Here is a 57,671-nt window from a genome sequence, read left to right on the forward strand (position 1 = left end):
TGAGCGTGATGACCCCACCCTCTTTGACAGTCGAGTAGACGGTGTCTACGCCGCTCTCGAATGCTGAAGACCCACGCAGTGTCTTGCCGTCCTTGCCGGTGTGGTGGACGCCGAGAATGACTCCTCGGCCGCCCGGCGTGCGGCCAAGGAGCCGCGTCAGGACGTCGATAACGATCCCGCAGTCCTTGGCTGAGTTCTCGTCCGCCCCGACCATGCAGCGAGCCAGTGTGTCGAGAATGACGAAGTCGAAGCCACCCCAATCGATGAGGGCCGAGAGGTTGACGACGTCGACGGTCCTGGTGAGGTTGACGGGCACTTTGAGTATCTGGAGGTTGGTGTCATCGATTGCGCACTGCCATGCGATTTCCCACGCATCGGTACGCCCTTTGAATCCGAAGGCTCCCTCTGCCGCGACGTACAGGACGCGGCGCTGTGCGACGCGGCGGCCTTGCCACTTGCGGCCCATCGCGACGCTGGCCGCCCAGTCGAGCGCGATGAGCGTCTTTGCGGTGCCCCACTTCCCGTACAGCAATGCTGTGGTGCCTTGGTCCAGCACATTGGCGATGAGCGGCTCGGGATCTGGAAGTGCTCGCAGTGCGGATCGATTGAGCAGCATCTCTGCGAGCACCGGCGGACCGAGGTGGTTGCCGTTGTGTGGTGTTGGTTCTTCGGCCGGTTCTGGTGGGCCGGGGTCACCTGTGAACGCGCTGGAGTAGGCGGCGAGGATGTCGGCGGCGTCTGGCATCATGCGACCTCGCCGTCGCATGCGGCGTGGAGCTGCTCGGCGAGTACGCGGTCGGGCCCGCCGCGTTGCCACAGCGCGCGTAGTACTTCGATTGGCAGCAGCGGAAGTTCGCCGCAGAACAGCAGTCTGAGCGCGGCGTCGCGCCATCCGTCGAGCGCGTGATCGCTCAGCGGCGGCTCGGTGCACCTACACGTCCAGCTGTCTTTGCAGCCGCAGTCGAGCGGTTCGACACGGCGAGCGGCTTCGTGGCGGCGTTTCCAGGCCGCGACGCCGCTATGCTGACTGATACCCCTTTCGGAGGTGGCCGCCGAGTCCTGCCCTGGCCGGCGGCTTCTTCGTTCGTAGACCCTCATGCCGCACCGCCCGCCCGAAGTAGCGAAGCGATGCGATCCCGCTGCGCTTCGGTGAGGGGCGGCGCTTCAGCCACCACGCGTCGCACGTGCTGTTCGAGCGTTGCGGCCGCGAGGTCGCGGCGCGCTTCAGTGTGATCTTTGTCTGGATGGTGCCGCACTGCGGCGGCGAGTCGCGCACGTTGAGCGAGTAAGGGATTCGACATGGGGAAGCTCCATCAGCGCAGGAGTTGCGCCACCCCGACAAGGTGCGGCAGGACTCCTGGCTGGTAATCGGCTTCCCAGGCTCACCGGCGTAGATGGAGATGCGCTATTGCTTCCAAGCTAGCATTGCTAGCCGCCAAGTACGTGGACGTGCACCTCGCGAGTTCGGTCGCGTCGCGCAGCCTCAGCTTCCTCGTAGGCACGCTCGACGCTCAACAGCAGATTGAGCCGCTTGCCATCGTGGAGGCAACGGTCGCAGGTGAATCGAAGCGGCTCCCGACCAGTGATCTCGCAGCCCTTCCGATGCTTATCAAGTACCAATGTCGTTCGCACCGGGTTGTCGAACTGCATGAGGTACCCGACTACATGGCGGGCTGGACACTCCAGCCGCACCTGGCCGTCTACGTAGTCGAAGACGTAACCGTGCTCAGCACGGAACCTCTGCGATCGGCGGCTCATGCCTTCCTCCACTTGATTTCGACGGTTTCGGGGCGGAAGGTGCGTGTGCCACGGCCGGGCAAGTGCAGCACCGGCGTCATCAGGGCGGAGATGATGCCGCGGCGTTGGGCAGTCGAAAGCCCGCCCCAAGTTTCACGGACGTCTTCCGCAGCGACGATCGCGAGCGGCGACGAGGATCCGGCAGCCGCGATCTGCGCCTCGATTTCGCCAAGCCGTTCCAGGACGCGAGTGTTGGCCGTTCGGAACTGCTCTCGTGTCATGGCACCGTCCGCGTAGTCGAGCGCGATGTCGTCGCGGCGCCGGCGCAGCGTGTCGGCCTCCGTCATCAACGCATCAGCATCGGGCAGATCGGCCGTCCACAATTCAGCCGCGTCGGGCTGAGTAAGCCGCGCCAGCACCAGCTCTGTCACGTACTCATCGACCGGATCGGACTTCCTCGCCACATGCGCGCCGCTCTTGCATCGATAGGTTCGGCCGCCTGGATTGGCGGCCGAACCTCGATGCACGGTCGCACCACAGACCCCACACACCGCGACGCCGGTCAGTAATCCCTTGCCGCCGATTGGTGCACGACGGCGCTCGGGGGCACACAAGATGCGCACTGCTGCCCGCCACGTCGCTTCATCAACGATGGCCGACCACTCCGCTGATCCGACAATGCCCAGTTCGGGGTTCTTGCGGATCGTCGCTCGATCCTCCTGCGCGCGATAGCGCCTCAGCCCGGCATGGCGCGGATTCGTCAGGACGTCCTTGACCGCGTGCCTGCTCCACCGCGAGGCGCCTTGCGTCGTAGCGATCCCCGACGCTTCCCACCGCCTCGCAATCTCAGCGAGCGACTCGCCGGCGAGCACATCCGCGAAGCCCTGTTTGATCAGCGCGGCCTCGTCCTCGCGCACAGTCACGCCGTCAGCCTCGAAACCGAACGCTCGGCGCCCACCTACCCACCGCCCCTGCTTCGCGGCCTGTATGGCCGCTGAGCGCTGCCGCGCGCTCTTGCGCTCCACCTCGCCCTGCGCCACCGACGACAGAATGCGAGCAACCAATCTGCCGCCGTCCGTTGACGTATCGACGCCATCGGCCGCAGTGACAATCGCTGTCTGCGTCTTCTGACACCGTTCGAGCACGCTCTCAAACTCGGCGAGCCGACGCAGTAGCCGGTCCATGTGGCGCGCCACGATCACGTCGAACTCGCCGCGATCGACTCCAGCCATCATCTCCTCGAACTGCGGTCGCGGCTTGCGGCTCAGCGCCGACACATCGTTGTCCACGAACTCCCGGGCGACCGTCCAACCGCGAGACTCGATCAAGCGCCGCACATCGTCGCGTTGGCGGTCGACGCCGAGTTGGTCTCCGCTTCTGTCCTGGCTCTGTCTGAGGTAGATCGCTGCGCGCACACTTGCATACTAGACGACCTCTGCTAGTTTGGTGGGCACGCGACGCGCAGCGTGCGGTCCATTCCGCGGACGCTGAGCGTGCCACGGTTGAGCGCCACCTCGAACGGTTTCATCACGGTCGGGGACAGCCGGAACTTGCGGCGCAGCAGGGAACCGCTGACTTCGACGTTGGTTCCGATGCCGTAGGGCCGCCACCGCTCGGCGGCGGCCGCTCGCGCTGTGGCCACCCGCTCGCGCACCACCTCGGTGGACTCGCCGTCCTTGGCCACGATCGCTCCCGCCCGCAATGAGTTCATGCGAACGTGCAGGTCCACGCGGTCGAGCAGCGGGCCGGAGAGCTTACCGAGGTAGCGGCGCTTCTCATGGCCGGTGCACACGCAGTCCCGAGGGTCGGGACGCGCGCATGGGCACGGGTTCGCGGCCAGCACCAGTTGAAACCGCGCCGGGTAGCGAGCGACACCGTCGCGGCGGGCGAGGCGAATCTCGCCGTCTTCCAACGGAGTCCGAAGCGCCTCGAGCACATTGCAGCCGATCTCGGCGCATTCATCGAGGAACAACACCCCGCGGTGCGCGCGGCTGACCGCGCCGGGCCGTGCCATCCCCGTACCGCCGCCGACCATCGCCGCCACGCTCGACGTGTGATGCGGCGCGACGAAGGGCGGCCGGGTGATCAACGGGGTCTTCTCCAACAGCATGCCGGCCACCGAGTGGATCGCCGTGACTTCCAGCGCCTCACTCTCCGCCAGCGCCGGCAGCAAACCCGGAAGACGTTGCGCCAGCATCGTTTTGCCCACCCCCGGCGGCCCGGTCAACATGAGGTGATGACCACCGGCTGCGGCGACCTCGACGGCGTATCGCGCCTGGGTCTGTCCGACCACATCGGCGAGATCGGATGTGCGTTCGGGTTGCGACGACGGCGATGCGATGCGGGATTCGAGTCGCCCTTTGCCTTTGATCCACGACTTCAGCTGACCGAGGGTGCGGACTCCCCATACTTCGATTTCGTCGACCAGGCTGGCTTCGGCGAGGTTCTCGGCGGGGACGACGGCCGCGGGCCAGCCCTCCCGCTTGGCGGCCAGCACCGCCGGCAGGATGCCCTTGACGGGCCGGACCCGTCCGTCGAGGGCCAACTCGCCGAGCAGTACGGTCTTCTCGAGCCGTGTCCACCGCTCCTTCACCTGCGCCGACAACACCGACAACGCCAGCGCCAGGTCGTAAACCGACCCGACTTTGGGCAGCGTCGCCGGCGAGAGCGCCAGCGTCAGCCGAGACTGCGGCCAGTCATCACTGCCGCAGTTGGTGATCGCGGCGCGGACCCGGTTGCGCGACTCCTGAAGGGCCGCGTCCGGCAGGCCAACCAGGTGCACACCCGGCAAACCGGACGCGATGTCGGCTTCGATCTCGACGATCTGACCGTCGAGCGCGGACACCGCGACCGAGTACGCGCGCCCCAACGCCATCTACCCCACCCCCTGGAGATGGGTGATCTCCGGTGTACGACGCCGGCCGATCCGCACCCCGACGACGTCGATGCGCACCTGCGACCAGCGGGTGTCCTGGGCCGCCAGCCACAACCCGGCGAGCCGGCGCAGCCGGCGCACTTTCTGCGGGGTGACGGCTTGTGCGATGCCGCCGAACTGATCGCTCGTGCGAGTCTTCACCTCGACGAACACCACGATGCGGGCCGTGTCGTCGACGGCGATGACATCCAGCTCGCCGTACCGGCACCGCCAGTTGCGGCCCAGCACCCGCAGCCCCAGCGAGCGCAGGTGATCGACCACGAGTTGCTCTCCGAGCGCGCCGATCTCGGCGCGGGTCAATGAAGTCATGCCGTCACCGTCGAGCAGGCGACCGACACCTCGACGGCGATCGGGCGGCGTTGCACCCAGTAATCCCCAACCAGCGATTCATCCACAGATCACGTCGGCGTTGTTTCGCCGGCGTCAAATCGGGGATACACGCCGGCATGACTGACAAGTCGTTACAAGGTGTTGCCGACCGGGCCACCGACAGTGATGCGTTCGAATACACCGCGCGGGCCGGTTTCGCGGTCAGCGGCGTGCTGCACCTGCTGGTCGGCTATCTGATCCTTCGTATCGCATTGGGCTCCGGCGGCAACGCCGATCAGTCCGGTGCCCTGGCGACGCTCGCCCAGCAGACCGGCGGCGTCGTGCTGTTGTGGGTCGTCGCCGTGGGGCTGTTTGCGCTCGGCCTGTGGCGGATCGCCGAAGCGATCGTGGGCGCCAGACCCGGAGAGGGGTCCGGGCCGCACAACGACGACACCCCGGCGTGGAAGCGAGCGAAATCGCTCGGCCTGGCGGCGGTCAACGTCGCCATCGCAGTCTCCGCCGCGCGCTTCGCCATCGGCAGTGGCCAGCAGAGCAGTCGGCAGAACGCCGGGCTCAGCGCGCAGATGATGCAGTCCGGGTGGGGCAAGGCTCTGCTGGTCGCGGTCGGGCTGGGGTTGATCGCCGTCGGGGGCTACCACGTCTACAAGGGCGTGACGAAGAAGTTCCGCAAAGACCTGCGCACCTCTGGCGGCACCGGCGTCACCGCCATCGGGGTGACGGGCTATATGGCCAAGGGTCTGGTCCTCGCGGGCGCGGGCGTGCTGGTGATCGTGGCGACGATGCACGCCGATCCCGCCAAGGCGAGCGGGCTCGACGCGGCGGTCAAGACGCTGGGGCAGGCCCCGTTCGGCAGGTTCCTTCTGGTGCTCGCCGCCGTCGGTATCGCCGCGTTCGGCGCCTACAACTTCGTGCGGGCCCGGCAGGGCAGGATGTAGCGCTCCACCCCAGTAGAGCGCCAGCCGAAAGCGACAGAGCAAGCAAGCCGAAGGGCAGAACCGGTATGTTCATTAGGTAACCCTCAAGTGCGGGCTGACCTGCGCGAACGGCGAAAGGATCCCCCGGATGCGACCACAGTGGAGGCGGATCGCCGCCGTCTTGTCGGCCCTCGCCGTGGCGGCCGCCGCCGGCTCGTGCTCGGATTCGGGTGACAGCGACGAACTGCTGGTCTACAACGCCCAGCACGAGTCGTTGACCAAGGAATGGATCGACGCGTTCACCGAGGAAACCGGAATCAAGGTCACCTACCGGCAGGGCGGTGACACCGAACTCGGCAATCAGCTTGTGGCCGAAGGGAAAGCATCGCCGGCCGACGTGTTCTTGACCGAGAACTCCCCGGCGATGGCGGCCGTCGAGCGTGCCGGGTTGTTCGCCGACCTCGAGCCCGAGGCCCTCAATCAGGTTCCGCCGCAGTACCGTCCGCCGACCGGCAAGTGGACCGGGGTGGCCGCGCGCAGCACTGTATTCGTCTACAACACGGACAGGTTGCAGCCCGATCAACTGGCGAAGTCGCTGCTGGACCTGCAGCGGCCCGAATGGAAGGACCGTTGGGGTGCACCGCCCACCAAGGCGGACTTCCAGGCGATCGTCTCGGCGCTGCTTCAGTTGCAGGGCGAGCCCGCGACGGCGCAGTGGCTGGCCGCGATGAAAGCCAACGCCAAGCTGTACAACGACAACATCGCCACTCTCAAGGCGGTCAACGCCGGCGAGGTCGACGGCGGTGTGATCTACCACTACTACTGGTTCCGCGATCAGGCCAAAACCAAAGAGATGAGCGGCAACACCGCGCTGCACTACTTCAAGAACGAAGATCCCGGCGCGTTCGTGAGCCTGTCCGGAGGCGGGGTGCTGGCCTCGAGCGACAAGATGGACCAGGCCCAGCAGTTCATCCGGTTCATCACCGGCAAAGCGGGCCAGGAGGTGCTCGAAAAAGGCACCTCGTTCGAATACCCCGTGGGCAGCGGTGTGCCGGCGAACCCCGCTCTGCCGCCGCTGAATACATTGCAGGCACCCGATGTCGATCCGTCGAAGCTGGATGCGCAGAAGGTGACCGACCTGATGACGAAGGCTGGCTTGCTGTAGGTGGTCGCCGCCGCCCCGCCCGTTCCACCTCCCGCGGCCCCGGTCACGCGGTCCGGTAAGGCGACCCGCCCCGGTCCCCTTGTGTCGGTCACCGTCGCCGTTCTGGTTGCGGCGACCTTCATTCCGCTGGGATACGTAGCGTCGGCGGCAGTTTCGGTCGGGTGGACACGAGCCTACGAGCTGATCGTGCGTCCGCACGTCGGCGAACTGCTCGTCAACACGATCGCCCTGGTTTGCATCACCGTTCCGCTGTGCGTGGTGATCGGCGTCGGGGTCGCCTGGCTGGTGGAGCGCACAGATGTGCCCGGCAGGGCGTTGTGGCGACCGTTGTTCGTTGCACCGCTTGCCATTCCGGCGTTCGTCAACAGCTACGCGTGGGTTTCGGTCATACCGTCGCTGCACGGATTGTGGGCCGGGGTGCTGGTCACCACGTTGTCCTACTTCCCGTTCATGTACCTGCCGGCCGCGGCGACATTGCGCAGGCTCGACCCGGCCCTCGAGGAATCGGCGCGGACATTGGGATCCGCCTCGATCGGGGTGTTCTTGCGAGTCGTGTTACCGCAGTTACGGTTGGCGATCCTGGGTGGTGCACTGCTGGTCGGTGTGCACCTGCTCGCGGAGTTCGGCGCATTCGCGATGGTGCGCTTCGACACGTTCACCGTCGCGATCTTCCAGCAGTTCCAGGCCACCTTCGACGGCGCGGCAGGCAGCATGCTCGCCGGCGTGCTCGTCCTGCTGTGTCTGGTGTTGCTCACCGCCGAGGCCGCGGCCCGAGGCGGCGCCCGTCTCGCCCGGATCGGGTCTGGCGCACCACGCGCAGCGATGCCGGTCCACCTGCGCCACAGCAGAATTCCAGCGCTCGCAGTGTTGCTGGCGGTGACTGTGCTCGCCATCGGCGTTCCGGTGTGGACCATCCTGCGCTGGTTGTGGCTCGGCGGTGCCGAGGTGTGGATCGTCGACGACATCGTGACCGCACTCGGACAGACCATCGGGTTGGCGACCGCTGCCGCGGTCCTGACGACCATCCTCGCGTTCCCGATCGCGTGGGTGGCGGTGCGCTCCAGCGGTTTCCTCGCGCGCGCCGTCGAGGGTGCCAACTACGTCACCAGTTCTCTGCCGGGCATCGTCACCGCGCTCGCGCTGGTGACCGTGACCATCCACTTCGCCCGTCCGCTCTATCAGAGCGTGGCGCTGATCGTGTTCGCCTATGTCCTGCTGTTCATGCCCCGCGCGCTGGTCAACGTCCGCGCCGGCCTCGCTCAGGTACCCACGAGCCTCGAGGAGGCGTCCCGGTCACTGGGTAGATCACCGACCGCGACGTTCTTCCGGGTGACGCTGCGCTTGACGGCGCCCGCGGCGGCGGCCGGCGCGTCGCTGGTATTCGTCGCCGTGGCAACGGAGTTGACCGCGACGCTGCTGCTCGCGCCGACCGGCACCCGCACGTTGTCGATGTTGTTCTGGTCGTTCTCCAGTGAACTCGACTACGCCGCGGCCGCGCCGTACGCGCTCGCGTTGGTGGTTCTCGCGATTCCGGTCACGCTGCTGCTGTACCGGCAGTCGACGAAGGCGGCGGCGCTGTGAGCATCCTTCAAACCCGGGGACTCGCCAAGTCGTTTCACGGCCACACCGTGCTGGACCACATCGACCTCGATCTGCACGAGGGCACCGTCACCGCAGTCGTCGGAGCATCCGGCTGCGGCAAGACCACGCTGCTGCGGTTGATCGCCGGCTTCGAGAATCCCGACGCAGGCACGGTCACCATCGCCGGGCGGCAGGTGGCCAGCCCCGCGGCCGCGGTGGCGCCGCACCGCCGTGCGGTCGGCTATGTCGCCCAGGACGGCGCACTGTTTCCCCACCTGACGGTCGGCCAGAACATCGCATACGGCCTGACCGGTTCGCTACGCCGCCCCGACGTTCGCAACCGGGTGGCCGAACTGCTCGAAACGGTTTCGCTCGACCCCTCCCACGCCGCGCGCCGACCCGATCAGCTGTCGGGAGGACAGCAGCAGCGCGTCGCCCTGGCCCGGGCGCTGGCCCGCAAACCGGTGGTGATGTTGCTCGACGAACCGTTCACCGCGCTCGACACCGGCTTACGCGCATCCACCCGAAAGGCCGTCGCGGGCCTGCTCACCGACGCCGGTGTCACCACGCTGCTGGTCACCCACGACCAGGAGGAGGCGCTGTCCATCGCCGACCAGGTCGCGGTGATGCGCGACGGGAGGTTCACCCAGGTCGGTCCGCCACAGCAGGTATACCGCGAGCCCAACGACCATTTCACCGCCGCCTTTCTCGGCGACTGCATCTCCCTGCCCTGCACCATCAGTGACGGCGTCGCCGATTGTGCGCTCGGGCGCATTCCCGTGCACGGCAGCGAGTCCCGTACGGCCGGCCCCGCAACCCTGCTGTTACGACCCGAACAACTTGTCGCAACGGTGGTTTCGGACACCGAACGGCTCCAAGGAGTCGGTACCGTCCTGGCCGTCGAGTTCCTCGGCCACGACGTGCTGCTGACCGTCGACCCCGCCGGGGACGCGGACCCGTTCATCGTGCGCCAGCACAGCCTCGATCCGCCCCCTGTCGACGCGAAGGTGCACATCGAGGTCATCGGCAGCGGAGTCGCGCTGTGACCGAACACCTCATCGACCACTTGCGAAGGTACGGCGAAACCGTCGCCGTCTACACCGATTCGCAGACGTTGTCCTATGCCGAACTGGCCGACCGGGTGCAGGCTGCTGCGGCGAATTTCGGCGACCGCCGTCGGCTGATTCTGCTCGAGGCCCGCAACGACGCTTTCACGCTCGTGCAGTATCTCGGCGCCCTGGCTCATCGCCATGTCGTGCTGCCTGTCCCCGCCGGCCGCGACCACGACACCGTACTGCAGACCTACGCCTTCGACTCGGTCGTCGCCAACGGTGTCGTCCACCACCGCCGCGCAGAGGGCACGCACCGATTGCACGACGACCTGGCCATGCTGATGTCGACGTCGGGCAGCACCGGCTCACCCAAGCTGGTGAGGCTTTCGCGCACCAACCTGATCTCCAATGCGCTCGCCATCTCCGGCTACCTCGGCATCGGCGAGTCTGACGTCGCCGCAACGACATTGCCGATGTCGTACTGCTACGGACTGTCGGTCATCAACAGCCATTTGATTTCTGGCGCCAGCCTCGTCCTCACCGACCACTCGGTCACCGACGAGCGGTTCTGGCAGTTGTTCCGCCGACACCGCGGAACCTCGTTCGCCGGCGTGCCCTACACATTCGAACTGCTCGAACGGATCTCGTTCGAGACAGTGGACCTGCCCGATCTGCGCTACGTCACGCAAGCCGGCGGGCGGATGCCGCCCGAGCGTATCCGTCGATTCGCCGAACGGGCCCGCGACGGCGGCTGGCAACTGTTCGTCATGTACGGGGCGACCGAAGCCACCGCGCGGATGGCCTACCTCCCACCGGAACTCGCGCTGTCACGCCCCGAGGCGATCGGTAACCCGATACCCGGCGGATCGTTCAGCATCGAACCCCTCGCGAATGGATCCGACGCAGCGGTCGGGGAACTGGTGTACCGCGGGCCCAACGTCATGATGGGCTACGCCCACGGACCGGCCGACCTCGCGCTCGGCAAGACCGTGGAGTCGCTGCGCACTGGCGACCTGGCCCGTCAGACCTCCGATGGGCTGTACGAGATCGTCGGGCGCACCAGCCGCTTCGTCAAGATGTACGGCCTACGCATCGATCTGCAGCGGGTCGAGTCCGCGCTGAGCGCCAAGGGAATCACCGCATTCTGCACCAACGACGACGACCGGCTGGTCGTCGCGGCGACGGGCGCGGTCGCCGGACACGACGCCCAGCACATCGCAGCCGAAGCCGCCGGTGTGCCGGCCTCGGCGGTGCGCGCCGTCACCGTCGACGAACTGCCGCTGCTGCCATCGGGCAAGCCGGACTATTCCGCGGTCCGCGACACCGCGCGCGAGCTTGACGAACGTGCCCCGGCGAACCTACGCGAACTGTTCGCCGACGTCCTGCAATTGGACCCGGCCGACATCGACCCGGGCGCGAGCTTTGTCGACCTGGGCGGCAACTCGTTGACCTACGTCGCGATGTCGGTGCGGTTGGAGCGCACGCTCGGTCAGCTGCCCGCCCAGTGGCAACAGCGGCCGATCCGGGAACTCGAGTCGGTCGCGAAGCCGGAAAGACGACGGCGGCGGTTGTGGACCGCGACGTTGGAAACCAGCGTCGCGTTGCGCGCCGCCGCGATCGTACTGATCGTCGGCTCGCACGCTGGATTGTTCGAGCTGTGGGGCGGCGCTCATCTGCTGCTCGGTATCGCGGGGTACAACTTCGGCCGATTCTGCCTGACGTCATTGCCGCGCACGGACCGGGTTCGCCATCTGCGCAACACCATCGGCTGGATCGCGGTGCCGTCGGCGCTGTGGGTCGTTCTCGCGCTGATGATGACCGACGACTACGCCTGGACCAACCTGCTGTTGGCCAACAAGATCCTGGGTCCGCACGACAGCATGACCGCGGGCCGGCTGTGGTTCGTCGAGGTGCTGGTGTGGACGCTGGTGGCGCTGGCGCTGCTGTTCTGGGTTCCAGCGATGGATCGCGTTGAGCGACAACGGCCGTTCGCCGTCGCGGTCGTGTTCCTGACGCTCGGCTTGGCGGTGCGCTACGACGTGCTCGGGCTCGACATGGGCCGCGAGGCATGGTTCACCATGCTCGCATTCTGGTTCTTCGCGATCGGGTGGGCGGCTTCGAAAGCCACCACGGCCGCTGCGCGTGCGCTGCTGACGGTGGTGCTGGCGGTCGCGCTGCAGGGCTATTTCGACAGCATGACGCGCGAGCTGCTGGTGTTCGGCGGTCTCGCGCTGATGATTTGGCTGCCGACGATCCGATGTCCAGCCGCGTTGACCGTCGTAGCCGGCGTCCTCGCCGAAGCGTCGCTCTACACCTACCTGGTGCACTATCAGGTGTACGCGCTGTTTGAGGGCTACCCCGCGATCGGGATGGCCGCATCACTCGCCGTCGGGATCCTGCTCACACACCTGTTGGCGATGCTGCGACGCCGCGTACGCAGCGGTTCGCCCGGCTCGATCAGGGTTGCCGTTCGGCGATAAGGCCTTCCTGCGCAAGGGTGGCGGCGACGACGCCGTCTGATCGAATCAGGCTGGCGGTCACCACGCCTCGTCCCCGCGCTGCGGCGGGCGAGGTCGATTCGAGCAGGTTCCACTGATCGGCGTACACCGGCCGGTGAAACCAGATCGATGAATCCGTTGTGCCGCTGCGGTGTGTCCGCGCCTGCATCGAGTGACCATGAACCTGCAGTGCGGGGTCGATCATGTAGACGTCGCAGACGTACACCGCGACCAGGGTGTGCATCAACGAGTCGTCGGGAAGCGGCACGGTCGCGCGCCACCACAGCCGGCGGACGAACTCGCCGGTCGACGTGTCGTCGGCGATTCTGATGTCGAGTTCCTCGAGCGGCATCGACGGCGCCGGACCGGCGGGGCCGGTCTTCGGCAGAGAATCAGGATCGTACGGCGCCGCGGGCCGCTGACCATGTTCCGGTCCGCGGGCAGGCAATGCGAACGACACGGTGGCCGTCGTCAACATCCTGCCCTGCTGATGGGATTCGATTCTGCGGGCCGACGACGTGCGGCCGTCGAAAACCCTTGTGACGCGGTACTCCACGGCCTCGCCGGCCTCACCCCCACGCAGGAACTGCAGGTGCATGTTGGTGGGCAACCGGCCGGTGTCGACGGTGCGGCATGCCGCAGCGAGGCTTTGCGCGACGAACTGCCCGCCGTAGGCCCGCTTTTCCGGCGGGCCGCTGGCCGGCCCGATCCAGGAATCGGTTTCGGAACCGGCCCGCAGGTTCAGCAGGGTGAGCAGGGCGCTCACTCGACACGTCCGGTCGCCACGGTGCCGGCCCGCACCAAGCGGTCGACCTCGTCGGCGGACATGCCCAGCCAGTCGTTGAGCACGCCGACGGTGTCGTCGCCCAGCGCGGGTGACGCGGTGGCGGGAGGGTAACGTCCGCCGATCGACATCGGCAGGCCCGGCGCAAGATAAGTGCCGATCCGCGGTTGATCCAGCGAGGTGAACAACGGGTTGGCAGTGACCTTGTCCTCGGTGGCCGCCTCGGCGAAGGTGCGGTACCGCTCCCACAACACCGACGTGGCCGACAGCGCCGCGGTGACCTCCTCGGCGGTGTGCATGCCGAACCACTCGCCGAACAACCCCGTCAACGCCTCCCGGTGCTCGAATCGCTGTCCTTCGTCGGTGAAGTCGGCGCCGAGCGTCTCAGCCAGCGCGGCAACGGCTTTCGATGTCCCGGTGAGCTCGGCGAGGTCGCGGAAGTGCCTGCCGGTGAGCGCGACGATCATGAACGAGACGCCGTCGCTGCTGAGGAAGTCCTGACCGTACTGGCCGTACACCGAGTTGCCGATGCGCTCACGCGCGGTGCCGTTGATCATCACCTCGGTGAGGAAGCCGAGGTTGCCCGCCGTGGCCAGAGCCACGTTCTCGAGCGGAATACTGATTCGCTGGCCTTGACCCGTCGCATCGCGTTGCCGCAGGGCGGTTACGACGGCCAGCGCCGTGTAGATTCCGCATGCGACATCCCAGGCGGGCAGCACGTGGTTGACGGGTGCGCCGAGTTCGGACGGACCGGTCACCATCGGAAAACCGATGCCCGCGTTGACCGTATAGTCGACCCCGGTGCCACCGTCAGCGCGCCCGGAAACCTCCACGTGTATCAGATCGGCCCGCAGCCTGCTCAGGGTGTCATACGAATGCCACTGGCGCCCAGCTACATTGGTGATCAGCACACCACTGCCCGCGATCAACCGTTGGACCAGGGCCTGGCCCTCTTCGGAGCGTACGTCGGCGGCCACCGATCGCTTGCCCTTGTTCAAGCCTGCCCAGTAGATGCTCTCGCCGCCGTCGGTGACCGGCCAGCGGCGGTAGTCGGCGGCCCCGCCGATCGGGTCGACGCGCGTCACCTCCGCCCCGAGTTGGGCCAATGTCATCCCGGCGAGCGGAACCGCGACGAAGCTGGAGATCTCGACGATGCGCACGCCGTCCAGTGGCCGCGTCGCCTCGGGTGTGTCGGTCATCGGGCACAGTGTAAGCAAGGGCTCGACCGGCGGCGATCACACCAGTTCGATGGCGTCGGCGATGGACGGCAGGACCCGGCTGGGCCGGAACGGATACCGCTCCACCTCCTCGACGGTCGTCGACCCGGTCAGCACCAGGATGGTCTCCAGGCCGGCCTCGATACCCGCAACCACGTCGGTGTCCATCCGGTCGCCCACCATCACCGTGCTTTCCGAATGTGCCTCGATGCGGTTGAGCGCGCTGCGGAACATCATCGGGTTCGGCTTGCCGACGAAATAGGGCTCGCGCCCCGTCGCCCTGGTGATCATCGCGGCGACCGAACCGGTGGCCGGAAGCGGCCCCTCGGCCGACGGTCCGGTCACATCGGGGTTCGTCGCGATGAACCGGGCGCCCCCGAGAATCAGCCGCACCGCCTTGGTGATCGCCTCGAAAGAGTAGGTGCGGGTTTCGCCGAGCACGACGAAGTCGGGGTCGATGTCGGTCAGCGTGTAACCCGCCTCGTGCAGGGCCGTGGTCAGCCCGGCCTCACCGATGACGTAGGCCGATCCGCCCGGTAGCTGGTCGTTGAGAAACGCCGACGTCGCCAGCGCCGATGTCCAGATCGACTCCACGGGCACGGTCAGGCCGCTGCGCCGCAGCCGCGCCGACAGGTCCCGCGGTGTGAAGATCGAGTTGTTGGTGAGCACCAGAAAGGGCCGCTGCCGGTCGACGAGTCGCTGCAGGAACTCGGCCGCGCCGGGCAGCGCATGCTCCTCACGGACGAGCACACCGTCCATGTCGGTGAGCCAGCACTTCGGGGTGTCGCGCACACCCCCAGTGTGTCAGCTCCGCGCTCGATCGTTAGCGCATCGGCAGGTCGGGCATGGCCACGTTGCAGCGATCGCGGAAGTCGGCTGCGGCCTGCCGAACGGCCCGCAGTTCGTCGCGGACCCGCGGGTTCGCGTCCATGTACGCGTGGATCTCCGCCGTCATCTGCTCCCGCGGCTTGCCTTTGAGTCCGGTGAAGAACGCGTTGACGTCCGGATGCGTGAACAGATACGACGATGTCCCCGCCGACACGCCGGCCATGACGCCGGCGAGATCGGCGGCCGTGCAGTTCGGCGGATCGGCGGCGGCGGTGGCCGCGGTGCCGAAGAACATCGCGCCGGCGGTCAGGGTTGCGCCAATTGCCTTTCGGGTCAACATATGGGACTCCTCACTCGGATAGTCGACGAGACTGCTTGAAGCTCAACGCGGTCCGCGGCCATCACCGCCGGGGCGGTCGGGTCGATCCGGACGATCGATGACGATGTCGATCCCCCAGTCATCGCTGCAATACCAGGGGTCTGCACAGTATCCCGGATAGACCGGTCCGGCTTGCGGTGCATCGGGGCCTCCGCCACGAACCGACCCCTGTGCACAGACCGTGGCGGCGCCTGCGTCCGTGCAGTCCGCCGCCGCCGTAGGTGAACCCACCACGACGGCGGCCGGCATCACCGCCGACAGCGCCAACACGACCGAACGGAGCGGATTGAGGTTCACGCGTGCCCCTCCTCGACCGACCGAAAATCTTCGTATGCCGGGAGGATACGGCCGCCGCTTTTCGTTTTCCGGCTATTCGAGCAAGTTGGGGTTACCCTTCCGAAAGTAGCGTGACAACAGCCTATCTGGGTTGGTTCGGCACACCGGGGAACAACTGCACGTCAGGTCCCGAGGTCACGTAACCCAACTGTTTCGTCAGAAGGTGTGGTGCGAAAACAGCGCCGTAGAGGACGTTTCCGACGACGATGACGGAAACGATGGAGACGACCGCGGCTTGGACCCGCGTCTTCGACACCTTGTCGGCGAACATCTCGATCACATTTCGCCCCTGCGAATCCGTGCGGCCGAGCAGGTAGGTGAACACCATCATCTGAATGCCCATCGCGATGGCGTCATAGATCGGGTACTGGTGCAGAGTCCCCTCGAACAGTCCGAGCCCGGGAATCACGTAGGCGTAGTAGAAGACGCCGAGCCGGGCGCCGAGGCCGGCATTGAACAGTAACGCCCAGCAGAACCCCACCGCGAAGCCGACGATCAGCAGCGTGATCGGCGCGCGCCATCGGAACCGCGCGCTCAGCCGTCGGCCGAGCGCGGCACCGACGACGGCTGGAATGCAGAAATAACCGATGTAGCCCAGCGGGACCGACGACGGCAGTCCACCCCAGGTCATGTTCAACGGCCACCAGGACGGCATGCGGGGAAGCGCGGGTGGGAACTGCGCGTACATCGCCCAGTCGTAGGGCGCCTCGATCCATGAGAACGAAATCGCCGAAATGCACAGCAGCAGTAACGGGTGCAGTCGGCCACGGCGAACGCTCAGATAGATTCCAGCGACGGTGAACCCGATGCCGCTGAGCCAGCCGAAAGCGTTCGCCGCTGCCAGTAGCGGCGTCAGCTCGGTGTTCATCGGTCGCGATCGTCGCCCGCGGCGCCGCGCGCTTCGGGATCGAAGTAGAAGACCAAGCCGAAGATCAGGACGATCAACCCGAACAGCGTTCCGAGCATGATGAGTTGGCCCACGGCCACACCCCTTCCGTACGACTGGTAATAGTGCACACTATTACAGTGGCGAGGTCAAGGACCGCTATCGTGATCACCGATGCCCCAGCGAGGTTCGCCCAAAAAGTCGGCCCGGTCAGCCGCGTCGTCGGCGGCCGTACGCCGGCCCCGTGGCGAGGCGCGCCGGCTCCTGCTCGACGCCGCCCGTGAACTGTTCGCTCGCCGGGACTACCGGGCCACGACGACCCGTGAGATCGCCGAGGCCGCCGGCGTGACCGAGTATCTTCTGTTCCGCCACTTCGGTTCCAAGGCCGGCCTGTTCCGCGAAGCGCTCGTGCTGCCCTTCACCGACTTCGTCGCCGACTTCGGCAAGACGTGGCAGGCCGTCGATCCCGAGGCGACCGACGAAGAGGAACTGTCCCGGCAGTTCGTCGGGCGCCTCTACGACGTTCTCGTCGACCACAAGGGTCTCTTGCTCACCCTCGTCGCATCCGACGGCCTCAGTGAGGAGGAGATCGAGAGTGCCGGCATCGCCGACATCAGGCGAGCGCTCGCCTTGCTCGGCCAGATCAGCGCAGAGGGTATGCACCTTCGCGGACTGCACTCGGGTCAACCGGATCTGCCGGCGCACTCGACCGTGGCGATGATCGTCGGGATGGTGGCGTTGCGGTCGACGTTCTTCGGGACCAAGCCGCCGGCGCGGGAGGCGATCGTCGACGAACTCGTCCAGGCGATCCTGCACGGCTTCCTGCACCGACCGTAGCTTTCGCTCCGCCTAACCGCCGGGACCGTTGGGCCACTTCAGAAGTGACCCCGCGTCGACGCGGATCTGCTGACCGGTTATGTAACGGCTGTCGTCACTGGCGAGGAACACGCCGAGATTCGCCATGTCTTCCGGTTCGATATACGGAATCGGCATGGCCTGGAAGATCGAGAACAGCGGTTCGGCCTCCTCACGCGTCGGCTTCTTGCCTTCGGCGATGAGGTCGGGCCGGAAGACTCCGTACATGCCTTCGTTCTGAAGCAGATGTGTGTTGCAGTTCGTCGGATGGATGGCGTTGACGCGGATCATCCTCGGCGCCAGGTGCAGACTCATCTCCTCGACGTACTCGATCACGACGCGCTTGCTCCACCCGTAACCGGCACCGCCGGGCCCCATGTCCGGGCTTGTGGTGGTGCCGCGGATCATGCCCGCCGTGGATCCCGTCACGATGATCGATGCACCGTCGGGTAGATGCGGGATGGCCACCGCAACCGTGTTCATCACGCCCACCAGATCGACATCGGACGCGTCGACGAACCCCATGGGATCCGGATTTCCCATGGCCATCGGCAGAATGCCCGCATTCGCCACGACGATGTCAATCTTGCCGAGGTCGGCGACGCCTGCCTCGACGGCATCGCGCAGTTCGTGGCGCTCACGAACGTCGGCGACCCGGGCCACCACGCGTCTTCCTGTCCCCTTCACCGAGCGTTCCGTCTCGGCGAGATCCTCCGGTGTCGCCAACGGGTATGGGTTGGACGGAATGTCGCGGCAGATGTCGACCGCGATGATGTCGGCGCCCTCCTTCGCCATCGCGATCGCGTGCGCGCGGCCTTGACCACGCGCCGCACCCGTGATGAAAGCCACCTTGCCGTCGAGCTTTCCAGCCATTTCGCGCTCCTTTTCGCCCAGTTCAGGCGATCGGTGTGAAGGTGATGTGCAGTTCGCTGAGGCCACGCATGATGAACGTCGGCTCGTAGGTGTACCTGCGGTTTCCCGGGGGTCCGTGGTGCTCGGCGGAGATCGTGATATCGCTCATCCGGTCGAGGATCCTGTTCAACGAGATCCGTCCTTCGGCGCGAGCCAGCGGCGCCCCGGGGCAGCTGTGCACCCCCCGGATGAACGCGATCTGCTCGCGCACATTGGCGCGGTCGGCTCGGAAAGTATTGGGCTCGGGGAACTTCCGTTCATCTCGGTTGCAGGCCCCCGGCAGCAGCATGACCGTCGTCCCCGCAGGCACCTCGACATCGCCGACCTTCGTCGTCGTGCGCGCCATCCGGAAGTGCGACTTCACCGGGCTTTCCATCCGCAGCGTCTCTTCCAGGAAGGCCGGAATCTTGCTGCGGTCGTCACGTAGTTCCGTCTCGAATCCATCGTTGTCGCCGATGAATCGGACCGCCGAGCTGACCAGCTTCGTCGTTGTCTCGGTGCCTGCAGCGAACAGAAAGGTCGACAGATTCATGACATCCTCGATGTCGGGTGTCGACCCGTCTTCGTGCCTGGCCTGTGCGAGTTCGGTCAGCACGTCCTCGCGCGGTGAGCGTCTGCGGTCTTCGATGTAGGCGTAGAACTTCTCGTTGAGCCACTGCAGCGGATTGTGGGACGTGGGCGCTTCCTTGCCCAACTCACCGACGGTCTCGAGCGCGAACACCGCCTTGAACTCGTCGTGGTCCTCCGGGGGCACACCGAGCAGGTCGGCGATGACCAGCAGGGAGAACGGCTTTGCGTAATCGCCGAGGAACTCACAGCCGCCCTTCTCGATGAACGTGTCCAGTTGCCGATCGGCCAGCCGCCACATGAAGTCCTCGTTCTCCTTGAGGCGCTTCGGGGTGATCAGCTTGTTCAGCAAGCCGCGAGTTCGGGTGTGCAGCGGTGGATCCTGTGACGTGATGTGTTCGGCCATCGGAACGGCGTCGCGATGCTTCTCGATCAGCTCCGTGACGTCGTCGGTCTCGCCAGGCCCGAAGGGCATACCGGAGAACGGCCCGGCGACCGACACGCACGACGAGAACGACGGGTCTCGGTAGACAGCCAGGGCCTCGTCATAGCCGGTGACGGCCAGCACATTGAACGGGGTGGTCCTGGCCACCGGACATTTCGACCGCAGGTGGTCGAAGTAGGGGTACGGGTCGGGCACAAGTGATTCGTCGGTGAAGAAGTCCACCGTCTCGAAGTCGGTCACGAAGTGCTCCTCACCGGTGTCGAATCGCCGGCTCGGCCGGCCGGTGTCGAATCGCCGGCTCGGCCGGCCGGTGTCGAATCGCCGGCTCGGCCGGCCGGGTCGAAAACAACCGGAACGGACGTCGGCGAGCGGAACGCCTGACCGCGGATGTACGGGTCTTCGGCGTCGGGGTCCAATCGCAGATTCGGCAGGCGATCGAACAGCAGGTTCAGCGCCACGCGCATCTCGAGCCGGGCCAAATGCATGCCGAGGCAGACGTGAACGCCGTGGCCCCAGCCGATGTTGGCCTTCGCCTCCCGAAAGATGTCGAACCGGTCGGGATCGGGGAAGCGTTCCTCCTGCCGGTTCGCGGCGCCGAGCACCGGCATGACCGACGACCCTTCGGGAATCTGTACGCCGCCCAGTTCGGTGTCGCGGTTTGCCACCCGGGTGATCATGATCAGCGGAGGCTCCCACCGGACGCCTTCTTCGATCGCCTGCGGAATCAGTGAGCGATCGTTGCGGACGGCCTCGAGCTGATCGGGGTTGGACAGCAGGGCGAACAGGAGGTTACCCAGTGACCGATAGGTCGTCTCGACACCGGCGGGCAGCAGCAGGCGTAGGAACGAGAAGATCTCCTCGTCGCTGAGTTTCTCGCCGTCGATCTCCGCGGCCGCCAGCCCGCTGATCAGGTCGTCGCGCGGGTCCTCGCGGCGCGCGGCGAGGATCGGGGCGAAGTACTCTGCCAGCGCTTGCGAGGCTTCGCGGCCACGTTCGGGATTCACGGTGAACGACAGCAGCGAGATCGACCACTTCTGGAACTGCGCGTAGTCCTTCTGGGGAAGGCCGAGCAGGCCGGCGATGATCAGCGTCGGATACGGGAAGGTGAATTCCTTGACCAGGTCCGCGCTGCCCCGGTCCGCGAAGCGGTCGATCAGCGCGTTGCCGATCGCGGTGACCAGCTGGTCTTCCCAGCGGGCCAACGCCTTCTGGGAGAACGCTTTTGCCACCAGCGCTCGGTGCCTGCCGTGTTCGGGTTCGTCCATGCCGAGCATCACAAACTTGCCGAAAACGTCGCCGAACGCCTGAATGATGATGGAGGACGAGAACGTCTCGTTGTCCCGAAGCATCTGCTGGGCCTCTTCATAGCGGTACACCATGACGATGGGCTTGCCCTCTTGCCCCGGGATCCCGGGGATCTCGATCTTCTGGATCGGCTCTTCCCGGCGCAGCCTCGCGAGTTCGGTGTACGGGTCGCGGACATCGCCGGACACGAAGTCGTCGAACTCCCCGAAGTCCTCGAGGTCATCGAATAGCTGTTGCACGAAATCCTCCTTCGGGCCTTGGTTCCTCGCGCGAGCGCTCGTCAGCAGGCGGGGTAAGCGACGGACTTGATCTCGGTGTACTGGTCGAATCCAGCGACGCCGTTCTGCCGGCCGACGCCGCTCGCCTTGTATCCGCCGAATGGGGTGTCGGCGCCGTATCCGGCTGTGCCGTTCAAACCGATGAAACCTGCGCGTAGCCGCTTCGCCACGGAAAGCGCCCGGTCCACAGTGCCCGCCATGACGTTGCCGGCCAGACCGTACGGGCTGTCGTTGGCGATGCGCACCGCATCGTCCTCGTCGTCGTACGGGATCACCGATAGCACGGGCCCGAAAATTTCCTCCTGAGCGATGGTCATCGAATTGTCGATATCGACGAAAAGCGTTGGCTTGACGAAGAATCCCTTCTCCATGCCCTCGGGAGCCTCGGCGCCGCCGACCAGCAGGGTCGCCCCTTCGTCGATCCCCTTCTGGATGTAGCCCCGTATACGGCTGCGTTGTTTGTCGGAGATGACGGGGCCGCACAGGGTCGCCGGATCCTGTGGATCGCCGGCCGCGACACCTTCGTAGATGCCTCTGAGGATCTCGACGCCCTCGTCGTATCGGCTCCGCGGGAGAAGCAAACGGGTCGGGTTGGCACACCCCTGGCCGGCGTGCATACACGGGGCGATGCCCATCATGCAGCCGAACGCGAAATCAGCGTCCTCCAGAACGATGGTCGCGGACTTGCCGCCGAGTTCGAGGAACAGGCGCTTCATCGTCGCGGCGCCCTTTTCCATGATCCGCTGTCCGACCACCGTCGATCCGGTGAACGAGATCAGGTCGACCTTCGGCGACAGCGTGAGTTCCTCACCGACGAAATGATCCGAAGCGGTGACGACGTTGACGACACCCGCTGGGATGTCGGTGTTCTCGGCGATCAGCCGGCCCAGCCGGGTGGCGTTGTACGGCGTGTTCGGTGCCGGCTTGAGAACGACGGTGCACCCTGTTCCCAACGCCTGGCCGATCTTCTGGATGGTCACCTCGAACGGGAAGTTCCACGGCACGATCGCCCCGACGACACCGACGGGCTCGCGCCATACCTTGCGGGTGGTGTTGACTCCGGTGACCGACACGACGGCGTCGCCGAGCGAGGTTTCCCACGGGTACTCGTCGATCAGCTTGGCGGGGTATCTCAGCGCGTCCGAAAGCGGTGCGTCCAGCGCAGGACCGTGGGTGATGGCTCGTGGGCACCCGACCTCGAGAATGAGCTCCTCGCGCAACTCCTCCCGTTCGGCTTCCAGCGCCTCCTGCAATTGCAGCAGGCACCGTTGCCGGAACGCATGATTGCTGGCCCAGTCCGTCTCGTCGAACGCACGTCGGGCCGCGTCGATCGCGCGGTGCATATCGGCCTTCGACGCGTCGGCCACTTCGCCGAGCACTTCCTCAGTCGCGGGGTTGATGTTGGTGAAGGTGCCCGCGCGTCCATCGACGAGCTTGCCGTCGATCATCATCTTCGTTTCGAAACGGACTGCTGGTGTGTCAGCCACCGGTGCTGCCTCCTGGCCGTAGTGCGCCGAACCGCGGGATGCCCATCATCAGCCGGGTCATCTGATGTAACCCGGCCGAAGGGAGTATTCGGTTGGCGATCAGTAGCATTCGTGCGTCAGGCCCGACTGCCGTCTTGACGAACGGTTTCCTGCTGTCGAGCGCCTTCGCCAGGCCCGCGGCGAACTTGTCCGGAGACCGGGCGGCCATCCGCATCGCGGCGCGGCCCCGCTTGTCCATGGTCTGATGGTGACGGGCGTACGGGCCGTCGAGGTCACGACAGTCGGTGGTGCCCGCGTCGGTGATGATCTCGGTGTCGTAGGTGCCCGTGACGATGATCGTCACACCGATGCCGAACGGTGCCACCTCTCCCGCCATCGACTCGCCCCACCTCTCGAGGGCGCCCTTGACCGCGGAATACGGTGCAGTCGCGGGCATTCCGCGCACGCCGCCCTGACTGGACACCAGCACGATTCGTCCGGCCCCGGCCGCCCGCATCGACGGCAGCAGCTCCTTGGTCAACAGCACGGGCCCGAAGATGTTGGTCGCGAACATCCGCTGCCACAGGTCGGGCGGCGTCTCCTCGACCATGCCCGCCGCGGAAATCCCCGCGTTGTGCACCAAAGCGTACGGCGCTCCGACGGCTTCCTGGATGTCCGCCGCGGCCGCGGTGATCGATGCCGGCACGGTGAGGTCCACCGGAACACAGACCAGCCGGGGATCGTCCTCACCTGCGCCGGTCGCCTCGCGAAGCGCCTTGATGCCGGTGTCGGCCGATCGCATTGCGGCGACGACACGCCACCCCTGCCGGTAGAGGTGCGTCGCCGACGCGAAGCCAAGACCCCTCGACGCGCCGGTGATGACGACGCTGCGCGGTTCAGCCATTGGGGGCATCCGGTGCGCAGCGGTCACTCTTGGACCCCAACTCGACATCGGGCCTGCCGTCGGGTTGCATACTCATCCACGTCGACCAGATGCCCACCGAGTATGGGCCCGGATGTCCGTTCTCCTCGTAGAAGCCCTGTGGGTCATACACTTTGGCTTCCGGGTACGGCCACGGGCAGGCCACTGAGGTTGCGGTCCTGGTCCATTTGATGATCGCAAAGCCGGTGCCGTAGGCGAAGTACGCAAGGTTGATGATCACGAACATCACCACGAACATGCCCAGTGCCGGCCGACCGACAAAAATCCGCGCGCGCTGCGCCAACTTCTCGGCGACGGTGCGGCCCGTGTCGTCGCGGTAGAGCAGCACGCCGGCCGGGATCATCACGAACGTGACCATCACCGATTCCCAGATGAGCGGGAACTGGTATGTCTCGCCGACGAATATCGAACCGAACGGAATCACCTGGGAGTAGATGTAGAAGCCGGTCCGCACCAAGGTGACCTCGAGCATCATGTCGATCAGGAACCCGATCGGCAGGATCAGCAACGCCATGCTGATCAACGGATGACGCCAGACGAACGCCGTCGGCGGTCGCTTGGCCTGCAGCCTGCGAAGGATCCAGTTGGCCGGGAAGTACGGCCCGAGATAGAACATGATGTAGCCGATCACCAGGAACGGTTCCACCGTCGGCGAGATCGACACCAGCGGCCAGTCTTCGGGCCAGTGCCACAACTCAGGGTTGTACACCGCGAACGGCGACCAGTTCATGATCGGGTCCTGCCAGACGATCAACGTCGTGACGATGCCCATCAGCAGCACGGGGTGGGCGCCGTAACGGCGCCAAGCCACCACGTACACGACGATGATGATCGACATCGAGATGATCGTGAAGATCTGGAACAGGTCGAGCCAGTTGTCATAGCCGAAAAGGGGCTCGACCGGGCGCGGCGCCCCTTCGACGGCGGGGTTGCGAATCCGGGGTGACACCGCGCCTTGGCGCGCGTTGACCGCGATCAGGACAAGCAGTACGAGGGCGACGGCGATCCACACCGCCGCCTGCCACGAGCCGCGTTTCTCTTCAGCGGCAGGTCTTTCCGGCGCCGGCGTTGCTTCCTGCGTTGCCATCGACGATCACTCCTCACCGAATCGATCGACGAGATGGGAGTTGACGCCGTCGGCGTCGAGTCGACGGGCGACGAGGTAGCCGGCGCCCATCCATGCGCGTCGTGTCCAGTTGCCGAATGACACCCGGGTGCCGGGCGCCCCCGCCGCGGCGGGCATCATCTTCACCCGCTCCAGCGCTTCTTTCACCCCTCGGGGACTCAACGGATGAGCGTCGGCGCAGGCGCGAAGCAACGCGGTCGCGACATCGCAGTTCACCACCGGCACGCAATATTCGGGGCGGCGACCGAACTTCAGTTGGTACTTGTCGAGGAAGCGCTGGCCGACTGGGTTTCCCTCGTCGTACTGGTCGACACCGGTCCAGCCCATGAACGCGTTCCACATGATCGGGTTGATCCACGCGTTCTGGAACGCGGTGCTTGTGAACCGCGGCGGATCCCAACCGAGTTCCTCAAGTGCGGGATTGACGAAGACGATGCCGAAGCCGAATCCGGCGTGCACGATGGCCTGAGCTTTGGCCTCGTGAAGCGTCCGCACCGCCTCGGACACATCCTGCGCGGTCTGCGCGATCGCGGCTTCGGCGACGATGCGAATGCCCTTACCGCGACATGCTTTTCGGAAGTTCTTCACATACGTCTCGCCGACCAGCGACTGTTCCATGAGGACACCGACCTCGACGTGCCCGCCCTTGGCGAGCAGATCCGCCCAGAAGATCGGTTCGTCGGTCAGCGACCCCTGCGGGAACGAGAAGGTCCACTCGCCGAGCCACGCGTCGCTGCCCGTCACGCTGAGCGCCGGCACCTTGAACCGCTCCTCGATCGCCTCCCGCGTCGGAACACAGTTGTCTGTGATGTGTGGGCCGAAGACTGCGAGACATCCCTCGTCGACGAGCTCGCCGTATGCGTCGATGACCGCCTTGACCGACCCCTTCGGCAGTCCTTCGACTTCCCTGTAGATGATCTGGATCGGCCGGTCGATCACGCCCTCTTCGACGGCTTCTCCGAAGATCAGCTCGAAGGGGTTCGACAGATCCTCCTTCATCTCCTGCGGATACAGGTCCGGGAGTTTGAAGTCCATCAGGTAGCCGAACTTGATCGGCTCTGCGCTGCTCTCGTACGACATGCAACCTCCGTTGGCGTGCAGCTCCGCGGTGCCGAGATGAAACCTAAAATTTGTTCAGACACTATCGAGGCAGCGCCTCAGCGTCAATCACCGAGCTTCGGACTGTTCGCCGAGGTAGACGTCGATCATCTCGACAAGTCCGCGCGCCACAGTTGAATCGTCGGTCAGCGGCCCCGCTATCGCGGCCCGCGCGGCATCATGCGGGCTCAGTCCGGCCGCGATCAGCCGGCCCGCAGCGATCAGCACGCGCGTGGAGGCCACTTCCCGCAATCCCCCGGTTTCCAACCGTCGGATCGCCTGACCGAGTCGTACCAGTTCCGCCGCGCGTTCGTGGTCGATACCGGCCTCGGTGGCGAGGATCTTCTCCTCGACGTCAGGCGCGGGAAAGCCGAACTCGATGGCGACCATCCGCTGGCGCGTCGAGTCCTTGAGGTCTTTGAGCACGCTCTGATATCCGGGGTTGTACGAAACCACCAGGCAGAAGCCCGGAGCGGCGGCCAAGGTGACACCCAACCGCTCGATCGGGAGCTGGCGGCGGTGATCGGCCAGCGGATGGAGCACGACCGTGGTGTCCTGCCGAGCTTCCACCACTTCGTCGAGGTAACAGATCGCACCTTCGCGAACCGCATGCGTCAGCGGGCCGTCCACCCATTCGGTCTCACCGCCACGCAACAGGAAGCGGCCCACGAGGTCCGCGGTGGTCAGGTCGTCGTGGCACGCGACGGTGACGAGGGGCCGATCCAGATCGTGGGCCATCGCCTCGACGAACCGGGTCTTACCGCAACCTGTGGGGCCCTTCAATACGACGGACAGCCCCTGGTGGTACGCGGCCTTGAAGACCTGTTCCTCGTTCGCGACGGGCACGTAGTACGGCCTGGCCGGACTCGGTGTGGGATTCACCGGCATCGTTTCCTCCTCGCGACGCTTCGCAGGCAATGTAGCGCGGAACAGAAGTTTGGTTCAAGGCGGGCGCACGGTCACGCGGCCCGCCGGCGGAGATCAGCGGTGCGCAACGCCGCGCGGAACAATGGTCCGATCACCTCCGCGAGTTGTCTCGGTTTGGGAATCGACGCGTGTGCGGCGCTGCCGAAAACCTTGCGAAGCTCGCCTGTGTCGGTGGCCGCGCCGATGGTCAGGCACAGACAACCGATGCCCTGCCGCCGCGCTTCGGCAAGCGCACGACGTGCGTCGGCGGCGCCGTACACCCGTTCGTATCCGTGGTCGTAGGCCAGTCCGTCGGACAGCACGACGAGCAGGCGGCGTTTGGTGCCCGCCTTGTCGGCGATCACCGAGGTGCCGTGGCGGATCGCCGCGCCCAGCCTGGAATACGCTCCCGGCTCTAAGCCCTGCAGTCGCTGCATCACCCGTGCGTTCATCGGGTCGTCAAATCCCTTGACCGGCATCAGATTCACCGAAGCACGGCCCTGCGACCGGAATGCGTAGAGCGCGACGCGGTCGCCGAGTTCGTGCAGCGCGATGGTCAGCGCGGCCGCGGCTGCCCGCTGTTGCTCGTGAATGTTCTCGCCGAACGTACCGGCTTCGCCTGCAGAACCAGACACGTCGAGCAGGACGAGTACGGCGAGATCACGACGGCGGCGCAGGCTGTCGACGTAGACGGCCTCGTCAGGGGCTGAGCCGGCCAGCAATTCGACCCTGGCCTCGACCGCCGCGTCGACGTCGATGTCGTCGCCCTGCGCCTGGCGGTGACATCTGTCGAGCCCGATTCCCAACCGGGTCAACGGCCGCCGCAGTGCGTGCACGTCGGGGCGCGGTAGGGCTTTGAGGCCGTCGGCGAGTGGTTCGATCTCGTGCACGGTGCACCAGTCACGCCGATATCGCTTACGGCGTACGTCCCATTCGGGATAGCTGTGCCCGCCAGTCCCGTTGTCTCCGGCGTCCACGGAATCCGACAACGCGGCCGCCACCGAGGTCACCGCGCCCGAGCCACGTATGCCCTTCGCCGACCGGTGGGTCGGCGTGTCCGCACCCGGTGGGCCGCCGCCACTGAGCTGGCGGACACGGCTCATCATGCGCTGCAACAACTTTCCCGCTACTCCGCCTCCGCCGACCGGACTGGAGAACGGATCCATCACGTCCTGACCGTCTTCGGCGGCCTCGTCGAGTTCGGCCAGCTCCTTGCGCGCCTCTTTGCGGGGCACGTGCGCGGTGTGCGCCTCGGCATGAGACGCCGGCGTGGCCAACAGCCTGCGTGCCTTGATGGCACCAAAACTTATGGGCGGATCGGCGATTCCGGTGTCCTCTGCCGCAAGGGCCAGCGACGCCTCCGGAGAGTCGGAGCGTGTCGCGGTCTCGAAGTCGATCAGCCGGCGCACGGACCGCGGCAGCAGTTCGTCGTTGGCCGACAGGGCGCGCTGGGCCTCGAACGCGAGATACCTCCGCGCCAGGGCTGTGCGTCGAACAAGCTTGCGCACCAGAGCCGGTTCGAGGCTGCCGCCCGCCAGAAGGCAGGCCTGAACTGCCACCGATTCGAGTTGTTCGGAAGGGCTCGCCGCACCGTCGAGGAAGATCGTGACGCCGTCGGTCCAAGCGCGTTCGCCGCGTTCGCCATCGGCGACCGCGACGGTGCGGCCGGCCAGTGCGGACGCCAGCAGCGCGAGCCGATGCGGGCCGCCGTCGGCCGTTGCCGCTGCCTGTTCCACGCCACACCCTTCTTGACCAAATATCTGTTCCACCGTAGAGTCCGGCATCACCGCCAGTCAATGACCGGAGGATCGATTGATCGACTTCGACGGCCAGGTCGCCGTGGTGACCGGCGCAGGCCGTGGCCTCGGCCGCGTCTACGCGCTCGAGCTAGCAAGGCGCGGAGCGTCAGTCGTGGTCAACGATGTGGGCGGCACCATGGCCGGTGAGGGCGAGGACAACACGGTCGCGGATCAGGTCGTCGACGAAATCACGGCTGAGGGCGGGGCGGCCGTCGCGTCACACGACTCGGTGGACAGCGCAGAAGGCGGCGAAGCGATCGTGCGTACTGCCGTGGAATCGTTCGGCCGGCTCGATGCGGTGATCAGCAATGCCGGAATCTTCAACGCCATCCCGTTCGACGAACTGACACCCCATGACTGGCGGCGCATGCTGCGGGTCCATCTCGATGGCGGCTTCTACCTCGCCCAGCCCGCCTACCGGAAGATGAAGGCGCAGGGCTACGGCCGGTTCGTGTTCATCGCGTCGTCGGCGGGCCTGTTCGGGCAGCACCTGGAAGCGCACTACGCCGCAGCCAAGGCCGGGATCGTGGGCCTGGCCAACGTGATCGCGCTCGAAGGCGAACCACATGGGATCCGGGCGAACACCGTGTTGCCCTTCGGCCTCTCGCGGATGGTCACCGAAACGCTCGGCGATCCGAAAGCCCTTGAGGACAACGGGTTCTTCGCGGCCATCCGGCCCGAACTGGTAGCGCCCATCGTGGTGTTCCTCGCCAGCCGGGCATGCGACTTCGGCCACCAGAATTTCTCGGCATGTGCGGGCCGGTTCGCCCGGGTGTTCGTCGGGTTGAGCGATGGTTGGCTGGCACCGCGGGACACCTATCCGACGGCCGACGACATCGCCGAGCATTTTGCGCAAGTGGCCGCAACGGAGCCGTTCACCATCCCCGGATCGATCTACGACGAAGTCTTCGCGGTCACCCGGCGCCTTAACATTACCTAACCTTTGTTCCGTCTGATCTGGGCGATCGGCGAGAACCAGGTCGACAACCCTGCGCAACCGATCTACCGGGGCTTTTACTATGCACACGGCTGGGCGTCGGCCGAACTTCTGGTAGCGTCTACCAAACATCTGGTCAGGGCGACCAAACAGATGACGGGAGACGGTTCCTTGGAGGTGCTGTGGGGCGTCCACGCGTGACGCCGAAGGCCGACCTCGCCGTTCACGCCGGCCACTCGTACGACGACGGGACCCGCCGTACCGAGATCCTGCACACCGCGGCGTCTCTGATCGCCACCTCCGGCCTGCGGACATCGCTTCAGGAGATCGCCGATGCCGCAGGCATCCTGCCGGGCAGTCTCTACCACCATTTCGAGTCCAAGGAAGCGATCCTCGTCGAATTGCTCAGGCGCTACCACGCCGACTTGGACCGCATCGCGGAACAGGCGCAGCGCCGACTGGACGATCCGACGTCGCTGTCCGCGTTCGACCGCCTCGTCGACCTCGGTGCGGCGATTGCGCAGTGCGCGGTGACCCACCGTGCGGCGCTGCAGATGACATTCTACGAGGGACCGTCGTCCAATCCCGAACTGACCGCACTGGCGCAGCAGCGCCCGACCGCGATTCTGCAGGCGATGCTGCAGACGCTGCGCGCTGCGAGATGGAGCGGGTATGTCCGGGCCGACGTGGACCTGCCGGTGCTCGCCGACCGCATAGTCCAGACGATGCTGCAGGTCGGCCTCGACGTCATACGGCACAAGGCAAGTGCGGACAGGGCGGCCACTCTGCTGTGTCGGATCCTGCTGGAGGGTCTGGCCACGACACCCATTACCGACGCGGCGTTGGACGCCTCCCCCGCCTTCGTCGCGGCCGATGAGGTCGTGCGGTCCTGGGAAGGACTCGACGACCCCGACGACAAGGGTGCACACATCCGCGCCGTGGCCAGGGCGGAGTTCGGACGCAGGGGCTATGAGGTCACCACGATCAGAGACATCGCCTCGGCGGCGGGGCTGGGCACCGGCACGGTCTACCGGCTGATCGGGTCGAAAGACCAGCTGTTGGTCTCGATCATGCGGTCGTTCGGTGAACGGGTCGCCCAGGGCTGGACAAGCGTGCTCGGCTCGAGTTCCTCCCCCGTCGAGAAGATCGATGCGCTGTCGTGGATCAACACCAACGTGCTGGACCGCTTCGGGGACGAGTTCCGCATCCAGTTGGCGTGGATGCGTCAGTCACCACCGGATACGCCCAATCCCGGCTGGCTCTTCACGAAACGCGTCAAGCAGATGAAAGCGCTTCTCGCCGAAGGGATCCACTCGGGCGAGATCAAAATCGACAGCCCGTCGAACGAGATGCTCGCCCGCGCGGTGATCGGCGTCGGGTGGATTCCGGAGAACATCCTGCACGACCTCGGGACGCGCGCATCCCAGGTTCACATCCGCGACACGCTGTTGCGGGGAGTGACCAACCGCGACAACTGATCAGCCGACGATCATCGGGAGCTTGCCCCAGCCCCGCACACTCGAGGTGTGCGCCATCGCGGCATTCTCGTAGTCGACCTCCCACTCGGGCCACCGGCTGAGCAGTTCTTCCAGTGCGACTCTGGCCTGCATGCGGGCCAGAGAGGAGCCCAGGCAGAAATGCAAACCCTGTCCGAACGACAGATGTGGCCCGGTGCGGTGAATGTCGAAGCTCTCACCATCGCGGTAGTGCCGCTCGTCCCGGTTGGCCGATCCGTTGAGCAGCAACATGATCGAGCCTTCGGCAATCGGCTGCCCGCGGCATACGGTGTCGCGGGCGACATAGCGTGCCTGCACCGGCGAGGGCGCCTGGTACCGCAGCACCTCTTCGATGGCCCCGGGAATCAGGGAACGGTCGTCGACGAGTTCGCGTCGCTGTTCGGGATGCTCGGCGAGTACTTGGGCGATGAATCCGATCAGCCGGGTCGTCGTTTCGTTGCCGGCACCGGCGATCATGCTGGTATAGGTCAGGACTTCGATGCGGGTCAACGGTCGCAGCTGTCCGTCCTCCTCGATCTGCGCATTGAGCAACTGGGTCATCAGATCGTCGGATGGATGCTCGGCACGCCACTCGATGTAGTCGGCGAAAAGCTGGTACGAATTCTCGAAGGTCGCCGCCGACACCGACCGGAAGCTACCTTCCTTCAGCCCGATCGACGCATCTGTGTTGTCCCGGATCTGCTGCTGCCCTTCTTCGGGTATGCCCAGGAGATAACCGATAGTCCGCATCGGGATCAACGCGCCGAAATCCGAGATGACATCGAACCGTGAGGAGCCGGCCAGTGCATCAAGCGCCCGGACACAGAACTGACGGGTCAGCGGCTCGATGGCCTCCATCCGGCGGGGCGTGAAAACCTTGGACAGCACCCGCCGATGGAGATCGTGAAGCGGCGGGTCTTCGAAGAGGATGACGCCGGGCGGCACTTCGACGCCGCTCATGATGACGTCCATCGTGGTGCCCCTGCCGGACCGGTAGGTGTCCCAGTTGTGAAGCTCGCGCGCGACGTCCTCGTAGCGACTCAACGCATAGAAGTTGTATTTCTCGTTGTGGTAGAGCGGCGCTTCGTCCCGCATCCGCTTCCAGATCGGGTACGGATCGTCGTCGATCGCGAAATCGAACGGGTCGTAATACAGGTCGACGGTGTGTGCGCCGGTCATCGGGTCATCCCTCGGGTCGGCATATCCAGATCTCCTTTGTGAATCAATCGAATGCGTGGCGCGGCAGGGTGTCCGGTAGGTCCAATGAGCTCAGCAGGCCCGAGGGAGCCGCAACGACATAGGGAATGGCATTGACCACCCGCATCGCGGTGGCGGTCATCGCCGCGTGGCCCGCGGCGTGCCCCTGCCCCGCCCCCACATTCATCGCGCAGTGAATGTCGGGATCGCCCTCGATGTCGACGCGGTATGTCGCGTCGAACTCCGAAGCGAGCCAGTCCGGCGCGACGTCGCGTGCCATCCGGATGATGTGCTCGACGACGATGGCCTCCCGGCCGTTGACCACTCCGGCCGCCCGGGTGCTGACTGCGCCGCAGGTGCCCGCCTTGATCGTGCCGAAGGCCACCTCGATGTCACGATGGGTGCGGCGGCGGTCCAGTGTTCCCCGGACCTCCTCGACCTCGACACCCAGTCCCGCGGCCATCAGGCAGATCGGCGCTCGCCATGCCATTTCGATGAAACCCGGTGTCTTCAACAGCGGTTCGAAGTCGAGCGGGCGACCGAAGCCCATGCCGTTCATCATCACGTCGGCCACTGGATAGTGATCGTTGAGCGCGACCTCGGTGACCTTGAGGCAGCGGATCTTCTTCGACTGAGTCGCAAGCGACAGCGCGAGCTCGTCGGAGCCGAAGCCAGGGAAGATGCCCGACGCATAGAACGACGCATCACCCGTCCTGGCCGCATCTTCCATCTGGGCACGCCACTCGGGCGAGTAGTACGCCGGCGGGTACACCAGGCTGGTCGACGACGTCGACACGACGTTGATCCCCGCTTCGAGCAAGTTCAGATAATCGGGCACGGCTCCCGCGTCGCGTTCGGGGCCGCTGGCGGCGTACACCACACAGTCGGGCCGCAGCGCGATGAGCGCCGCCCGGTCGTTGGTGGCTGTCACTCCGATCGGGTCGATACCGGCGAGCACGCCCGCGTCTTTGCCGAGTTTCGTCTCCGAATGCACCCACACCCCAACGAGTTCCAGGTCGGGTCTGCCGCGGATCGCGTCGATGGCGATCGAGCCGACGCCGCCCGTCGACCAGACCACGGTTCGCAGCGGAGATGTCACAGATCCTCCTCTCGGTCACGCACGCTCGGACGCCATCACAGCGCGTTCCAGGTACGGCCACGCGACATCGGGTGGGACACCGCCGCAGAGCGGCAGAAGCGGCAGTGGCTTGCCGCCCCGGACGTACGCGGCGGCCTCGTCGATGGTGAAGATCCGGTAGGGGCCCTGTGGATCCCGCAGTGCGGCGACGGTGTCGGCTCGCGAGATGCTGGCCACCGAGTCGTCGCCGTGTCGGTATGACGCCGCCGTCACCGCGTCGTGCAGCAGATGTGGTCCGAGCTCAGCCCAGGCGGCATCCACATCGTCGGCGACGAATACCGTTGTGGGCGCACCAGGTTCCGGAAACTGAATGATGCCCGGCTCGTGCCCGTTGGCGCGGCACTCTGCTTCATAAAGCTCCTTCAGTGCCGACGACGCGGTCTGCGCGATGAAGCCCAGCCCGTGCCTCGCGGCGCGCCGCGCTGCGGCTTTGCTGCCGCCGGCGACGAGCATGAGCGGACCACCGACCGTGACGGGTGCTGGTGTGACGTGTATACGCCTGCCGCCACGGTCGACCGGCTCACCCGCGAGCAGCAGGCGAAGAAGCGCCAGCGACTCATCGGCCACCTTGCCGCGCCCGGCCATGTCGACGCCGAAATGCTCGTATTCCTCGGTGCGGTGTCCGATGCCGAAGGCATACGACACACGGCCCTTGCTGATGATGTCCAGGACGCTGATCTCCTCCGCCAGCCGGACCGGGTCCCAGAACGTGATCGGCACCGCCGCGAGCAGGATCGCAAGCTGCCGGGTGCGGGCGGCGATCGCCGATGCGAGGATGAGCGGGACCGGCAGGTGGCCGTCGTCGGCGCCATGATGCTCGGACAACACCGCGATCAGCGCACCGCGCGTCTCCGTCCACGCGCACATGTCGATGGCCGCTGCGTACAGGTCGCTCACGGCTGCGCCGCTGGCTGGCGCGCGCATGTCTAACCGCAAGGTGAACATCAGCGCTGAATCATGACCGGAGGGCTCACTTCGACCGACTATAACCTAATTTTTGTTCTCTCTTGATGATAATAGTGAATGCTATTCTAAGCTGGCGTACTCAGCTCGGTCGACCTACCGTTGACCATCCCGCGGCACGCGGTCAACCCACGCGGGTCAGCGTGAACGGCATCTCGATGTCGAGCACCTTGTTGAATCCGCAGGCGCCACTGGGACCCTCGGTCTTGTCCCACCCGACGTACTTGTTGGGGTCCTGCGGATAATCCAGCCAGAACACCCACGCCTGTTTGCCCGGGTAGGCCGTACCGTCGATGCACGGCTCCCAGTCCGGGACCGTCCTGCTGACCTTCCACCGGCCGCTCATGTACACCAGATCCGCGCTCCAGCCCTGATCGCTCTCGACCCGACCGGTGCAATCCTGATACGTCGTACACGTCGAGGTGATGGTCCACGTCTGCGTGACGCTTGCCTCGTCGTGACGCGAATCGTTGGTCTTCGCCCACCGGCCGTCGGAGAACGCGGTGAAGACGCCGTTGATCGCGACCTCGTTCTGCGCCTGCGCGGGGGGCGCGAAGTGGACGGCCGCGATGATCGTCGCCGCGATCGTCAACGCCCGGATCACTGTGCGCCTCCCTCGTAGATCAGCTCCTGCCACGACTTCGGGGTCTGCACGAGATCGGTTTGGCGGCCGACGTTTCCGTCCGGTGTCGCATACCGGCCGGTCTGCGGATCGTAGTGCGCGATGGCGACGGACGGACTCTCCGCCGGACCGGTGGTGGCAGAACTCGGGGTCGCGGGCACCGCCCCCGGCGGGGGCGCCGACCCGTCCGCCGGCTGCGGGCCCTGCGCCGGCGGCCCGTGTGGAGTCGCAGGCTGCGGTGCAGTCGCGTTGGCACCTTGCTGGTCCACCTCCCGAGACACCAGGGGCGGGATGGCGTTCGGCGGCAGCGACGGCATCTGTGCACCGGACGCCAGCGGCGGAGGCGGGATCGGCGGCAGCGGACCTCTCGGGACGGCGCCGGGCGGAAGTGGCGTGCCCTCGAGCGGGGCGAAGAGGTTTTCGTCCGCCCTGACCCGATCGTCGGGAAGCACGCCCTGTGCGATGAGGTTCGGATCGATCGGATACGCACCCAGAGAGTGCTGCCGCATTGCGAGCGGTTCGTAAGGCTTGTCGCTGTAGCACAGCTCGACGGTGGGCGCCCGCTTACCGGGAACCCCCATGCACGGCGCGTTGCGCGCACCCCGGACGACGATCGGCGAGTCCTGAGGCAGCTTGCAATACAGCCCGTCTGGCGTGTCGATCGTGGTCTGGTCGTCGGGGCTACGCCACTCCGAGGGCGGCAGGAATCCGACGGTACACGGATTGGGGTCGGCCATCTGAATACGGAAGTCGCCCAACGCGATACCGGTGGGATTGTTTTGGGGAGCGGACGACTGCACGTTTGCCACGAACGGCGGTAGCAGCACGAGCACCTGTTCGAGCGAGGGCCGATAAGTCACTGCCACCTGACCGATGGTGGTCATGTTGGCCAACAGCACCGGCAGGGTCGGCTTGATCTGCTCGAGCAGTCCGGAGGCCTCGTTCGCGGCGGCGGGGCCCTCCTCCAGCAGTGTGCGGATCTGCGCGTCGTCGGCCACGACCTGCCCGGTGATACCGGCAAGGCTGGAGGCCCACAGACGGAGCGCGTCGGTCGAGCGGGCCTGCGAATCCAGCAGGGGCACGGAGTCTTCGGCCAACGTCGCCGAGCGGGACGCGTCCTCGTTCAGGGCCTCAGAGAGCGTGGCCGACGAATCCACCAGTGAACCCATGTCGAAACCGGCCCCATTGAACGCTTTATACGATTCGTCGATCAACTCCGTCAAGCGGCCCTTGGGAATGCTCGCGATCAAGGTGTTCACCTCCTCCAGCATCGGGCTCACCGGCTGCGGAATCGTGGTGTCGGCCATCGGGATCACCGATCCGTCTTCCAGATACGGTGGAGAGTCGGTGCGCGGAAGCAGTTCGACGTACTGCTCGCCGACGGCTGACACACTGCGCACTTCGGCCTGCAGATCGGCCGGGATCCTGGGTGACGTGTCGAGCCGCAGCGTCGCGGTGGCCCGGGTGCGGGACACGTCCATCTCGGTCACCTTGCCGACCTGCACACCGCGATAGGTGACGTTGGCGAATCGGTAGAGACCGCCGGACGAGGGCAACTCCAGTGTGACGGTGATCTTCCCGATGCCCAGCAGGGTGGGCACCTGCATGTAGGCGAACACCATCGCGACGACGCCGATGATCGACGCGATCGAGAAGATCACGAGCTGGATGCGCACCATCCGCGGGAGCATTAGCCACCACCCGCCGGTTCCCACGGCGCGGGCGCGGCATTGGGGATCGGACCGAATGGCGGCGAGGTACCAACGCCCAGAGGGAATTTGGTGTAGTACGCGTCGTATCCGGGGTCACCCGGCGCGGGGATCAACGATGCACGGTCCTGTCCGAGTGCGGTGCCGAGCAGCAGTCCACGCTTGAGCCGCGGATTCGTCCAGTCGACGGTGACGAAGAGGTTCACGTAATCCCCGCGCACCCCGCGGTCGATCAAGTTCTGGGTCAACGGAAACGTCGGCAGCCACGCCAGCGCCGTGTCGATCTCGGCGCCCACGTCGGCGAGTGCGCGCAGCGTCGGCTCCAGGTTCTTCAGATTCGTCACGAGGTCGGCCTGCGTGTCGTTGATCAGGCCGGAGACCGTGTCGCTGAACTGCCCCAATCGATTCAGTGCGGTGGTGAAGTTGGGCCGTTCGCGGATCAGGACGTCGAGCGCGGGCGGGATCTTGTCGAGCGCCCGGGTGAGCACCTCCTGTTCATCACCCAACCGCTGCGAGAACCTGTCCAGTTCGTCGATGGTGGCGATGATGTTCTCGCGCTGTTGGTAGAGGGTCCCGACGAAGGTGTCCAGCCGGGCGATCAGGTCGCGCACGGTTCCCTGGCGTCCCGACAGCGCGGTGTTGAAATTGGCGATGATGTCGCCGATCTGGCCCAGTCCCCCGCCGTTGACCACCGCCGCCAGTGACGACAGCGTCCGTTCCGTCGACGGGTAGGTCGACGTCTTGTCCAGACCGATGGTGGCGCCCGGACGGAGCCTGCCACTCGGCTTTTCACCCGGCGGCGGGTCCAGCGCCACGTGCATGGAGCCCAGGAGGCTGGTCTGGCCGACCGTGGCGACGGCATTGGCGGGCACCGCGACGTCGGGCTTGACCGAGATCTCGAGGTCGATGTGCCAGCCGTGCAACGTCATCCTGCCCACGCTGCCGACCACGACGTCGTCGATCATCACGGGCGAATTCGATTCCAGCGTCCCGACGTTGGCGAGTTCGACGTGGTAGACGTGGGCGTCCGGCCCTCGGCCCACTGCGCCCGGCAGCGGCAGCGAGTTCACCCCTTGGAACGAGCACCCGGTGAGCGTCAGCAGGAGTGTCAGCCCCGTGGCCACCGTACGACGGCCGATCATGAGGGTCCCCCGCCGTGTGGAACGGGGGGCGCCCCCGCCGGCTGTGCCGGCGAGTTCGACGGCGCCGGAGGTGCCTGCGGGTCGGGCCGCTCCGCGGGCAGCAGCATGTCCTGCAAGGACGGCGGACCGGGCGATGCGGGTGCAGCGAGTGGTGCGGGCGGGATGCCCGGCGGTGGCGGGGGTGTTCCCCAACCCGGTGGCGGCGGTACGTCGCCGATTCCCGTGTAGGCAGATACCGCGGGCGGGGGCTCCGGCTGGTCGTCGGGCGGCCCACCCGCGCCGGGCATCAACTCCGGTTCCGAATACCGCAGCATGTACGGCGGTGGGTTCGACGTCAGGAACAGGCTGAACGGGAACGGCACGTTGTTGATGCTCGCCGTGCGCAGGCCGGGCCCGAGGTACTGCGCGCACAGCTTGCCGGTGGTCGGCGAGGTGACGTTTTGCAGTGCTCCGATCATGCCGCAGATGGCCCACACCGGATCCGACAGGTTGTTGAGCACGAACACGCCGCTGGCGGCGCCGGTGCGGGGGTCGAACATGTTGACCGCGTTGGCAATCGAGTGCGGCGCGATGTGCAGGACGTTTTCCAACGCCATGCGGTTGTCGACGAGGTTCTGGGTGACGTTGGCCAGTCGTTGGATCTGTTCGGCGGTCTGGTCGCGCGTGCCCCGGATGAATCGGGTGGTCTCGCCGACGACCTCGGACAGGTTCTTCAACGCGGCGTCGAGATCGGATCGGCTGTCGTCGACGACGCTGGTCAACGTCGCAAACCTGTCCTGGAACTGCACGATCTGCTCGTTGCTGTCCCGCAGCGCGGTGACGAACGCCTGCAGGTGGTTGATGGTGTCGACGATGTTGCCGCTCCCGTCGGCGAGTATGCGACCGACGCCGGACAGCTGCGCGAGCGTTTGGCGCAGTTTGTCGCCGTTGCCGTCGAGCGCGTTGGCCGCGCTGTCGATGAACCGCCCGACCGACCCGGTCGACATACCCTCCGCGGGCCCCAGATCGGTCGCCAGGCGCATCAGCTGTTCTTTGACTTCGTTCCACTCGACCGGAACGGCTGTGCGCTCCAACGGAATAACGGCACCGTCGAACATCACCGGACCCGACTCGTAGGCGGGCGTCAGCTGGACGTACCGCGCCGAGACCAGGTTCTGGGCGACGATCACCGCCTTGGCATCGGCCGGCACCTTGACGCCGTGGTCGACGGCCAGCCTCATCTCCGCCTCTGTGCCGACCGGTTTGATCGACTCGATCGAACCCACCTTGACACCGGCGATCCTCACCTCGTCACCGGGATAGATCGCGGTGGCGGTGGTGAAGTGAGCGGTGATGGTCGTGGGCCGGAACACGGTCTGCCGGATCAGGACCACGACCCCACCGACGAGGGCCACGGCCAACACGGCCGCCAGCGCGCGCTTCACCCAGATGTTGTTCATCGTCCCGGCCCCCACTGCTCGTGAGGCATCGGAATTCCGTTGTAAGGAAACGGAAGCTCGGCGCGCGGTCCGGCGTTGTCGGGTGGCTGGCCGGCGTTGACCCCGCGCCGGAACCCGAACGCGTAATCGAAGAACGGCTGGAAAATCTGGCCGAAGAGGATGTTGGGGACGTAGGCCTGGTAGTACGGGCCGTTACCGATCGTCTCGCCCAACGTGGTCTGGAACTTCGCCAGCCCGGGCAGCGCCTTGGCGATGTTGTCGCGATTCTTTTCCAGGACCTCGGTTACGCCGTTGAGCTTCTCCAACGTGGGGGCGAGCTCCTTCTCGTTGTCGGCGATGAGACCGGACAGCTGCTGGGACAGCGCCGAAGTGTGCGCGAGCAGTTCGACGATGGCGTAGCGCCGTGCCGACAACACCGACACCAGGTCGTTGGCGTTGAGGATCAGTGTGTTCACCTGCTGGCTGCGGTCCGACAGGATCTCGGTGACATCGGCGCCGTTTTCGAGCAAGTCCCCCAGCGTTTCGTCCCGGTCGTTGATCGCCTTGGACAGCCGGGTCAGCCCGTCGAACGCGGGGCCAAGTTGCGGCGCCACCTGGTCCAGGGTCGCCGACAAGGTGTCCAACGACTGGTTCAACGACGCGGTGTCGGTGCCCGCGGTGTTGCTCGTCAGCTCGCTGACCGCCTCGGTCAGCGAGTACGGGGATGCGGTGCGCGACACGGGGATCACATCCATCGGATGCAGCGACCCCTCGCCCTTGGACTCCAGGGTCAGGACCCGCTCGCCCAGCAAGGTGCCGGTACGGATGTGCGCGGTCGTGGCCGATCCCAACGACACCGACCCGTCGACCTCCATCGTCACCAGGGCGTTGCGCCCTTCCAGCGCGACGCTGGAGACGGTGCCCACCTTGATTCCCGAGATCGTCACGTCGTTGCCCACTGCCAGCCCGCCGGCGTCGGAGAACTGCGCCTGATACCGCACCGCTGTCGCCCATGACACCAGCCGTTCCGGAGCGAGCCCGACGGCGATGACGAGGACGATCAGCACCACGCCGAGGACCCCGGCGCGGATGAGTTGTCTGCCACGGTATTTCAGCATCAGGGCTCGGCACACCTCCCGGTTTCCTGTTTGAGCCATGGGAATACGGCAGTGCGGCCCTGCAGGTCGGTCACCCGCCACTTGAGTTCGCAGATGTAGTAGTTGAAGAAGCTTCCGTACGACCCCGTGCGGATCAGTTTGCGGTAGTTCTCGGGTGCTTTCTGCAGGCTCGTGTCAAGCCGGTCCTTCTGGAAGTCAAGGTTGGTGGCCAGCCGGGCGAGTTCGTCGACTGTGCCGGCCAGCGGTGCGCGCGCATCGCTGAGGAGGTCGACCACCGATGCCGATCCGTTGTTCAGTGATTCGATCGCGTTGCCGATCGGATCGCGTTCGGCGGCAAGCTCCGTGACGAGTTTCTCCAGGCGGTCGATCGTTCCCGAGAATTTGTCCCCTTCGCGATTCAGGGTCGCAAGCAGGGTGCGCAGATTGTCGATCAGCGCCTGAATCGTCCGGTTGTGCTCGGCGAGAGCCGTGGTGAAGCCGGAGGTGTTGTTCAGCAGCGACTGCAGGGTGCCGCCCTGCCCCTGGAATATCTGGATCAGCGACGCCGACAAGGCATTCACGTCTTCCGGATTCAGTCCCCGGATGACGGGTTTGAGCCCGCCCAGGAGGAGGTCGAGATCGAGCGCGCCCTGCGTGCGCTCCCGCGGAATCTGAGAACCGGGCGGAAGAGGCGTTCCGTCCGGTCCCTCGATCAGTTCCAGGTATCGGTCCCCGACCAGGTTCAGGTACCGCACCGCCGCCCGTGTGCCCGTGGTCATGCGTACATTCGGGTCGGCGTCGAATCTGACGAGCACCGTCTTGTCCGGACGTAGCTTGACGCTGTTGACCGTGCCCACCCGCATCCCGGCCACCCGCACGGACTGGCCCGCCTTCAGACGGGAAGCGTCGGCGAACACTGCCGAATAGTCCTTCGTGCTCCCGGTTTGGTACTGGCCGAAAATGAAGAACAGCGACGCGGTCAGCATCGTCATCACGACCGCGAATATCCCGAACTTGACCAGGGTCGGCCGCAGCGAACGCCTCATCCGGGCATTCCGATCTGTGCTGTATTGCGGGGTGGGCCAGCGGTTTCGGTGTCGGGGAACATGATCTGCTTGATGATGTCGGCGTTGAGGACGATGCCCGGGTAGGTGCGTCGCCACGGATTGGTTCCGGTGTCGGCCACGACATACGGTGCGGCGGTTTCGAACGGCAGCTTCGGCAGTCCGGTGCACTGTGGACCGCCTTCGGCGCCGGCCTTGGGCAGGTCCAAGGGATAGCGGTACCGCTCCTGGGCCCACAGGAACCCGGCCAGCACCTCGACGCCTGGTGGCTTCAGCGGTGGCCGGTGCGACGACTCGACCATGCCGGCCAGCGCGCACCACAGCGCCTGGTTGTACTCGTTGGTCAATGCGGTGGTCGGGACCAGCAGCCGCACGACCTCCGTCAGCGCCTGCCGGTTCTGGCCGATCACCTCGTTGCCGACGTCGGCCAACCCGATGACGCTGACCAGCGCCGCGTCCAGATCGTCTTGTTTGTCGACGATGGAGTCGCTGATGCGTGCCGCGTTGTCGGCGATCGCCACGAAATCCCCTGTGGCGTCGGCGTATGCACGCAGCACGTCCGGAGCGAGTTCGAGATCGCGATTGAGCGCAGGCAGGCTGGGTTCGAGCGTCGCGAGGTAGGAATCCAGATCGGAGAGCATCTGGCCGAACTTCTGCCCGCGACCGGATACGGCCTGCGCGATCGCGCCGAGGGTGGCGTTGAGCTTCGCCGGTTCGATTGTGGACAGCACCGAGGTCAGTTGTTCAAAGATGGTGTTGATCTCGACCATCACGTGCTGGGCCTCGATCACCTGACCGGCGTGCAGCGATTGCGGCGATGGGTTGTCGGGGAAGACGAACTGCACTTGCTTCGCGCCGAAGACCGTCGGCGACGCGATGTCCACCAGCGCATTAGCCGGGATGGCGCTGAGCCGCGAGGGATCCATCGCGAGATGGATTGCGGCCTGACCGCCCGGCAATTCTTCGATCGAGGTGACTCTGCCGACCTGGACACCCCGAACTTCAACCTTCGCATCCGGATTCATCACAAGGCCCGCACGCGCGGAGATGACCGTCACCGGCACGCTGTCAGAGAAGCCGCCCCGAAAGAGGTTCGCCGCCAACACGAACACCGCGACGGCCAAGACGAGGGACACCAGCCCGACGAGTGGACGCAGCAGCTGCCGACTCACCGAACGACCCCGGTTTCGCGCCCGAGGCGCTCGGAACCGCACCACGCCGCTCGGTATGACAATCCCGTTTTCCCCCCAGCATGCAATCGAGGACGGTGCAGGACTTTACGCCGGAACATATCTTTGGGTCAATCGCTCCCGAGTGGAGGTGGTCAACGCCTGGACTGCCCTGCCTCCTTCCGTCGACCGCGAACCGCGAAGAATGTTTGCTGTGCAAGCATGCCACACACTTCGACACTGCTCAAGGCCGAAAAATGGGACATCATGGTGTTTTCTGTCTCACGCGTGCAACGCTAGTGCCCGACGCGTCAACGCCCGGGGATATCAGAGCATAGCGGAACAAGAATTAGGCTCCGCTGCAACTCGGCCGCCAACAATGGTTGGTTGCGAGCCTCGAACCGCCGACCCAGCGCCCCAATGATCATGCCGCGAGCACGCCCGACGGCAGGGGTAAATGGCAATTTTTATGACAATAGAGACGGTCAGTATCAAAAGCGCCAGCCGCCGCGGCTTAGCCGACAGCGCGACAAGCGTTGTCGCGCACGTCAAAAGCGCGTTCTGAGGAGACTGTCGAAGCGCCGCTACTCGGGCAGGCGCAGCTCGGGTTTCTCGACCTCTTCAATATTGACGTCTTTGAAAGTGATCACACGCACCTGCTTGACGAAGCGCGCGGGTCGATACATGTCCCACACCCAGGCATCGGCCAGCCGCAGCTCGAAGTACACCTCGCCCTCGGAGTTACGCGGCACCACCTCGACGCTGTTGGCGAGATAAAACCGCCGCTCGGTCTCCACCACATAGCTGAACTGACCGACGATGTCCTTGTATTCGCGGTAGAGCGAGAGCTCCATCTCGGTTTCATACTTCTCGAGATCTTCGGCACTCATCAGCTCAGCTGTCCTTCATGTCGGTCACGGCGCTCTCACTGGCCCTATTGTCCCCTACCCCACTTCACCGCGCTGATCCGGTGCGCAGTCATCGACCAGCTCGGTGACGACCCTGATACCGCCGGCCGTTGCCACCCGGCGCACGTTGATGAACGAGTACCGATGCTGCGCGCACGGCCCCAGCTCCGCGAGTGCCGCGCCGTGGGCCGGGGTGCTGTAGCCCTTGTGATCGGCGAAGCCGTAGCCCGGATGCTCGGCCTCCATCTTGACCATCAACCGGTCGCGGCTCACCTTGGCCAGCACACTGGCCGCCGCTATACAGGCCGCGGCCGCGTCGCCACCGACCACGGGCAGCGAGGGTGCCGGCAGGCCGGGCACGCGGAACCCGTCGGAGAGCACGTAACCGGGCCGCACCGACAGACCCGCGACCGCCCGGCGCATGCCCTCGATGTTGGCCACGTGCACGCCGCGCCGGTCCACCTCCGCGGCGGGGATGAACACCACGTGATAGGCCAGCGCGTACCGGCGGATCAGCGGGAACAGCCGCTCGCGTTCCTTCTCGTTGAGTCTCTTCGAGTCATCGAGGGCGGCCAGGCTCTCGAGCCGGTTAGGACCGAGCACGCAGGCCGCCACCACGAGCGGTCCAGCGCACGCTCCGCGACCCACCTCGTCGACGCCTGCGACCGGCCCCAGGCCGCTGCGATACAGCGCCGATTCCAGGGTGCGCAGGCCCGAGGATTTGCGGATCACCGTGCGCGGTGGCCATGTCGCCGGCAAGAACACCCTCTCCTATGCGTCCTACTGCGTCTTGGCGGTCACGTCTGCGGGTTCACGCTGCCCACGCCGCCCCACCGGGACGGGGGCCAGGCGATGAACCGTGCCTTCCCGATCACATTGTCCACCGGGACGGTGCCTGCCATCGGGTCGCCCGTGCACAGCACCCCCTTCTGGACGTCGGCCGGAATGTTGGAGCAGTGCGCGCGCGAATCGGCCGAGTGGGTGCGGTTGTCGCCCATCACCCACAACCGGTCCTCGGGCACCGTCACGGGCCCGAACTCACTGCCCAGACACGGGTAGACCGCAGGGTCGGCCCGCATCGTCTCGGGGTCCAGGTACGGCTCGTCGAGCCTCTCGCCGTCGACGGTCAGCCCGGTCGCGGCGCGGCATGCGACGGTCTGTCCGCCCACCGCGATGACCCGCTTGACGAGATCGTTCTCGTCCGGCGGAACGAAGCCGATGAACGACAACGCGTTCTGCACCCATCGCACAGCGGTGTTGTCCGAGCGGATCGACTGGTAGTTGATGTTCCAGTTCGGCGGACCCTTGAACACGATCACGTCGCCGGGTTCGGGGGACGAGAACCGGTAGGTCAGCTTGTCCACCATGATCCGGTCACCGGTACAACCCGCGCACCCGTGCAGGGTGGGTTCCATCGACTCGGACGGAATCAGGTAGGGCCGCGCGACGAACGTCAGCATGACGTAGTACAGGACCAGCGCGATCGTGATGAGGATCGCGAATTCGCGCAGCGCGCCGCCCTTCTTCTTCTCGGGCTTGTCCGTGTCGGGCGCTGAAGCGGTGTCCTCGGGCGGGCGCTCGGCTGACGACTCGTCGGACTTCGGGGAACCGGTCACCGCATCAGGGTAGCCAGCGCGGTGCTCGGCACCGCGCGGCTCGCGCTGCATGGATCAGCCCCCGATGCCGACGGCCGACTCGCAAGTCAGCGCTTTTCCTTGATTTTCGCCTTCTTGCCGCGCAGCTCACGCAGGTAGTAGAGCTTGGCGCGACGGACGTCGCCGCGGGTCACGACATCGATGTGATCGATGTTGGGTGAATGCACCGGAAAGGTTCGCTCCACGCCGACGCCGTAGCTCTCCTTGCGCACCGTGAACGTCTCCCGGACACCGCCGCCCTGGCGACGCAGAACAACGCCCTTGAAGACCTGGATGCGCTCCTTGGAGCCCTCGATGACCTTGACGTGCACGTTGACGGTGTCGCCGGGGCCGAATTCCGGGATGTCGTCGCGCAGCGATGTCTGATCGACGAAGTCCAGCGTGTTCATCGGTGACACTTCCTTGCGGTTGGCGGCTGCGGGCGCTGCCGTCACGATGGACGTCGTGACATAAGACTGCCGAGCCGATCTGATCGGGCGTATCGGGGTGTATCTCGCAGCGGGCGGAACTAGGCCGTTCCCGGGTCCTGCACAGACAACTGCTCAATTGTGCCAGATGGGGTCGAATCCGGAGAAATCGAGCGGCATCGGCGTTCCGAAGAGAGCGCATTTGCGTGCGCGGGCGGCGCGGATCCGAACCGGTTAGGCTGGTTTCGCGGGGCTGATCGCTGGTGATGACCCTGAGAATCCTCGTCCACTGCACCGTGAGGAGGGCCATGCGGCGTCGGCCGTCAAGGCTGGTGAGGGTGGCTGCAACCATCGTCATCGCGGTACCGGTCGTCGCGGGTTGTGAGGCCAAGGTGTACGGGACACCGCCCGAACGAGCGGCGCCCTATGCGACCGTCGTCGTTCCGCAGGGCAAGTTGGCACCGCTGCCAGAGGCCCCACCCGACGAGCCCGCCGCATCGTTCACCGGCCTGCAGTTCCGGGTGCAGCAGGCTACCGTCGAGGCCGCCGGGGCCGGCGCCGACATCTCGGTCACGGTCCTTGACCGCAACACCGGCCAACTCGTCTCGAATGGGAACGACGAGGCGATGCCCATCGCCTCGGTGGTGAAGCTGTTCATCGCCGACGACCTGCTGCTGCATGTGTCGCGGGGGAAGGCCGAACTCTCCCCCGACGACTGGCGGGCGTTCGAGGCGATGTTGCGGTCCTCGGACGACAGCGCGGCCGAGGTCTTCTGGAACCGCGGCGGCGGCAGCGTGATGGTGTCGCGGGTCATCGCGCGGTACGGCCTGAAGGCGACGAGGACGCCCTACAACGGGCGGTGGTTCAACACGTTGAGCACGACCCGTGATCTCGTTCGGTACTACGACAAGCTGCTCTCGGGCAGCGGCGGGTTGCCTGAGGACAAAGCCGACATCATCCTGTCGAACCTGGCGGCGTCCACACCGACGGCACCCGACGGCACCGTGCCCGGTGGCGTCTACCCGCAGCGGTTCGGCATCCCCGAGGGTCTCTACGCCGACCGGGTGGCGGTCAAGCAGGGGTGGTTCTGCTGCTGGAACGGCGGCAACTGGGTGCACTGGTCCACCGGAGCGGTCGGCGGCGACCGTCGATATGTGATGGCGATCGCCTCGATGCAGCCCGCCGACGACGTGACCGCGCGCAACACGATCACCCAAGCGGTCAAGACCATGTTCCCCGGCGGGCGGATCTAGTCGGTGCGGTCCAGGAGCTCCGGTCGACGTTGCCGGGTGCGTTGCAACCCTTGTTCTCGCCGCCATGCCGCGACCTTCGCATGGTCGCCCGACAACAGGACGTCGGGCACATCGAGGCCGCGCCAGCTCGGCGGCCGGGTATAGCTCGGCGCCTCCAGCACTCCGTGCGAGTGCGAATCATCCTGATGCGACGCGGGATTGCCCAGCACACCGGGTAGTAACCGGACGATCGCCTCGATCATCACCAGCGCCGCCGACTCGCCGCCGGGCAGCACGTAGTCGCCGATCGACACCTCCGCGACGCGCATGCGGCGCGCCGCATCCTCGACGACCCGTTGATCGATCCCCTCGTACCGACCGCACGCGAACACGACATGCTTCTCACCAGCCCATGCCTGTGCGTCGGCCTGCCGAAACAGCCGCCCGGCCGGCGTAGGCACCACGAGAAGCGTTTCGTCCGAACAGATCTCGTCGAGCGCATCGCCCCACACGGGGGCCTTCATCACCATTCCCGGCCCGCCGCCGTAGGGGGCGTCGTCGACCGAATGATGTACATCATGGGTCCAGCGGCGCAGGTCATGCACGGCAAGCTCCACGATGCCCGATTCGATCGCCTTGCCGGGCAACGACTGTCGTAGCGGGTCGAGGTAGGCCGGAAATATCGTCACGACATCAATGCGCACGGTCAGATCTCCAGCAGGCCCTCGGGGGGATCGATCTCGATGAGCTGTTCGGTCAGCGAAACCGCCGTCACGATCGCGCTGACGAACGGGACCAGCACCTCGCGTTCGGCGCTGCGCACCGCGAGCAGTTCACCCGCCGCGGTGTGCAACACCTCCGCCACGGTACCGATGTCGTCGCCGGCGGCGGTGCGCACGTGCAAACCTTCGAGTTGATGGTCGTAGTACTCGTCGGGGTCTTCGATGGGCGGAAGCTCTCGCGAATCGACGACGAACAACATGCCGCGCAGCGCGTCGGCGGCGTCCCGGTCGGCGACGCCGTTCAACCGCACCAGCAGCCGACCGCCGTGCGCGCGCGCTGACTCGACGACATAGTCGCGCTCGGCTCCGCCCTTGGTGGGGCGGCCGCGAAGTGACGCACCGGGCGCGAAGCGCGCGTCGGGATCGTCGGTGCGGACGTCCACCACCACCTCACCGGTGATGCCGTGCGCTTTGACGATGCGCCCGACAACGAGGTCCATGTCGGATTACTGGTCGGTGTCCACCACGTCGACGCGGATACCGCGACCGCCGATGCCGGCGACCAGCGTGCGGAGCGCGGTCGCGGTGCGTCCACCTCGCCCGATCACCTTGCCGAGGTCGTCGGGATGCACATGCACCTCGACCGTGCGTCCGCGCCGGTTGGTCACCATGTCGACGCGGACGTCGTCGGGGTTGTCGACGATTCCGCGGACCAGGTGTTCGACGGCGTCGACGACGACAGAACTCACGGCCGGGCTCAGCTCTCGCGGGTGCTGGCGTCGGCGCCTTCGGCGGCCGCTTCGGACTCGTCCTTGGCACCCGACGGATCGGCCGTCGCCTCGGCCTCGACGGCCTTCTGATCAGCCTCGTCGCCGGCCTTTTCGGCAGCCTTTTTGGCGGGCGCCTTCTTCTTCTTGGGCTGGGTGGCCTCGGTACTCGGGCCGCCCTCGGCCTCGGCCAACGCTGCGTTGAACAGGTCGAGCTTGCTGGGCTTGGGCTCCTTGACCTTCAGCGTGCCCTCGGCGCCGGGCAGACCCTTGAACTTCTGCCAGTCACCGGTGATCTTCAGCAGCGCGAGCACGGGTTCGGTGGGCTGGGCACCGACGCCGAGCCAGTATTGGGCCCGCTCCGAGTCGATCTCGATGAGGCTGGGCTCTTCCTTCGGGTGATACCGGCCGATGACCTCGATCGCCCGGCCCTGACGGCGGGTGCGCGCGTCGGCGACGGCGATGCGGTACTGGGGGTTGCGGATCTTGCCAAGCCGAGTGAGCTTGATCTTTACAGCCATGGTTGTGCTACTTCTCCTGTGATTGCCACGCTGCAATTCAGCGATCGAGACGGGTTGCCTCGGCCCGGTTTTGCCTTGCGTGTGTGACCGCCGCAGAGCCGGAGTCCTGCGGTAGACAGCCGCCCATTGTGCCAGAACCGGTCCTACCGGCAAAAATCCCGCATTGTCGGCCCCGCCGTGCTTGTTGCGGCGTTGACGAGTTGATCCCAAGCACCAGGTGGGGGCAATCAACCCGTCAAGGCCTCCGATGGCGGCCGCGTGCGCGCCCGGTCCGGGCGCTCAGAGCAGCTTGTCGAAGCACTTCTCCTCGACCCGTCTGCTCATCCGCCAACCGTCGGCGGTGCGCACGAACTCGTCGACGTACCAGATCCCGACGAAGTAGATCTGGCCCTCCCCGCCCATCACCATCGGGTTGAAGCAGACGGCGCGCGAGGACGCGGTGTCGCCGGCCGGATCGTAGGAGACGCGTACGTCGACGTTGCCGAGCATGTGGTAGTACGCCGGAAAGTTCGGCAGCACCTCCTTAAGCCAAGCCTTCACCTCCGGGTAGCGGCCGTCGATTCCTCCGGTGACGCGGTAGTCGATGTAGGCGTCGGCGGTGAACACCCGGTCGAGGTCGTCGAATCGCTTCTGATCGATCGCCGTGGAGTAGTCGATCAGCAGTTGCTGTATTTCCAAGCGATCCGAAATCTCCTCGAGGCTCAACATGCGTCGATTGAACACGACTAGGCTGCCTGCCCATGCGGAAGCTGTTGATCTGCTTGATGACCTTGCTGAGCCTGGCCGTCGGGGGGACCGCCGTCGCCACCGCCGCTCCTATCGGGGTCACTCAACCGTCGGGATCGGTGCCGATTCCCGACGGGCCCGCCCAGGCGTGGGTGCTCGCCGACATGGACAGTGGCGCCGTGCTGGCCGCGCGCGACGAGTACGGCCAGTACGCGCCCGCAAGCACGATCAAGGTGCTGCTGGCGCTGACGGTGCTCGACGAATTGCCTCTCGACGCCACTGTGGTCGCGAACGAGGCCGACACCCAAGTCGAATGCAACTGCGCGGGCGTGACGCCCGGCATGGTCTACACCGCGCGCCAGCTGCTGGAGGCGCTGCTGCTGGTGTCGGGCAACGACGCGGCGAATACGTTGGCCACCATGCTCGGCGGCCACGACGTCGCCATCACCAAGATGAACGCCAAGGCCGCGTTGCTCGGCGCGCACGGCACCAACGTGGGCTCGCCGTCGGGACTCGACGGCCCCGGTATCGACATGTGGTCGTCGCCGCACGACCTGGCGGTCATCTTCCGCGCCGCGATGGCCAATCCGGTGTTCGCCTCGATCACCGCCCAGCCCACCGCGGTCTTTCCCACCGAGGCCGGCGACAAGGTCCTGGTCAACCAGGACGAACTGCTCAAGCGGTATCCGGGCACGCTCGGCGGCAAGACGGGATTCACCGATCGCGCACAGAAGACCTTCGTCGGCGCCGCCGAACGCAACGGCCGCCGACTGGTCGTCGCGTTGATGTACGGGATGGACAAGCCCGGCCAGCCGACATACTGGGATCAGGCCGCGAGCCTGTTCGACTGGGGTTTTGCGCTCAATCCGGGAGCCAGCATCGGCACGCTGTGACCGCGCCCGTGAGTTGCTGAATCGCAACCGATCCGAGACCGGGACGGGGAACGCGGGCGATACGCTCGGCGGCCATGCGAGGCATGTTGGCTGCGTTGGCCATTGCGCTGGCCACCGCGCTGACCTTGGCAACGAGCCTGGCCATCAGCGTCGCTTCGCCGGCGTCCGCCCAGCCCGGAAGTGAACCGTCGGGCGCCGTCGCGCTGCCGGACGGACCGGCGCAGTCCTGGTTGCTCGCCGACCTCGATTCCGGCCGGATCCTGGCTTCCCGCAACCCTCACGAGCCGCACGCGCCCGCGAGCACCATCAAGGCGTTGCTCGCCATGGTTGTGCTCGACCAGCTTCCGCTGAACGGGGCGATCGCGGCCCGTCCGGCGGCCGCCGACGTCGAATGTTCTTGTGCGGGAGTAAAAGCGGGGCGTGCCTACACGGTGCGTCAACTGCTCGACGGGCTGATGCTGGTGTCGGGCAACGACGCTGCCAATGTGCTTGCCGACGGCCTCGGCGGCTATCGAGTCGCGGTCGCGAAGATGAACGCCAAGGCGTCGACGCTGGGAGCGCGCAGCACGCGCGTCTCCTCCCCGTCGGGGCTGGACGGTCCGGGGATGGAGTCGGTCACCACCGCCAATGACCTCGCGATGATCTACCGCCAAGCGCTGCGGTATCCCGCGTTCGCCGCGATCGTGCGCCAGCCGTCGTCGCTGTTTCCGACCGACAACGGCCCGAAGACCATCACGAACCAGAACGAGTTGTTGAAGCGGTATCCGGGCACGCTCGTCGGCAAGACCGGCTACACCAACCTGGCCCGCGACACGTTCGTCGCCGCCGCACAACGCAACGGTCGCCGGCTGGTGGTCGCGCAGCTCTACGGCGACGGCGACCTCTACGGCCAGGCAATCGACCTCTTCGACTGGGGCTTCAGGCAGCCCTAAATCTTGTGCGAGCGACCGCGTTTGCCCGCGACACGCCGCCATTGCGCGGCATTTTGCGGTCGCTCGCGCGTCACGGGAAAGTGCGGCCCCGCAGGATGACGAGATCCGGCTGGTTGACGACGGAGGCGCCGAGCCGCGGATCGTCGGCGTAGCACACCAGGTCCGCGGGTGCGCCGTGCTGGATACCCGGCCGGCCCAGCCACTCGCGTGCGCTCCAGCAGGCAGCACCCAACGCCTCGGTGGCGCTCATGCCGATGCCCTTGAGCGCGTCGATCTCATCGGCGATGCGACCGTGCGCGACCATGCTGCCCGCGTCGGTACCGGCGAATATCGGTATGCCGGCCTCTCGGGCCGCGGCGATGCGCGGGTAACTCTTCTCGTGCAGGTCGCGCATGTGTCGCGCGTATTTCTGGTACTTCTCGGCGGCGCCGTCGGCGATGCCCGGAAAGTTCGCGATGTTGATCAACGTCGGCACCAGCGCAGTGCCGTGCTCGACCATCAGGTCGATGCTGTCGTCGGTCAGGCCGGTGCCGTGCTCGATGCAATCGATACCGGCCTTGATCAGCCCCGGCAGCGCGTCCTCGCCGAACACGTGGGCGGTCACGCGAGCACCGTTGTCGTGGGCGGCATCGATCGCGGCCTTGAGCACGTCGTCGGACCACAACGGTGCGAGATCGCCGACTTCCCGGTCGATCCAGTCGCCGACGAGCTTGACCCAACCGTCGCCGAACCGCGCCTGCTCGGCCACCGCGGCCGGCAGCGCGGACTCGTCGTCGAGTTCGATCGCGAATCCACGCTGGTAGCGCTTCGGCCTGGCGAGGTGGCGGCCGGCCCGGATGATCTCGGGCAGATCGTCGTGGTCGGCGAGGCTGCGGGTGTCGACGGGTGATCCGCAGTCGCGGAGCAGCAGCGCTCCCGCATCGCGTTCGACCTCGGCCTGCTCGATGCAGTCGTCGAGGTTGTCGAGCGGGCCGTGCGCGCCGAGCCCGACGTGGCAGTGCGCGTCGACGAGTCCGGGCAGTATCCAGCCGTCAGCCCGGTCGGCACCGAAGACGGTCTGAGCTCCGCTCACCGGTTCGGCGCTCAGCACACCGTCGACGATCCACCACTCCACCGGCTCCTCGTCGGGAAGTCCCCGACCGCGCACATGGAGGCGCATCCCTATTTCTGGCCCGGGAACTTCAGCTTGGACAGGTCGATGTCGGCCAGTCCCGGTGGGAGCTCATCGAGGCCCTTGGGCATATCGGACAGATCGGGGAACCCCGCGGGCATCCCCGGCATTCCTGCGCCGAGCGGATTGCGCACCTTCGGCGGCGTCGGCCCGCTCCCCTTCTTCCGGCCCTTCTGCCCCTTCTTACCCTTCTTGCCCTTGCGGTTGGATGGCTTGCGGCCGAACGGCATTCCCATCTGCCCGGCCATCTGCGACATCATCTTGCGGGCTTCGAAGAACCGCTCGACAAGCTGGTTCACCTCGCCGACCGTCACACCGGAGCCATTGGCAATGCGAAGCCGGCGCGAGCCGTTGATGATCTTGGGATCGGCACGCTCCTCGGGTGTCATGCCGCGGATGATCGCCTGCAGGCGATCGAGTTGCTTGTCGTCGACGGCGGCCAGCGCATCCTTCATCTGGCCCGCGCCGGGCAGCATGCCGAGCAGGTTGCCGATCGGACCCATCTTGCGGATCGCCAGCATCTGCTCGAGGAAGTCCTCCAGCGTCAGTTCGCCGCTGCCGATCTTGGCGGCGGCCTCCTCGGCTTGCTGGGCGTCGAAGACCTGCTCGGCCTGCTCGATCAACGACAGCACGTCGCCCATGCCGAGGATGCGACTGGCCATCCGATCGGGGTGGAAGACGTCGAAGTCCTCGAGCTTCTCTCCGCTCGAGGCGAACAGGATCGGCACGCCGGTGATCTCGCGGACCGACAGCGCGGCCCCACCACGGGCGTCGCCGTCGAGCTTGGTCAGCACGACGCCGGTGAAGCCGACGCCCTCGCGGAACGCCTCGGCGGTCGTGACGGCGTCCTGGCCGATCATCGCGTCCAGCACGAAGATCACTTCGTCCGGGTCGACGGCCTGCTTGATCGCGGCGGCCTGACCCATCAGCTCCTCGTCGATACCGAGGCGGCCCGCCGTGTCGACGATGACCACGTCGAAATGCTTGGTCCGGGCCTCGGCGAGACCGGCGGCGGCGACCGCGACCGGATCACCGGGCGCCGCGTCCGCCGATCCCCCGCTGCCCTCGGGTCCGACACCGGGGTGCGGTGCGAAGACCGCGACGCCGGCACGCTCGCCCACGATCTGCAGCTGACTCACGGCCCCCGGCCGCTGCAGGTCGCATGCCACAAGAAGCGGCGTATGCCCTTGCCCGCGAAGCCATTTCGCGAGCTTTCCGGCCAAGGTCGTCTTACCGGAGCCTTGCAGACCGGCCAGCATGATCACGGTCGGCGGAGTCTTGGCGTACGCCAGCGTGCGGGTCTCCCCGCCGAGGATGCCGATCAGTTCCTCGTTGACGATCTTGACGACCTGCTGGGCCGGGTTGAGGGCGCCGGACACCTCGGCGCCGCGGGCGCGCTCCTTGATGCGGTTGACGAAAGCGCGCACGACGGGCAACGACACGTCGGCTTCCAACAACGCCAACCGGATCTCACGGGTCGTCGCATCGATATCGGCGTCGGTCAACCGCCCCTTGCCACGCAGGCCCTGCAGGGCGCCGGTCAACCGGTCGGACAGGGATTCAAACACTTAAGCCTCCTGCGGCCTAGCCTAACTGGCCTCGGAGACCGCCTTGGCGGGCGGCGGCGCGGGCAGCACCGCGTACAGGTCACGCTCGATGTCGTCGCGAACGGCCGCGCCGGCGGTGATACCGAACACATCCACCACCGAGGAGCCCAGCGTGGTCACCTTCGCCCAGGCGATGTCGACGCCATCGCGCTCGAACACCGCGGTGAGCCTCGCCAGCAGACCGGTGCGGTCGGTGCTGCGGATCTGCACGATCAGCTCGCCCGGGCTAGCGCCCTGCGACCACAGGATGCGCGGTGGAGCGGTGACGTGATTGATCGGCACCGCCGCCAACACCTCACCGGCACGGGTGGTGCCGTGTTGCGCGGCGTCGCGATCGCGGCGGTCGAGTGACTCGAGCACGTCGAGTTCGCCGTCGAGGGCGAGGATGAACTGCTGACGCAACAGCTCGCCGGCGGGTGGTGATCCGAAATGCGGTGAGACGACGAACGTGTTGATCGCCGAGCCCTGGTGGCCGTTGACCGACGCCGAGTGCACCCGCAGCGAATTCAGCGCCAGCACCCCGGCGGCCTTCGACAGCAGCCCCCGTCTGTCCGGCGCGATGATCGTGACGTTGTAGATGTGCGGGCTGTCCGCCGGCGTCAGCTCGACATGCACCCCAACCTCGGCCGCCAGTGAAAGATACCGCGGGTCAATGGGATCCGGTTCGGGCAGCGGCTCGCCGGCCATCACCATCTTGCACCGGTGGACCAAGTCGCCGATCAGCGACGCCTTCCAGTCGCCCCAGACGCCGGGGCCTGTCGCCAGTGAATCCGCTTCGGCGAGCACATGCAGCAATTCCAGCAGCACGGCGTCGCCGTCGAGATCGGCGACCACCGCTGCGATCGTGTTGGGGTCTTGCAGGTCGCGCCGTGTCGCGGTGTGCGGCAACAGGAGATGATGGCGCACGACCTTGGACAAAACCTCGACGTCCGAGGGCCACAGGCCCAGTCGGGTGCCGATCTGGGTCGCCAATTCGGCGCCGATGACGCTGTGATCGCCGCCGCGTCCCTTACCGATGTCGTGGCACAGCGCGCCCAGCATCAACAGGTCGGGTCGGGACACGCGCGTGGTGAAAGCGCTTGCGCGCGAAACTGTTTCGACGAGGTGCCGGTCGACGGTCCAGATGTGCACGACGTCACGCGGCGGGAGGTCGCGGACCGCGCCCCACTCCGGGAACAGCCGGCCCCACAGACCGGTGCGGTCCAGCGCCTCGATCGTGGCGACCGCCGACGGCCCCGCTGCGAGCATCACCAGCAGGTCCTTCAGAGCCTGCCGCGGCCAGGGCGTGCGGAGCTCGGGCGCCGCCTCGGCAAGCCGGGCCAGCGTGGAAGCGGCCATGGGCAGCCCGGTGGTCGCCGAGGCGGCGGCCACCCGCAGGATCAGACCGGGATCGCGTTCGGGACGGGCGTCGCGCGCGAGGATCACCTCGCCGCCGAACTCGATGACGCCCTCGTCGAGGGGGCGGCGGGTGGGGCGGCGCAGCGACGCGAATCCGCGGCGGGGCAGCGCGTTCGCCGCGGTGCGGACACCGGCGTCGACGTAGAAGCTGATGGTGCGCGCGGCATCGGAGAGCGTGCGCGCCAGATCGAAGCGGTCCCCGATGTGTAGTGCGGCGCCGATCTCGTCGGCATGCTGGGCCAGCAGCAGGTCGCGGCCGCGCCCGGCGACCCTGTGCAGCTCGGTCCGCACGTTGAGCAACGCCAGGTGGGCCTCCCCCAGCGTGCCGAGCGGCGAGGCCGAGGTCCGATTGGGGTAGACGTCGGTCAGCTGCGCGATCGCCAGCGCATTGAGCAGTTGCACGTCGCGCAGACCGCCGCGGCCACACTTGAGATCCGGCTCGGCACGGTGCGCGATCTCACCGCTGCGCTGCCAGCGCGCTCGGGTGTGTTCGACGAGTTCGTCGAAGCGCGAGACGATTCCGGTGCGCCACTGCCGACGGGCGCCCGCGATCAGCAATGCCGACAGGTCCGCATCGCCCGCGATGTGCCGCGCTTCCAGCATTGCCAGGCCCGCCGAGATGTCATCGCCGCCCACCTTCAACGCCTCGGGTACCGTCCGCACACTGTGATCGAGACGAATGTTGGCGTCCCACAACGGGTACCACAACAGCTCTGCTACCTGCCCGACCAAGTCGGGCGGCATGTTGTCGTGCAACAGCGTCAGGTCGAGGTCGGAGTACGGCACGAATTCGCCCCGGCCGAGTCCACCGGTCGCGACGATGGCGAAGCCGCTGGTGGGTGTGATGCCGACCTCGGCGGCCTTCGTGGTGAGCCAAAACTCGTACAGATCCTGCAGTGCCTGCCGCAGGGCTGCCGAATTCAGTTGGCGGGCAGTGCCTGCCAGCAACTGCTTGCTCGCGGCGGCGAGGTCCGTCGCTGGCCGAGACGAGCCCGCCGCCGGCGCTACCCATCGGGGATCGGGTTTCTGCTCAGTCATCTCGGTTTCTCCCGCCCTGTCGAGAACTGCTCATGGTGTCATCGGTCGGGAGACGAATTCTCAGTTCTTCAAGCGGCTCAAAGGGCGTCGGCTCCGCGTTCGCCGGTTCGCACCCGCACGACGGTGTCGACAGGACTCACCCACACCTTGCCGTCGCCGATCTTCCCCGTCCGTGCGGCCTGGACGATGACATCGACCACTTTGTCGACAGCGGAGTCTTCGACGACCACCTCGACGCGCACCTTCGGCACGAAATCCACGGAGTACTCGGCGCCGCGGTAGACCTCGGTGTGCCCTTTCTGCCGGCCGTATCCCTGGACCTCGCTGACGGTCATCCCGAGGATCCCCGTCTGCTCGAGCCCGGTCTTGACGTCTTCGAGCGTGAACGGCTTGACAATCGCAGTAATCAGCTTCATGTAGTCGATCCCTTCCGAGGAAATTGTTGCCGATCAGACGAGCTCGTAAGCGGTTTCGGCATGTTCGGTCTCATCGATGCCGGTGTCCTCGTCTTCCGCGGTAACGCGCCAGCCCAACGGCTTAACGATAAAGGCAATGATCGCCGTCATGATGCCAGTGAAGATCACGGCCACCGAGGCGATCACCACCTGCACGACGAGCTGGCGGATGCCACCGCCGTAGAACAGGCCGGTGTCCAGCGCCAAGAAGCCGATGCCGACCGTGCCCCACAGGCCCGCTACCAGGTGCACACCGACCACGTCGAGCGAATCGTCGTAGCCGAACTTGTACTTCAGGCCCACTGCGAGGGCGGACAACACACCGGCGATGACGCCCAACATCAGCGACCCGATCGGCGACAGCGCACCGCAGGCCGGGGTGATCGCCACGAGGCCGGCGACAATGCCCGACGCGGCGCCGACACTAGTCGCGTGACCGTCCCGGATCCGCTCCACGAGCAACCAGCCGAGCATCGCCGCGGCGGTTGCCGCAGTGGTGTTGACCCAGACCTGGCCGGCGATCATGTCGGCCGCGCCTTCGGATCCCACGTTGAAGCCGAACCAGCCGAACCACAGGATGGCAGCGCCGAGCATCACGAACGGAATGTTGTGCGGCCGATAGGCCATCCTGCCGAACCCGGTCCGCTTGCCCAGCAGCAGCGCGAGCACCAGTGCGGCCATGCCGGCGTTGATGTGGACCACGGTGCCGCCGGCGAAGTCGATCGGAGCGACGTTCGCCAAACCTTCTTCGTTCACCCCGAACAGCTTGGCCGCGATGCCGCTCCCGGACGACGACATCAGGCCACCGCCCCAAACCATATGGGCAAGTGGGAAATACACCAGGGTGACCCAGATTCCGCCGAACACCAGCCAGGTCCCGAACTTCATCCGCTCGGCCACCGCGCCGCTGATCAGTGCGACGGTGATCACCGCGAAGGTGAGTTG

General features: G+C 66.3%; 53 protein-coding genes and 2 pseudogenes (2 of these 55 cut by a window edge). 11 read left to right on the forward strand and 44 right to left on the reverse strand.

Annotation, left to right across the window (positions count from 1 at the left end):
• The 5 genes and pseudogenes from AU187_RS11900 to AU187_RS11925 form a co-directional block, all read right to left on the reverse strand.
• Window positions 1-745, reverse strand: partial view of an AAA family ATPase gene (locus tag AU187_RS11900; protein WP_172800223.1) — the 5' portion only. Its footprint begins 308 nt before the window's first position; only the first 745 of its 1,053 coding nucleotides appear in the window; it begins with the start codon at window positions 743-745; its stop codon lies beyond the left edge, outside the window.
• A complete protein-coding gene (locus AU187_RS11905) occupies window positions 745-1,098 on the reverse strand; it encodes a hypothetical protein (protein WP_286131906.1) in 354 nt (117 codons plus the stop codon). The genes AU187_RS11900 and AU187_RS11905 overlap by 1 nt, the downstream gene beginning before the upstream one ends.
• Before the next feature lie 656 nt (window positions 1,099-1,754).
• The gene (locus tag AU187_RS11915) at window positions 1,755-3,152 is read right to left on the reverse strand and encodes a recombinase family protein (protein WP_059166736.1); all 1,398 of its coding nucleotides are present in this window, start codon (window positions 3,150-3,152) and stop codon (window positions 1,755-1,757) included.
• A 38-nt stretch (window positions 3,153-3,190) separates the two neighbouring features.
• Window positions 3,191-4,612, reverse strand: a pseudogene (locus AU187_RS11920) (YifB family Mg chelatase-like AAA ATPase); the annotation flags it as partial.
• A complete protein-coding gene (locus AU187_RS11925; protein ID WP_059166737.1) occupies window positions 4,613-4,981 on the reverse strand; it encodes a YraN family protein in 369 nt (122 codons plus the stop codon).
• A gap of 137 nt (window positions 4,982-5,118) precedes the next feature.
• On the opposite strand from AU187_RS11925, the gene AU187_RS11930 reads away from it, so the two are divergent.
• The 5 genes from AU187_RS11930 (at window position 5,119) to AU187_RS11950 (ending at window position 12,194) form a co-directional block, all read left to right on the forward strand.
• Complete coding sequence (locus AU187_RS11930) at window positions 5,119-5,937, forward strand: DUF1206 domain-containing protein (RefSeq protein WP_059166738.1); 819 nt, start codon at window positions 5,119-5,121, stop codon at window positions 5,935-5,937.
• A gap of 127 nt (window positions 5,938-6,064) precedes the next feature.
• Window positions 6,065-7,081 (forward strand): iron ABC transporter substrate-binding protein, encoded by a 1,017-nt coding sequence (locus tag AU187_RS11935; RefSeq protein WP_059166739.1) that lies wholly within the window; start codon window positions 6,065-6,067, stop codon window positions 7,079-7,081.
• Window positions 7,082-8,662 carry an ABC transporter permease gene (locus AU187_RS11940; RefSeq protein ID WP_059166740.1) on the forward strand — a complete coding sequence of 527 codons (1,581 nt, stop codon included), beginning with the start codon at window positions 7,082-7,084 and terminating at the stop codon, window positions 8,660-8,662. It abuts the gene before it with no gap.
• Window positions 8,659-9,708, forward strand: a complete 1,050-nt coding sequence (locus AU187_RS11945) for an ABC transporter ATP-binding protein (protein ID WP_059166741.1) — start codon at window positions 8,659-8,661, stop codon at window positions 9,706-9,708. Before AU187_RS11940 ends, AU187_RS11945 begins: the two co-directional genes overlap by 4 nt.
• A complete protein-coding gene (locus AU187_RS11950; RefSeq protein WP_059166742.1) occupies window positions 9,705-12,194 on the forward strand; it encodes an AMP-binding protein in 2,490 nt (829 codons plus the stop codon). The genes AU187_RS11945 and AU187_RS11950 overlap by 4 nt, the downstream gene beginning before the upstream one ends.
• On the opposite strand, the gene AU187_RS11955 is transcribed toward AU187_RS11950, so the two are convergent.
• The 6 genes from AU187_RS11955 to AU187_RS11980 all read right to left on the reverse strand — a co-directional run bounded on the left by AU187_RS11955 (window position 12,172) and on the right by AU187_RS11980 (window position 16,624).
• On the reverse strand, window positions 12,172-12,978 hold the full coding sequence (locus tag AU187_RS11955) for an acyl-CoA thioesterase (RefSeq protein WP_059166743.1): 807 nt from the start codon (window positions 12,976-12,978) through the stop codon (window positions 12,172-12,174). The genes AU187_RS11950 and AU187_RS11955 overlap by 23 nt on opposite strands.
• Window positions 12,975-14,195, reverse strand: coding sequence for a CoA transferase (locus AU187_RS11960; RefSeq protein WP_059166744.1), 1,221 nt, complete (start codon window positions 14,193-14,195; stop codon window positions 12,975-12,977). Before AU187_RS11960 ends, AU187_RS11955 begins: the two co-directional genes overlap by 4 nt.
• Window positions 14,196-14,231: 36 nt before the next feature.
• Window positions 14,232-14,972, reverse strand: a complete 741-nt coding sequence (locus tag AU187_RS11965; RefSeq protein ID WP_502687754.1) for an HAD-IIA family hydrolase — start codon at window positions 14,970-14,972, stop codon at window positions 14,232-14,234.
• Window positions 14,973-15,036: 64 nt separating this feature from the next.
• The gene (locus AU187_RS11970) at window positions 15,037-15,381 is read right to left on the reverse strand and encodes a heme-binding protein (protein WP_059166745.1); all 345 of its coding nucleotides are present in this window, start codon (window positions 15,379-15,381) and stop codon (window positions 15,037-15,039) included.
• A 42-nt stretch (window positions 15,382-15,423) separates the two neighbouring features.
• Window positions 15,424-15,717 (reverse strand): hypothetical protein, encoded by a 294-nt coding sequence (locus AU187_RS11975; protein ID WP_502687748.1) that lies wholly within the window; start codon window positions 15,715-15,717, stop codon window positions 15,424-15,426.
• A 121-nt stretch (window positions 15,718-15,838) separates the two neighbouring features.
• Window positions 15,839-16,624, reverse strand: coding sequence for a spirocyclase AveC family protein (locus AU187_RS11980; RefSeq protein WP_059099664.1), 786 nt, complete (start codon window positions 16,622-16,624; stop codon window positions 15,839-15,841).
• 192 nt (window positions 16,625-16,816) lie between these two features.
• Between AU187_RS11980 and AU187_RS11985 the strand changes: the two genes are divergently transcribed.
• Window positions 16,817-17,479: a TetR/AcrR family transcriptional regulator gene (locus tag AU187_RS11985; RefSeq protein WP_059166746.1), complete on the forward strand. Its 663-nt coding sequence runs from the start codon at window positions 16,817-16,819 to the stop codon at window positions 17,477-17,479.
• 12 nt (window positions 17,480-17,491) lie between these two features.
• On the opposite strand, the gene AU187_RS11990 is transcribed toward AU187_RS11985, so the two are convergent.
• The 9 genes and pseudogenes from AU187_RS11990 to AU187_RS12030 form a co-directional block, all read right to left on the reverse strand.
• Window positions 17,492-18,370, reverse strand: a complete 879-nt coding sequence (locus AU187_RS11990) for a mycofactocin-coupled SDR family oxidoreductase (RefSeq protein ID WP_059100108.1) — start codon at window positions 18,368-18,370, stop codon at window positions 17,492-17,494.
• Between the two features lie 22 nt (window positions 18,371-18,392).
• On the reverse strand, window positions 18,393-19,661 hold the full coding sequence (locus AU187_RS11995) for a cytochrome P450 (RefSeq protein ID WP_059166747.1): 1,269 nt from the start codon (window positions 19,659-19,661) through the stop codon (window positions 18,393-18,395).
• Window positions 19,662-19,756: 95 nt separating this feature from the next.
• Window positions 19,757-20,965, reverse strand: a pseudogene (locus AU187_RS12000) (cytochrome P450); the annotation flags it as partial.
• Between the two features lie 41 nt (window positions 20,966-21,006).
• Window positions 21,007-22,455, reverse strand: coding sequence for an aldehyde dehydrogenase family protein (locus AU187_RS12005; protein WP_059166748.1), 1,449 nt, complete (start codon window positions 22,453-22,455; stop codon window positions 21,007-21,009).
• A 28-nt stretch (window positions 22,456-22,483) separates the two neighbouring features.
• A complete protein-coding gene (locus AU187_RS12010) occupies window positions 22,484-23,374 on the reverse strand; it encodes an SDR family oxidoreductase (RefSeq protein ID WP_059166749.1) in 891 nt (296 codons plus the stop codon).
• The gene (locus AU187_RS12015; protein ID WP_059166750.1) at window positions 23,367-24,500 is read right to left on the reverse strand and encodes a spirocyclase AveC family protein; all 1,134 of its coding nucleotides are present in this window, start codon (window positions 24,498-24,500) and stop codon (window positions 23,367-23,369) included. Before AU187_RS12015 ends, AU187_RS12010 begins: the two co-directional genes overlap by 8 nt.
• Before the next feature lie 6 nt (window positions 24,501-24,506).
• The gene (locus AU187_RS12020; RefSeq protein WP_059166751.1) at window positions 24,507-25,619 is read right to left on the reverse strand and encodes an ABC transporter substrate-binding protein; all 1,113 of its coding nucleotides are present in this window, start codon (window positions 25,617-25,619) and stop codon (window positions 24,507-24,509) included.
• A gap of 87 nt (window positions 25,620-25,706) precedes the next feature.
• Window positions 25,707-26,525, reverse strand: coding sequence for a CbbQ/NirQ/NorQ/GpvN family protein (locus AU187_RS12025; RefSeq protein WP_059166752.1), 819 nt, complete (start codon window positions 26,523-26,525; stop codon window positions 25,707-25,709).
• A gap of 71 nt (window positions 26,526-26,596) precedes the next feature.
• Window positions 26,597-28,327, reverse strand: a complete 1,731-nt coding sequence (locus AU187_RS12030; RefSeq protein ID WP_082691813.1) for a VWA domain-containing protein — start codon at window positions 28,325-28,327, stop codon at window positions 26,597-26,599.
• 28 nt (window positions 28,328-28,355) lie between these two features.
• Here AU187_RS12030 and AU187_RS12035 point away from each other — a divergent pair, with 28 nt between their 5' ends.
• Together AU187_RS12035 and AU187_RS12045 are read left to right on the forward strand one after the other, a co-directional pair.
• The gene (locus AU187_RS12035) at window positions 28,356-29,282 is read left to right on the forward strand and encodes an SDR family NAD(P)-dependent oxidoreductase (protein ID WP_059166754.1); all 927 of its coding nucleotides are present in this window, start codon (window positions 28,356-28,358) and stop codon (window positions 29,280-29,282) included.
• Between the two features lie 179 nt (window positions 29,283-29,461).
• Entirely contained in the window at window positions 29,462-30,757 is a 1,296-nt protein-coding gene (locus AU187_RS12045) for a TetR/AcrR family transcriptional regulator (protein ID WP_059166756.1), read from the forward strand.
• Here AU187_RS12045 and AU187_RS12050 read toward each other — a convergent pair whose 3' ends face one another.
• The 14 genes from AU187_RS12050 to rplS form a co-directional block, all read right to left on the reverse strand.
• A complete protein-coding gene (locus AU187_RS12050; RefSeq protein WP_059166757.1) occupies window positions 30,758-31,954 on the reverse strand; it encodes a cytochrome P450 in 1,197 nt (398 codons plus the stop codon).
• A gap of 43 nt (window positions 31,955-31,997) precedes the next feature.
• Window positions 31,998-33,071 (reverse strand): NAD(P)H-dependent amine dehydrogenase family protein, encoded by a 1,074-nt coding sequence (locus tag AU187_RS12055; protein WP_059166758.1) that lies wholly within the window; start codon window positions 33,069-33,071, stop codon window positions 31,998-32,000.
• 15 nt (window positions 33,072-33,086) lie between these two features.
• Window positions 33,087-34,055 (reverse strand): LLM class flavin-dependent oxidoreductase, encoded by a 969-nt coding sequence (locus tag AU187_RS12060; protein WP_059166759.1) that lies wholly within the window; start codon window positions 34,053-34,055, stop codon window positions 33,087-33,089.
• A gap of 142 nt (window positions 34,056-34,197) precedes the next feature.
• On the reverse strand, window positions 34,198-34,677 hold the full coding sequence (locus tag AU187_RS12065) for an Rv2253/PknI dimerization domain-containing protein (RefSeq protein ID WP_059166760.1): 480 nt from the start codon (window positions 34,675-34,677) through the stop codon (window positions 34,198-34,200).
• The gene (locus AU187_RS12070; protein WP_059166761.1) at window positions 34,674-36,386 is read right to left on the reverse strand and encodes an MCE family protein; all 1,713 of its coding nucleotides are present in this window, start codon (window positions 36,384-36,386) and stop codon (window positions 34,674-34,676) included. The genes AU187_RS12065 and AU187_RS12070 overlap by 4 nt, the downstream gene beginning before the upstream one ends.
• On the reverse strand, window positions 36,386-37,546 hold the full coding sequence (locus AU187_RS12075) for an MCE family protein (RefSeq protein ID WP_059166762.1): 1,161 nt from the start codon (window positions 37,544-37,546) through the stop codon (window positions 36,386-36,388). The genes AU187_RS12070 and AU187_RS12075 overlap by 1 nt, the downstream gene beginning before the upstream one ends.
• Window positions 37,543-38,985: an MCE family protein gene (locus tag AU187_RS12080; protein ID WP_059166782.1), complete on the reverse strand. Its 1,443-nt coding sequence runs from the start codon at window positions 38,983-38,985 to the stop codon at window positions 37,543-37,545. The genes AU187_RS12075 and AU187_RS12080 overlap by 4 nt, the downstream gene beginning before the upstream one ends.
• On the reverse strand, window positions 38,982-40,082 hold the full coding sequence (locus tag AU187_RS12085) for an MCE family protein (protein ID WP_059166763.1): 1,101 nt from the start codon (window positions 40,080-40,082) through the stop codon (window positions 38,982-38,984). The genes AU187_RS12080 and AU187_RS12085 overlap by 4 nt, the downstream gene beginning before the upstream one ends.
• Window positions 40,082-41,107 carry an MCE family protein gene (locus AU187_RS12090; RefSeq protein WP_059166764.1) on the reverse strand — a complete coding sequence of 342 codons (1,026 nt, stop codon included), beginning with the start codon at window positions 41,105-41,107 and terminating at the stop codon, window positions 40,082-40,084. Before AU187_RS12090 ends, AU187_RS12085 begins: the two co-directional genes overlap by 1 nt.
• Window positions 41,104-42,297: an MCE family protein gene (locus AU187_RS12095; protein ID WP_502687749.1), complete on the reverse strand. Its 1,194-nt coding sequence runs from the start codon at window positions 42,295-42,297 to the stop codon at window positions 41,104-41,106. Before AU187_RS12095 ends, AU187_RS12090 begins: the two co-directional genes overlap by 4 nt.
• 581 nt (window positions 42,298-42,878) lie before the next feature.
• Window positions 42,879-43,184 (reverse strand): DUF2469 domain-containing protein, encoded by a 306-nt coding sequence (locus tag AU187_RS12100; RefSeq protein WP_059099649.1) that lies wholly within the window; start codon window positions 43,182-43,184, stop codon window positions 42,879-42,881.
• A 54-nt stretch (window positions 43,185-43,238) separates the two neighbouring features.
• The gene (locus AU187_RS12105) at window positions 43,239-43,961 is read right to left on the reverse strand and encodes a ribonuclease HII (RefSeq protein WP_059166784.1); all 723 of its coding nucleotides are present in this window, start codon (window positions 43,959-43,961) and stop codon (window positions 43,239-43,241) included.
• A gap of 38 nt (window positions 43,962-43,999) precedes the next feature.
• Window positions 44,000-44,869: a signal peptidase I gene (gene lepB, locus AU187_RS12110; protein WP_059166765.1), complete on the reverse strand. Its 870-nt coding sequence runs from the start codon at window positions 44,867-44,869 to the stop codon at window positions 44,000-44,002.
• A gap of 35 nt (window positions 44,870-44,904) precedes the next feature.
• Window positions 44,905-45,246 (reverse strand): 50S ribosomal protein L19, encoded by a 342-nt coding sequence (gene rplS / locus AU187_RS12115; RefSeq protein WP_059100101.1) that lies wholly within the window; start codon window positions 45,244-45,246, stop codon window positions 44,905-44,907.
• 326 nt (window positions 45,247-45,572) lie between these two features.
• Between rplS and AU187_RS12120 the strand changes: the two genes are divergently transcribed.
• Entirely contained in the window at window positions 45,573-46,517 is a 945-nt protein-coding gene (locus tag AU187_RS12120; protein WP_059166766.1) for a serine hydrolase, read from the forward strand.
• Here AU187_RS12120 and trmD read toward each other — a convergent pair.
• The 5 genes from trmD to AU187_RS12145 all read right to left on the reverse strand — a co-directional run bounded on the left by trmD (window position 46,514) and on the right by AU187_RS12145 (window position 49,214).
• Complete coding sequence (trmD, locus tag AU187_RS12125; protein WP_059099646.1) at window positions 46,514-47,200, reverse strand: tRNA (guanosine(37)-N1)-methyltransferase TrmD; 687 nt, start codon at window positions 47,198-47,200, stop codon at window positions 46,514-46,516. The two genes, AU187_RS12120 and trmD, sit on opposite strands and share 4 nt — an antisense overlap.
• Window positions 47,201-47,202: 2 nt before the next feature.
• Window positions 47,203-47,718, reverse strand: a complete 516-nt coding sequence (gene rimM / locus AU187_RS12130) for a ribosome maturation factor RimM (protein WP_059166767.1) — start codon at window positions 47,716-47,718, stop codon at window positions 47,203-47,205.
• 6 nt (window positions 47,719-47,724) lie between these two features.
• Window positions 47,725-47,967: an RNA-binding protein gene (locus AU187_RS12135; protein WP_003928628.1), complete on the reverse strand. Its 243-nt coding sequence runs from the start codon at window positions 47,965-47,967 to the stop codon at window positions 47,725-47,727.
• 8 nt (window positions 47,968-47,975) lie between these two features.
• Window positions 47,976-48,506, reverse strand: a complete 531-nt coding sequence (rpsP, locus tag AU187_RS12140; RefSeq protein WP_059099644.1) for a 30S ribosomal protein S16 — start codon at window positions 48,504-48,506, stop codon at window positions 47,976-47,978.
• 279 nt (window positions 48,507-48,785) lie between these two features.
• On the reverse strand, window positions 48,786-49,214 hold the full coding sequence (locus AU187_RS12145; RefSeq protein WP_059099643.1) for a nuclear transport factor 2 family protein: 429 nt from the start codon (window positions 49,212-49,214) through the stop codon (window positions 48,786-48,788).
• Between the two features lie 32 nt (window positions 49,215-49,246).
• Between AU187_RS12145 and AU187_RS12150 the strand changes: the two genes are divergently transcribed.
• The gene (locus tag AU187_RS12150) at window positions 49,247-50,125 is read left to right on the forward strand and encodes a D-alanyl-D-alanine carboxypeptidase family protein (RefSeq protein WP_059099642.1); all 879 of its coding nucleotides are present in this window, start codon (window positions 49,247-49,249) and stop codon (window positions 50,123-50,125) included.
• A 74-nt stretch (window positions 50,126-50,199) separates the two neighbouring features.
• Window positions 50,200-51,057: a D-alanyl-D-alanine carboxypeptidase family protein gene (locus tag AU187_RS12155; RefSeq protein WP_059166768.1), complete on the forward strand. Its 858-nt coding sequence runs from the start codon at window positions 50,200-50,202 to the stop codon at window positions 51,055-51,057.
• 70 nt (window positions 51,058-51,127) lie between these two features.
• Here the strand turns inward: AU187_RS12155 and AU187_RS12160 are convergent, their stop codons facing one another.
• The 5 genes from AU187_RS12160 to AU187_RS12180 all read right to left on the reverse strand — a co-directional run.
• Window positions 51,128-52,216 (reverse strand): amidohydrolase family protein, encoded by a 1,089-nt coding sequence (locus AU187_RS12160; RefSeq protein ID WP_059166769.1) that lies wholly within the window; start codon window positions 52,214-52,216, stop codon window positions 51,128-51,130.
• 2 nt (window positions 52,217-52,218) lie between these two features.
• On the reverse strand, window positions 52,219-53,796 hold the full coding sequence (gene ffh, locus AU187_RS12165; protein ID WP_059099639.1) for a signal recognition particle protein: 1,578 nt from the start codon (window positions 53,794-53,796) through the stop codon (window positions 52,219-52,221).
• Between the two features lie 21 nt (window positions 53,797-53,817).
• Window positions 53,818-56,271 carry a [protein-PII] uridylyltransferase gene (locus tag AU187_RS12170; protein WP_059166770.1) on the reverse strand — a complete coding sequence of 818 codons (2,454 nt, stop codon included), beginning with the start codon at window positions 56,269-56,271 and terminating at the stop codon, window positions 53,818-53,820.
• A gap of 77 nt (window positions 56,272-56,348) precedes the next feature.
• Window positions 56,349-56,687, reverse strand: a complete 339-nt coding sequence (locus tag AU187_RS12175) for a P-II family nitrogen regulator (protein ID WP_018600748.1) — start codon at window positions 56,685-56,687, stop codon at window positions 56,349-56,351.
• A 33-nt stretch (window positions 56,688-56,720) separates the two neighbouring features.
• Window positions 56,721-57,671 carry the 3' portion of an ammonium transporter gene (locus tag AU187_RS12180; RefSeq protein WP_059099637.1) on the reverse strand. The gene runs 414 nt beyond the window's last position, so the window shows 951 of its 1,365 coding nt (coding positions 415-1,365); the start codon falls outside the window, past its right edge; it ends in the stop codon at window positions 56,721-56,723.

Source organism: Mycobacterium sp. IS-1556, assembly GCF_001499985.1.
Lineage (GTDB): Bacteria > Actinomycetota > Actinomycetes > Mycobacteriales > Mycobacteriaceae > Mycobacterium.

What these genes read in the sequence shown, in the direction of transcription:
- AU187_RS12155 (WP_059166768.1), top strand. Translation starts at nt 50,200, where the DNA reads ATGCGAGGCATGTTGGCTGCGTTGGCCATTGCGCTGGCCACCGCGCTG.
- AU187_RS12015 (WP_059166750.1), bottom strand. Translation starts at nt 24,500, where the DNA reads ATGGCAACGCAGGAAGCAACGCCGGCGCCGGAAAGACCTGCCGCTGAA.
- AU187_RS12010 (WP_059166749.1), bottom strand. Translation starts at nt 23,374, where the DNA reads ATGGCTGAACCGCGCAGCGTCGTCATCACCGGCGCGTCGAGGGGTCTT.
- AU187_RS12120 (WP_059166766.1), top strand. Translation starts at nt 45,573, where the DNA reads ATGCGGCGTCGGCCGTCAAGGCTGGTGAGGGTGGCTGCAACCATCGTC.
- rplS (WP_059100101.1), bottom strand. Translation starts at nt 45,246, where the DNA reads ATGAACACGCTGGACTTCGTCGATCAGACATCGCTGCGCGACGACATC.
- AU187_RS12080 (WP_059166782.1), bottom strand. Translation starts at nt 38,985, where the DNA reads ATGAACAACATCTGGGTGAAGCGCGCGCTGGCGGCCGTGTTGGCCGTG.
- AU187_RS12005 (WP_059166748.1), bottom strand. Translation starts at nt 22,455, where the DNA reads ATGATGATCGACGGCAAGCTCGTCGATGGACGCGCGGGCACCTTCACC.
- AU187_RS12060 (WP_059166759.1), bottom strand. Translation starts at nt 34,055, where the DNA reads ATGTTCACCTTGCGGTTAGACATGCGCGCGCCAGCCAGCGGCGCAGCC.
- AU187_RS11965 (WP_502687754.1), bottom strand. Translation starts at nt 14,972, where the DNA reads ATGGACGGTGTGCTCGTCCGTGAGGAGCATGCGCTGCCCGGCGCGGCC.
- AU187_RS11980 (WP_059099664.1), bottom strand. Translation starts at nt 16,624, where the DNA reads ATGAACACCGAGCTGACGCCGCTACTGGCAGCGGCGAACGCTTTCGGC.
- AU187_RS12170 (WP_059166770.1), bottom strand. Translation starts at nt 56,271, where the DNA reads ATGACTGAGCAGAAACCCGATCCCCGATGGGTAGCGCCGGCGGCGGGC.
- AU187_RS11930 (WP_059166738.1), top strand. Translation starts at nt 5,119, where the DNA reads ATGACTGACAAGTCGTTACAAGGTGTTGCCGACCGGGCCACCGACAGT.
- AU187_RS12090 (WP_059166764.1), bottom strand. Translation starts at nt 41,107, where the DNA reads ATGAGGCGTTCGCTGCGGCCGACCCTGGTCAAGTTCGGGATATTCGCG.
- AU187_RS12025 (WP_059166752.1), bottom strand. Translation starts at nt 26,525, where the DNA reads ATGCCGGTGAATCCCACACCGAGTCCGGCCAGGCCGTACTACGTGCCC.
- AU187_RS12050 (WP_059166757.1), bottom strand. Translation starts at nt 31,954, where the DNA reads ATGACCGGCGCACACACCGTCGACCTGTATTACGACCCGTTCGATTTC.
- rimM (WP_059166767.1), bottom strand. Translation starts at nt 47,718, where the DNA reads ATGGACCTCGTTGTCGGGCGCATCGTCAAAGCGCACGGCATCACCGGT.
- AU187_RS12145 (WP_059099643.1), bottom strand. Translation starts at nt 49,214, where the DNA reads ATGTTGAGCCTCGAGGAGATTTCGGATCGCTTGGAAATACAGCAACTG.
- AU187_RS12160 (WP_059166769.1), bottom strand. Translation starts at nt 52,216, where the DNA reads ATGCGCCTCCATGTGCGCGGTCGGGGACTTCCCGACGAGGAGCCGGTG.
- AU187_RS11985 (WP_059166746.1), top strand. Translation starts at nt 16,817, where the DNA reads ATGCCCCAGCGAGGTTCGCCCAAAAAGTCGGCCCGGTCAGCCGCGTCG.
- AU187_RS11925 (WP_059166737.1), bottom strand. Translation starts at nt 4,981, where the DNA reads ATGACTTCATTGACCCGCGCCGAGATCGGCGCGCTCGGAGAGCAACTC.
- AU187_RS12030 (WP_082691813.1), bottom strand. Translation starts at nt 28,327, where the DNA reads ATGCCGGACTCTACGGTGGAACAGATATTTGGTCAAGAAGGGTGTGGC.
- rpsP (WP_059099644.1), bottom strand. Translation starts at nt 48,506, where the DNA reads ATGGCTGTAAAGATCAAGCTCACTCGGCTTGGCAAGATCCGCAACCCC.
- lepB (WP_059166765.1), bottom strand. Translation starts at nt 44,869, where the DNA reads ATGCAGCGCGAGCCGCGCGGTGCCGAGCACCGCGCTGGCTACCCTGAT.
- AU187_RS12070 (WP_059166761.1), bottom strand. Translation starts at nt 36,386, where the DNA reads ATGCTCCCGCGGATGGTGCGCATCCAGCTCGTGATCTTCTCGATCGCG.
- AU187_RS12085 (WP_059166763.1), bottom strand. Translation starts at nt 40,082, where the DNA reads ATGCTGAAATACCGTGGCAGACAACTCATCCGCGCCGGGGTCCTCGGC.
- AU187_RS11935 (WP_059166739.1), top strand. Translation starts at nt 6,065, where the DNA reads ATGCGACCACAGTGGAGGCGGATCGCCGCCGTCTTGTCGGCCCTCGCC.
- AU187_RS12075 (WP_059166762.1), bottom strand. Translation starts at nt 37,546, where the DNA reads ATGATCGGCCGTCGTACGGTGGCCACGGGGCTGACACTCCTGCTGACG.
- AU187_RS12150 (WP_059099642.1), top strand. Translation starts at nt 49,247, where the DNA reads ATGCGGAAGCTGTTGATCTGCTTGATGACCTTGCTGAGCCTGGCCGTC.
- AU187_RS11960 (WP_059166744.1), bottom strand. Translation starts at nt 14,195, where the DNA reads ATGACCGACACACCCGAGGCGACGCGGCCACTGGACGGCGTGCGCATC.
- AU187_RS11905 (WP_286131906.1), bottom strand. Translation starts at nt 1,098, where the DNA reads ATGAGGGTCTACGAACGAAGAAGCCGCCGGCCAGGGCAGGACTCGGCG.
- AU187_RS12175 (WP_018600748.1), bottom strand. Translation starts at nt 56,687, where the DNA reads ATGAAGCTGATTACTGCGATTGTCAAGCCGTTCACGCTCGAAGACGTC.
- AU187_RS11970 (WP_059166745.1), bottom strand. Translation starts at nt 15,381, where the DNA reads ATGTTGACCCGAAAGGCAATTGGCGCAACCCTGACCGCCGGCGCGATG.
- AU187_RS12100 (WP_059099649.1), bottom strand. Translation starts at nt 43,184, where the DNA reads ATGAGTGCCGAAGATCTCGAGAAGTATGAAACCGAGATGGAGCTCTCG.
- AU187_RS12020 (WP_059166751.1), bottom strand. Translation starts at nt 25,619, where the DNA reads ATGTCGTACGAGAGCAGCGCAGAGCCGATCAAGTTCGGCTACCTGATG.
- AU187_RS11990 (WP_059100108.1), bottom strand. Translation starts at nt 18,370, where the DNA reads ATGGCTGGAAAGCTCGACGGCAAGGTGGCTTTCATCACGGGTGCGGCG.